The organism is Succinispira mobilis DSM 6222, from assembly GCF_000384135.1.
GTDB lineage: Bacteria > Bacillota > Negativicutes > Acidaminococcales > Succinispiraceae > Succinispira > Succinispira mobilis.
Genome location: NZ_KB913028.1, coordinates 709,351 through 767,021 on the forward strand (window position 1 = coordinate 709,351; position 57,671 = coordinate 767,021).

At 36.7% G+C, this 57,671-nt stretch carries 48 protein-coding genes, 1 tRNA gene, 2 rRNA genes and 2 riboswitches (2 of these 53 only partly in view); of the genes, 44 read left to right on the forward strand and 7 right to left on the reverse strand.

Annotation, left to right across the window (positions count from 1 at the left end):
- From SUCMO_RS0103375 to SUCMO_RS10280, 11 genes are all read left to right on the forward strand, one after another.
- A 23S ribosomal RNA gene (locus SUCMO_RS0103375) occupies positions 1 to 2,637 on the forward strand; it begins 273 nt to the left of the window's first position.
- Positions 2,638 to 2,722: 85 nt separating this feature from the next.
- Positions 2,723 to 2,839, forward strand: a 5S ribosomal RNA gene (gene rrf / locus SUCMO_RS0103380).
- A 31-nt stretch (positions 2,840 to 2,870) separates the two neighbouring features.
- Positions 2,871 to 2,946: transfer RNA gene (locus tag SUCMO_RS0103385), tRNA-Asn, on the forward strand.
- Between the two features lie 209 nt (positions 2,947 to 3,155).
- A complete protein-coding gene (locus SUCMO_RS0103390; RefSeq protein ID WP_019879069.1) occupies positions 3,156 to 5,024 on the forward strand; it encodes an NAD(+) synthase in 1,869 nt (622 codons plus the stop codon).
- 31 nt (positions 5,025 to 5,055) lie between these two features.
- Positions 5,056 to 6,402, forward strand: a complete 1,347-nt coding sequence (gene trkA / locus SUCMO_RS0103395; protein WP_019879070.1) for a Trk system potassium transporter TrkA — start codon at positions 5,056 to 5,058, stop codon at positions 6,400 to 6,402.
- A gap of 5 nt (positions 6,403 to 6,407) precedes the next feature.
- Positions 6,408 to 7,868 carry a TrkH family potassium uptake protein gene (locus SUCMO_RS0103400; protein WP_019879072.1) on the forward strand — a complete coding sequence of 487 codons (1,461 nt, stop codon included), beginning with the start codon at positions 6,408 to 6,410 and terminating at the stop codon, positions 7,866 to 7,868.
- A 12-nt stretch (positions 7,869 to 7,880) separates the two neighbouring features.
- A complete protein-coding gene (locus SUCMO_RS0103405) occupies positions 7,881 to 8,585 on the forward strand; it encodes an SIMPL domain-containing protein (RefSeq protein WP_019879073.1) in 705 nt (234 codons plus the stop codon).
- Between the two features lie 40 nt (positions 8,586 to 8,625).
- A complete protein-coding gene (locus tag SUCMO_RS0103410; protein WP_019879074.1) occupies positions 8,626 to 9,933 on the forward strand; it encodes an amidohydrolase in 1,308 nt (435 codons plus the stop codon).
- Positions 9,934 to 10,065: 132 nt separating this feature from the next.
- The gene (locus SUCMO_RS0103415; RefSeq protein ID WP_019879075.1) at positions 10,066 to 11,043 is read left to right on the forward strand and encodes an energy-coupling factor ABC transporter permease; all 978 of its coding nucleotides are present in this window, start codon (positions 10,066 to 10,068) and stop codon (positions 11,041 to 11,043) included.
- Positions 11,044 to 11,049: 6 nt separating this feature from the next.
- Positions 11,050 to 11,808, forward strand: coding sequence for an energy-coupling factor transporter transmembrane component T family protein (locus SUCMO_RS10930; protein ID WP_019879076.1), 759 nt, complete (start codon positions 11,050 to 11,052; stop codon positions 11,806 to 11,808).
- Positions 11,809 to 11,821: 13 nt separating this feature from the next.
- Positions 11,822 to 12,508 carry an energy-coupling factor ABC transporter ATP-binding protein gene (locus tag SUCMO_RS10280; RefSeq protein ID WP_019879077.1) on the forward strand — a complete coding sequence of 229 codons (687 nt, stop codon included), beginning with the start codon at positions 11,822 to 11,824 and terminating at the stop codon, positions 12,506 to 12,508.
- Here the strand turns inward: SUCMO_RS10280 and SUCMO_RS0103430 are convergent.
- The gene (locus tag SUCMO_RS0103430; protein ID WP_019879078.1) at positions 12,505 to 13,845 is read right to left on the reverse strand and encodes a lipase family protein; all 1,341 of its coding nucleotides are present in this window, start codon (positions 13,843 to 13,845) and stop codon (positions 12,505 to 12,507) included. The two genes, SUCMO_RS10280 and SUCMO_RS0103430, sit on opposite strands and share 4 nt — an antisense overlap.
- A 144-nt stretch (positions 13,846 to 13,989) precedes the next feature.
- On the opposite strand from SUCMO_RS0103430, the gene SUCMO_RS0103435 reads away from it, so the two are divergent.
- The 7 genes from SUCMO_RS0103435 to SUCMO_RS0103470 all read left to right on the forward strand — a co-directional run bounded on the left by SUCMO_RS0103435 (position 13,990) and on the right by SUCMO_RS0103470 (position 21,965).
- A complete protein-coding gene (locus SUCMO_RS0103435) occupies positions 13,990 to 14,403 on the forward strand; it encodes an Asp23/Gls24 family envelope stress response protein (protein ID WP_019879079.1) in 414 nt (137 codons plus the stop codon).
- Positions 14,404 to 14,653: 250 nt separating this feature from the next.
- Positions 14,654 to 14,745: riboswitch (glycine riboswitch) on the forward strand.
- Positions 14,746 to 14,856: 111 nt separating this feature from the next.
- The gene (locus tag SUCMO_RS0103445; RefSeq protein WP_019879081.1) at positions 14,857 to 16,245 is read left to right on the forward strand and encodes an alanine/glycine:cation symporter family protein; all 1,389 of its coding nucleotides are present in this window, start codon (positions 14,857 to 14,859) and stop codon (positions 16,243 to 16,245) included.
- Positions 16,246 to 16,370: 125 nt separating this feature from the next.
- Positions 16,371 to 17,888, forward strand: a complete 1,518-nt coding sequence (gene guaA, locus SUCMO_RS0103450; RefSeq protein ID WP_033297256.1) for a glutamine-hydrolyzing GMP synthase — start codon at positions 16,371 to 16,373, stop codon at positions 17,886 to 17,888.
- Between the two features lie 561 nt (positions 17,889 to 18,449).
- The gene (gene ltrA, locus SUCMO_RS0103455) at positions 18,450 to 19,841 is read left to right on the forward strand and encodes a group II intron reverse transcriptase/maturase (protein ID WP_019879084.1); all 1,392 of its coding nucleotides are present in this window, start codon (positions 18,450 to 18,452) and stop codon (positions 19,839 to 19,841) included.
- Between the two features lie 280 nt (positions 19,842 to 20,121).
- On the forward strand, positions 20,122 to 20,916 hold the full coding sequence (locus tag SUCMO_RS0103460) for a phospholipase D-like domain-containing protein (RefSeq protein ID WP_019879085.1): 795 nt from the start codon (positions 20,122 to 20,124) through the stop codon (positions 20,914 to 20,916).
- Position 20,917: 1 nt separating this feature from the next.
- Positions 20,918 to 21,079, forward strand: coding sequence for a DpnD/PcfM family protein (locus SUCMO_RS11175; RefSeq protein ID WP_019879086.1), 162 nt, complete (start codon positions 20,918 to 20,920; stop codon positions 21,077 to 21,079).
- 49 nt (positions 21,080 to 21,128) lie between these two features.
- Complete coding sequence (locus SUCMO_RS0103470) at positions 21,129 to 21,965, forward strand: 4Fe-4S binding protein (protein WP_019879087.1); 837 nt, start codon at positions 21,129 to 21,131, stop codon at positions 21,963 to 21,965.
- Between the two features lie 17 nt (positions 21,966 to 21,982).
- On the opposite strand, the gene SUCMO_RS10935 is transcribed toward SUCMO_RS0103470, so the two are convergent.
- The 4 genes from SUCMO_RS10935 to SUCMO_RS0103490 all read right to left on the reverse strand — a co-directional run bounded on the left by SUCMO_RS10935 (position 21,983) and on the right by SUCMO_RS0103490 (position 27,956).
- Positions 21,983 to 24,181 (reverse strand): diguanylate cyclase, encoded by a 2,199-nt coding sequence (locus SUCMO_RS10935; RefSeq protein WP_019879088.1) that lies wholly within the window; start codon positions 24,179 to 24,181, stop codon positions 21,983 to 21,985.
- A gap of 155 nt (positions 24,182 to 24,336) precedes the next feature.
- A complete protein-coding gene (locus SUCMO_RS0103480) occupies positions 24,337 to 25,980 on the reverse strand; it encodes a nucleoside kinase (RefSeq protein ID WP_019879089.1) in 1,644 nt (547 codons plus the stop codon).
- Positions 25,981 to 26,098: 118 nt separating this feature from the next.
- On the reverse strand, positions 26,099 to 27,340 hold the full coding sequence (locus SUCMO_RS0103485) for a pyridoxal phosphate-dependent aminotransferase (protein ID WP_019879091.1): 1,242 nt from the start codon (positions 27,338 to 27,340) through the stop codon (positions 26,099 to 26,101).
- A 244-nt stretch (positions 27,341 to 27,584) separates the two neighbouring features.
- Positions 27,585 to 27,956, reverse strand: a complete 372-nt coding sequence (locus SUCMO_RS0103490; protein WP_019879092.1) for a class II SORL domain-containing protein — start codon at positions 27,954 to 27,956, stop codon at positions 27,585 to 27,587.
- Positions 27,957 to 28,292: 336 nt separating this feature from the next.
- Between SUCMO_RS0103490 and uraA the strand changes: the two genes are divergently transcribed.
- The 12 genes from uraA to SUCMO_RS0103550 all read left to right on the forward strand — a co-directional run bounded on the left by uraA (position 28,293) and on the right by SUCMO_RS0103550 (position 43,684).
- A complete protein-coding gene (uraA, locus tag SUCMO_RS0103495; protein WP_019879093.1) occupies positions 28,293 to 29,552 on the forward strand; it encodes a uracil permease in 1,260 nt (419 codons plus the stop codon).
- Positions 29,553 to 29,716: 164 nt separating this feature from the next.
- Positions 29,717 to 30,259 (forward strand): ribosome hibernation-promoting factor, HPF/YfiA family, encoded by a 543-nt coding sequence (gene hpf, locus SUCMO_RS0103500; RefSeq protein ID WP_019879094.1) that lies wholly within the window; start codon positions 29,717 to 29,719, stop codon positions 30,257 to 30,259.
- Between the two features lie 222 nt (positions 30,260 to 30,481).
- Complete coding sequence (gene secA / locus SUCMO_RS0103505; protein WP_019879095.1) at positions 30,482 to 32,998, forward strand: preprotein translocase subunit SecA; 2,517 nt, start codon at positions 30,482 to 30,484, stop codon at positions 32,996 to 32,998.
- 19 nt (positions 32,999 to 33,017) lie between these two features.
- Positions 33,018 to 34,113, forward strand: a protein-coding gene (gene prfB, locus SUCMO_RS0103510) for a peptide chain release factor 2 (protein ID WP_245539344.1) whose coding sequence is annotated in 2 segments (ribosomal slippage) — positions 33,018 to 33,089 and positions 33,091 to 34,113 — 1,095 coding nt in all. Because the reading frame shifts where the segments join, the coding sequence is not laid out codon by codon here.
- A gap of 12 nt (positions 34,114 to 34,125) precedes the next feature.
- Complete coding sequence (locus SUCMO_RS0103515) at positions 34,126 to 36,180, forward strand: DUF5693 family protein (protein ID WP_019879097.1); 2,055 nt, start codon at positions 34,126 to 34,128, stop codon at positions 36,178 to 36,180.
- On the forward strand, positions 36,173 to 37,273 hold the full coding sequence (csaB, locus tag SUCMO_RS0103520; protein ID WP_019879098.1) for a polysaccharide pyruvyl transferase CsaB: 1,101 nt from the start codon (positions 36,173 to 36,175) through the stop codon (positions 37,271 to 37,273). Before SUCMO_RS0103515 ends, csaB begins: the two co-directional genes overlap by 8 nt.
- 82 nt (positions 37,274 to 37,355) lie before the next feature.
- On the forward strand, positions 37,356 to 38,324 hold the full coding sequence (locus SUCMO_RS0103525) for a diguanylate cyclase (RefSeq protein ID WP_019879099.1): 969 nt from the start codon (positions 37,356 to 37,358) through the stop codon (positions 38,322 to 38,324).
- A 97-nt stretch (positions 38,325 to 38,421) separates the two neighbouring features.
- Positions 38,422 to 39,024 carry an energy-coupled thiamine transporter ThiT gene (thiT, locus tag SUCMO_RS0103530; protein WP_019879101.1) on the forward strand — a complete coding sequence of 201 codons (603 nt, stop codon included), beginning with the start codon at positions 38,422 to 38,424 and terminating at the stop codon, positions 39,022 to 39,024.
- 250 nt (positions 39,025 to 39,274) lie between these two features.
- Complete coding sequence (gene argC, locus SUCMO_RS0103535; RefSeq protein ID WP_019879102.1) at positions 39,275 to 40,312, forward strand: N-acetyl-gamma-glutamyl-phosphate reductase; 1,038 nt, start codon at positions 39,275 to 39,277, stop codon at positions 40,310 to 40,312.
- 47 nt (positions 40,313 to 40,359) lie between these two features.
- Positions 40,360 to 41,565: a bifunctional glutamate N-acetyltransferase/amino-acid acetyltransferase ArgJ gene (gene argJ, locus SUCMO_RS0103540; protein ID WP_019879103.1), complete on the forward strand. Its 1,206-nt coding sequence runs from the start codon at positions 40,360 to 40,362 to the stop codon at positions 41,563 to 41,565.
- A gap of 32 nt (positions 41,566 to 41,597) precedes the next feature.
- The gene (argB, locus tag SUCMO_RS0103545; RefSeq protein ID WP_019879104.1) at positions 41,598 to 42,485 is read left to right on the forward strand and encodes an acetylglutamate kinase; all 888 of its coding nucleotides are present in this window, start codon (positions 41,598 to 41,600) and stop codon (positions 42,483 to 42,485) included.
- A complete protein-coding gene (locus SUCMO_RS0103550; RefSeq protein WP_019879105.1) occupies positions 42,485 to 43,684 on the forward strand; it encodes an acetylornithine transaminase in 1,200 nt (399 codons plus the stop codon). The genes argB and SUCMO_RS0103550 overlap by 1 nt, the downstream gene beginning before the upstream one ends.
- 147 nt (positions 43,685 to 43,831) lie before the next feature.
- On the opposite strand, the gene SUCMO_RS0103555 is transcribed toward SUCMO_RS0103550, so the two are convergent.
- The gene (locus tag SUCMO_RS0103555; RefSeq protein ID WP_033297261.1) at positions 43,832 to 44,707 is read right to left on the reverse strand and encodes a sirohydrochlorin cobaltochelatase; all 876 of its coding nucleotides are present in this window, start codon (positions 44,705 to 44,707) and stop codon (positions 43,832 to 43,834) included.
- A gap of 116 nt (positions 44,708 to 44,823) precedes the next feature.
- Positions 44,824 to 44,997: riboswitch (cobalamin riboswitch) on the reverse strand.
- A gap of 151 nt (positions 44,998 to 45,148) precedes the next feature.
- On the opposite strand from SUCMO_RS0103555, the gene SUCMO_RS0103565 reads away from it, so the two are divergent.
- The 7 genes from SUCMO_RS0103565 (at position 45,149) to SUCMO_RS0103595 (ending at position 51,523) form a co-directional block, all read left to right on the forward strand.
- Positions 45,149 to 45,436, forward strand: a complete 288-nt coding sequence (locus SUCMO_RS0103565) for a citrate lyase ACP (RefSeq protein ID WP_019879109.1) — start codon at positions 45,149 to 45,151, stop codon at positions 45,434 to 45,436.
- Between the two features lies 1 nt (position 45,437).
- Complete coding sequence (locus SUCMO_RS0103570) at positions 45,438 to 46,310, forward strand: HpcH/HpaI aldolase/citrate lyase family protein (protein ID WP_019879110.1); 873 nt, start codon at positions 45,438 to 45,440, stop codon at positions 46,308 to 46,310.
- Between the two features lies 1 nt (position 46,311).
- Complete coding sequence (gene citF, locus SUCMO_RS0103575) at positions 46,312 to 47,802, forward strand: citrate lyase subunit alpha (protein WP_019879111.1); 1,491 nt, start codon at positions 46,312 to 46,314, stop codon at positions 47,800 to 47,802.
- A 15-nt stretch (positions 47,803 to 47,817) separates the two neighbouring features.
- A complete protein-coding gene (locus SUCMO_RS0103580) occupies positions 47,818 to 47,997 on the forward strand; it encodes a DUF896 domain-containing protein (RefSeq protein WP_019879113.1) in 180 nt (59 codons plus the stop codon).
- A gap of 183 nt (positions 47,998 to 48,180) precedes the next feature.
- Positions 48,181 to 49,815: a hydroxylamine reductase gene (hcp, locus tag SUCMO_RS0103585; protein WP_019879115.1), complete on the forward strand. Its 1,635-nt coding sequence runs from the start codon at positions 48,181 to 48,183 to the stop codon at positions 49,813 to 49,815.
- Between the two features lie 154 nt (positions 49,816 to 49,969).
- Positions 49,970 to 50,617: a ribonuclease H1 domain-containing protein gene (locus tag SUCMO_RS0103590; protein WP_019879116.1), complete on the forward strand. Its 648-nt coding sequence runs from the start codon at positions 49,970 to 49,972 to the stop codon at positions 50,615 to 50,617.
- Positions 50,618 to 50,638: 21 nt separating this feature from the next.
- Complete coding sequence (locus tag SUCMO_RS0103595; protein WP_019879117.1) at positions 50,639 to 51,523, forward strand: triphosphoribosyl-dephospho-CoA synthase; 885 nt, start codon at positions 50,639 to 50,641, stop codon at positions 51,521 to 51,523.
- A 110-nt stretch (positions 51,524 to 51,633) separates the two neighbouring features.
- Here the strand turns inward: SUCMO_RS0103595 and SUCMO_RS0103600 are convergent, their stop codons facing one another.
- Positions 51,634 to 52,299, reverse strand: coding sequence for a metal-dependent hydrolase (locus SUCMO_RS0103600; protein WP_019879118.1), 666 nt, complete (start codon positions 52,297 to 52,299; stop codon positions 51,634 to 51,636).
- A gap of 198 nt (positions 52,300 to 52,497) precedes the next feature.
- Here SUCMO_RS0103600 and SUCMO_RS0103605 point away from each other — a divergent pair, with 198 nt between their 5' ends.
- From SUCMO_RS0103605 to SUCMO_RS0103635, 7 genes are all read left to right on the forward strand, one after another.
- Positions 52,498 to 53,931 (forward strand): sodium:solute symporter family protein, encoded by a 1,434-nt coding sequence (locus SUCMO_RS0103605; RefSeq protein WP_028953854.1) that lies wholly within the window; start codon positions 52,498 to 52,500, stop codon positions 53,929 to 53,931.
- A 34-nt stretch (positions 53,932 to 53,965) separates the two neighbouring features.
- The gene (locus SUCMO_RS10295; RefSeq protein ID WP_019879122.1) at positions 53,966 to 54,694 is read left to right on the forward strand and encodes a glucosaminidase domain-containing protein; all 729 of its coding nucleotides are present in this window, start codon (positions 53,966 to 53,968) and stop codon (positions 54,692 to 54,694) included.
- A gap of 9 nt (positions 54,695 to 54,703) precedes the next feature.
- Positions 54,704 to 55,162, forward strand: coding sequence for a tRNA (uridine(34)/cytosine(34)/5-carboxymethylaminomethyluridine(34)-2'-O)-methyltransferase TrmL (trmL, locus tag SUCMO_RS0103615; RefSeq protein WP_019879123.1), 459 nt, complete (start codon positions 54,704 to 54,706; stop codon positions 55,160 to 55,162).
- Positions 55,159 to 56,010 carry a TIM barrel protein gene (locus tag SUCMO_RS0103620; protein WP_019879124.1) on the forward strand — a complete coding sequence of 284 codons (852 nt, stop codon included), beginning with the start codon at positions 55,159 to 55,161 and terminating at the stop codon, positions 56,008 to 56,010. Before trmL ends, SUCMO_RS0103620 begins: the two co-directional genes overlap by 4 nt.
- A 38-nt stretch (positions 56,011 to 56,048) precedes the next feature.
- Complete coding sequence (locus tag SUCMO_RS0103625; RefSeq protein WP_019879125.1) at positions 56,049 to 56,390, forward strand: YlbF/YmcA family competence regulator; 342 nt, start codon at positions 56,049 to 56,051, stop codon at positions 56,388 to 56,390.
- Entirely contained in the window at positions 56,390 to 57,304 is a 915-nt protein-coding gene (murB, locus tag SUCMO_RS0103630; protein WP_019879126.1) for a UDP-N-acetylmuramate dehydrogenase, read from the forward strand. The genes SUCMO_RS0103625 and murB overlap by 1 nt, the downstream gene beginning before the upstream one ends.
- Before the next feature lie 212 nt (positions 57,305 to 57,516).
- A protein-coding gene (locus SUCMO_RS0103635) for an MBL fold metallo-hydrolase RNA specificity domain-containing protein (RefSeq protein ID WP_019879128.1) crosses the window boundary here: on the forward strand, positions 57,517 to 57,671 show its 5' portion. 1,453 nt of this gene lie beyond the right edge of the window; 155 of the gene's 1,608 nt are visible here — the first part of the coding sequence; the start codon lies at positions 57,517 to 57,519; its stop codon lies beyond the right edge, outside the window.

The following is a 57,671-nucleotide window of genomic DNA, read 5'->3' on the forward strand; positions in this document are numbered from 1 at the left end:
TTTGGGGTTGAGGACTAGCAAGAAGATGGTCAGGCTTAGCTAAATTACCTGGAAAGGTAAGCCGCAGAGAGTAAAAGCCTCGTAAGCGAAAAGCAGAGCCATCGGGCTAGTATCCAGAGTACCACGGGACACGAGGAATCCTGTGGGAAGCAGGGGGGACCACCCTCCAAGGCTAAACACTCCTTGGCGACCGATAGCGTATAGTACCGTGAGGGAAAGGTGAAAAGAACCCCGGGAGGGGAGTGAAAAAGTACCTGAAACCGTATGTCTACAAGCAGTCGGAGCGAAAGCGACGGCGTGCCTATTGAAGAATGAACCGACGAGTTACAGGCACTAGCAAGGTTAAGTGGAAAACACGGAGCCGCAGCGAAAGCGAGTCTTAATAGGGCAAAAGTTAGTGTTTGTAGACCCGAAACCGTAGTGATCTATCCATGGCCAGGTTGAAGCGCAGGTAAGATTGCGTGGAGGACCGAACTCGTAAGCGTTGAAAAGCTTTGGGATGAGTTGTGGATAGGGGAGAAATTCCAATCGAACACGGAGATAGCTGGTTCTCCCCGAAATAGCTTTAGGGCTAGCCTCAAGAAGTAAGTATAGACGGTAGAGCACTGGTTGGGCTAGGGGCCGTATTGGTTACCGAACCCTGTCAAACTACGAATGGCTATACTGGTATCTTGGGAGTCAGACTATGAGTGATAAGATCCATAGTCAAGAGGGAAACAGCCCAGACCATCAGCTAAGGTCCCAAATGTCGTACTAAGTGGAAAAGGATGTGTCGCTACATAAACAACCAGGATGTTGGCTTAGAAGCAGCCACCATTTAAAGAGTGCGTAATAGCTCACTGGTCTAGTGGCGCTGCGCCGAAGATTCCCGGGGCTAAAGTACGAAACCGAAGCTATGGCTTGATACTTAAAGTATCAGGGGTAGGGGAGCGTTCTCATTGGGTAGAAGTTAAACCGGAAGGTTTGGTGGACTGATGAGAAGTGAGAATGTCGGTATGAGTAGCGAAAAGAAAGGTGAGAATCCTTTCCACCGAAAGCCTAAGGGTTCCTGAGCAACGATCGTCGTCTCAGGGTAAGTCGGGACCTAAGCCGAGGCAAGAAGCGTAGGCGATGGACAACAGGTTGACATTCCTGTACCGGCACAAGTCGTTTGAGTGATGGAGTGACACAGAAGGGTAGGCAATCAGGAGGATGGAAATTCCTGTTTAAGCGTGTAGGGAAGTTTATAGGCAAATCCGTAAAACTTTGAACCTGAGGCGTGATGACGAGCAAGCAGAGATGCGAGCGAAGTTGCTGACCCCACACTGTCAAGAAAAGCTTCTAGCGAGACAAGTGCCGCCCGTACCGTAAACCGACACAGGTAGGCGGGTAGAGAATACTAAGGTGCGCGGGAGAACCCTCGTTAAGGAACTCGGCAAAATGTACCCGTAACTTCGGGAGAAGGGTAGCCATAAGAGTAAAAGTCAGAAACGACTTAAGCTTAACGTGGTCGCAGAGAAGAGGCCCAAGCGACTGTTTACCAAAAACACAGGTGCCTGCAAAAGCGAAAGCTGAAGTATAGGTGCTGACACCTGCCCAGTGCTGGAAGGTTAAGGAAGGATGTTCGAGCAATCAAAGCATTTGACCGAAGCCCCAGTGAACGGCGGCCGTAACTATAACGGTCCTAAGGTAGCGAAATTCCTTGTCGGGTAAGTTCCGACCCGCACGAAAGGTGTAACGATTTGGGCACTGTCTCAACGAGGGACCCGGTGAAATTGAAATACCTGTGAAGATGCAGGTTACCCGCGACTGGACAGAAAGACCCCATGGAGCTTTACTGTAACCTGACATTGAGTTTTGATACATTATGTACAGGATAGGTGGGAGTCAGAGATGTATGCACGCCAGTGTGTACGGAGACGACGTTGGGATACCACCCTTAATGTATCGGAATTCTAACTGAAAGAGTAACGACCTTCAGGACAGTGTCAGGCGGGCAGTTTGACTGGGCGGGTCGCCTCCTAAAAAGTAACGGAGGCGCCCAAAGGTTCCCTCAGCGCGGTCAGAAATCGCGCGAAGAGTGTAAAGGCAGAAGGGAGCTTAACTGCAAGACAGACAAGTCGAGCAGGTACGAAAGTAGGGCTTAGTGATCCGGTGGTACCGAGTGGAAGGGCCATCGCTCAACGGATAAAAGCTACCCTGGGGATAACAGGCTAATCTCTCCCAAGAGTCCATATCGACGGGGAGGTTTGGCACCTCGATGTCGGCTCATCACATCCTGGGGCTGTAGTCGGTCCCAAGGGTTGGGCTGTTCGCCCATTAAAGTGGTACGTGAGCTGGGTTCAGAACGTCGTGAGACAGTTCGGTCCCTATCCATCGCGGGCGCAAGAGATTTGAAGGGAACTGCTCCTAGTACGAGAGGACCGGAGTGGACGAACCGCTGGTGTACCAATTGTTCCGCCAGGAGCATAGTTGGGTAGCTACGTTCGGAAAGGATAAACGCTGAAAGCATCTAAGCGTGAAACCAGCCTTAAGATGAGATCTCTCATAGAGTTAATCTAGTAAGACACCTTGGAGATTACGAGGTTGATAGGTTGGATGTGTAAGTAGAGTAATCTATTGAGCTGACCAATACTAATATGTCGAGGGCTTGACTTAAACAAGAATAAATATATCTCGTGGTAAAAAATTAATCTGTGAAGGTTTTGAGGGAGTTTACCCAATTGGAAATTCACCTCGATAATCTGGTGGCGATAGCTAAGAGGATACACCTGTTCCCATACCGAACACAGTAGTTAAGCTCTTATACGTCGAAAGTACTTGGCTGGAGACGGCCTGGTAGGATAGATAGTTGCCAGTTAAGCCTTACGTCTTGGCGTAAGGTTTTTTATTCCTCGATAGCTCAGTTGGTAGAGCAATCGGCTGTTAACCGATCGGTCGTAGGTTCGAGTCCTACTCGAGGAGCCAAATGAAATCAAAGCTAGATAACTTAAGTTATCTAGCTTTTTTATGTGTAGTTCAAGCATTAATTTCCTGCGATTAGTTAACTAAAATAGTCTCTACTCTAGCATAAATATAAATAGTAAATTAAGTAGTAGGCAATAAGCATTAAGTTTAGTATAATGGTTATTAAAATATATTTTGGAAATATAATTAATATTATGGAGGCATGTAAAGTGCAATATTCGTTTGTGAAGGTAGCAAGTGTTTCTATTGAAACGCAAGTTGCTAATGTAGAAGCAAATTTAGAGAAAATTATTCTAAAGACTAGAGAGGCTGCCGAAAATGGAGCTAAAATAATTGTTTTTCCAGAATTAACTTTAACAGGCTATAGCTGCCAAGATTTGTTTTATAGTAGTAGTTTACAAGAACAAGTTTTGAAAGGTTTGGAAAAACTCTTAAAAGCAACTAAAATGTTAGATGTATTAGTATTTGTAGGGGCGCCACTTGCTTGGAAAAACGAGTTGTACAATTGTGCTGTGATTATGCTAAAAGGCGAAATTTTGGCGGTTATACCTAAAATGAATATTCCCGAATATGGTGAGTTTTTTGAAGGACGCTATTTTTCTTCGGGAGCTAACTTAATAGAGAATAAAATTAATTTATTAGGGAAAGAGATAAATTGTAGTAGTTCGATTATCTTACAACATAAAAAATATAATAATCTGCGAATTGGTTGCGAGCTGTGTGAAGATTTATGGTCGCCATTATCGCCAAGCACAGTTCACGCACTTCAAGGCGCAAATATTGTTTGTAATTTATCAGCAAGCAATGAGTACTTAGGTAAAAGCAAGCAAAGAGCGGAGTTGCTAAAAGCTCACACGCAAAAAACTAAATTAGCTTATATTTATACTTCCGCAGGTCGGGGAGAATCGACTATGGATGTTGTTTATTCAGACTACAAGGCTATTGTAGAACTAGGAGAAATCTTGGTTGAAGCTGACTATGATCAAGAAATTATATATGCACAAATTGATTTAGAAGCAGTTCATAATTTCAGAAGAACCAAGACTGCTTTTCAAAATAAATTGCTGAAACTTCCCGAATACACTTTGATACACTTTGAGATGCAAATTATTGATATTAATGAAGGTGTAGGTCGTTATAGCGAAAAACAGCCGTTTTTGCCCAAATGGGTGGATAAAAATAATGCTTTACAGGAGTTATTTGAATTACAGAAGATTAGTTTAAAACGTCGATTGAGAGCAGTAGATACTAAGTGTATGATCATAGGCTTATCTGGGGGATTGGATTCCACTTTAACAACTTTAGTCGCTCATAGTTTGGTTCAAGAAGATCCTAAATTGCAACTAAAGCTAGTAACTATGCCTGGATTTGGAACCAGTTCGCAAACTAAAAGTAATGCTGTTAGGCTAGCGGAAGGGTTAGGTCTACAAATACAAGTTATTGATATTGCTAAAATTTGTGAAGCACAATTACAATTGTTAGAACATACTGAGATAAACGATATAACTTACGAAAATGTTCAAGCTCGTCAAAGGACACAAATTTTATTGAATTTGGCTAATAAATGCCAAGGAATTTTATTAGGGACAGCAGATTTATCAGAAATAGCGCTAGGTTTTTGCACTTATGGTGGGGATCATTTAAGTATGTATAATGTTAACGCTAGTATCCCCAAGACTTTGGTAAGATTATTGGTTTCGTGGTATGCTGAGCAAAAAGCCAGTATTTTAAAACAATTGTTGATGGAAATTGTGGATACAGTAATAAGTCCAGAATTGTTGAAAACTGAGGATACACAAGTACAGGCGACCGAAGAAATTGTCGGAAATTATGAAGTAATTGATTATATTTTACATTACCATTTGCAACATAATTTTTCACGCGAAAAAATTACACATATGACTTATTTAACTTTTGCTGAGCTGTATTCAGCTAAAGAAATTGAATTAGCTTTAGAAAATTATTTTAAACGGTTTTATCGTAATCAATTTAAACGTAGCTGTATGCCCGATGGAGCTAAATTGACTTGTGTTTCGCTATCACCACGTTCAAGTTGGCGTCAAATTAGTGATTTGTAGAAAATAAGAAATTGTAAATGGATGGATGGAAATGAGAATTATAATAGTAGGTGCTGGTAAAGTTGGTTATGCTCTAGCAAGACATTTGGCGGAAGATAATAATGATGTCGTGGTAATTGAAGAAAATGAAGAACGCCGCGATATTGTACAAAACAATTTAGATGTAATGACTTTAGGCGGCAATGGAGCTAGTGCAGTTAATTTACTTGAAGCTGGAGTGAAAGATGCTGGTATGCTAATCGCAGTTACGGCGAGTGATGAAGTAAATATGATTGCGTGTATGACGGCTAAGCGACTAGGAGTAAGTAGAACTATTGCACGGATACGCAATGAAGATTATGCCCAACAAGGAGATATCTCTATCAGTAAAACTTTGGGTATTGATGTTGTTATAAATCCAGAGTTGGTAACAGCCTTAGAAATCAATAAAATTTTGAGTACTCCTTCTAGTTTAGATATTGAGGATTTTGCCGATGGAAAGGTGCGAATGTTAGAAGTAAAAATGCGTCCTACTTCTAAAATTATTGAAATTCCTTTGCAAGATTTGGTTTTACCTAAACATATTTTAGTTGCGGGAATTTTGCGCAATAACAAAATGATTATTCCACGCGGCCAAGATATTTTAAAAGCTTCAGACCATGTTTTTTTTCTAGGGGAAACGGAAACAGTAAAGGATTTTGAGCAAAATTTTATAACAACACGCTCCACAAAGTTGAAAAAAGTATTCATTATTGGAGCGGGGCGAGTGGGACGATATTTAGCTGTAATGTTAGAAAATGCGGGATTTGATTTAAAAATTATCGATAGTGATAAAATAAGATGTGAATTAGTTGCCGGACAATTATCGAAGAGTATGGTTCTCTTTGGAGATGCTACTGATAAAGAATTGTTAGTGGAAGAGGGAATTGCGCAAGCAGATGCGGTAATTTGTTTAACGGAAGATGATAAATTAAACATGTTAGCAGCCTTATTGACCAAAAATCTTGGCGCAGAGAGAACTTTTGCTAAGGTTGGCAGAGTTGAATATATTCCCATAATGGAACAAATTGGGATAGATGTAACTTTTACGCCACAATTAATCACTGCTGGGACAATACTGCGGATGGCGCGTAGTGATGATATTTTATCGATGTCTTTAATTGAAGGTGATCAAGCGGAGGCAATGGAAATTTTATTAACTGAAGATAGCCCTGTTATTGATAAGCAACTTAAGAACATTGATATGTTTACCGAATGTCTAGTAGGTGCGATAATTAGAAATGGAGAGGTTATTGTTCCAACGGGTGAAGATTACCTGCTAAATGGTGACCGAATAGTTGTTTTTGCATTGCATAATGTTGCCAAAAAAGTTCTAGTGATATTTAAAGGTAGGAGATAGTAGGTATGAATTGGCATTTTGTAGGGCAAAGTTTAGGCAAGTTTTTGCAAGGCTATGCTTTAATTTTAACTACAGCACTAATGATGGGAATTTATGATACCGATAAAGGTGTTAAAGCTTTTACAATAACAGTTCTAGTAACTTTTTTATTAGGTAAAATATTAGCTCGCTTGAAAGTTGCTGGGGATAAGAGTATCGGTATTCGCGAAGGGTATACAATTGTATTGGGAATTTGGTTTTTAGCTACAATATTTGGGGCAATGCCCTTATACATTTATGGGGCAACGCCAACCTTGATAAGTGCCTGGTTTGAGTCTGTGTCAGGTTTGACGACTACGGGTGCGACTGTTATTGGTAATTTAGGGGAAATGCCCCGTTCGATCTTATTATGGCGTAGTATTATGCATTGGATTGGTGGCGTGGGCATAATTATGATGTTTGTGGCGGTTTTACCGCATATGGGCGTAGGTGTGATAAATTTAGTTAAAGCAGAGGCTTCTGGACCTACGACGGAGCGTTTAGTGCCCAGGTTGAAAGATACAGCAATAAGGTTATGGATAATTTATAGTTGTTTAACTTTGGCTGAAATTGTGCTGCTGCTATTTACGGGGATGAGTCTGTTTGATGCGGTAAATCACTCAATGTCAAGTATGGCTTGTGGCGGTTTTTCAACAAAAGATTCTAGTGTTAGCCATTTTGGTAGTTGGCAGGCAGAACTTATAATTGCGCTGTTCATGACGATTGCGGGCGGAAATTTTAATTTATATATGCATGTTTGGCGTAAGGGCTTTAAGGTTCTTTGGCATAATACAGAATTTAAGACTTATATTGGAATTTTGCTGGGAGCAATAGCGATTGTGACAGCCGATATTTTTGTAGTAGAAAATTACATGTTTAATATTACTTATTTTCGTGATACAATATTTCAGGTAGTATCTTTTCTTACGGGGACAGGGTTTGCATCTGCTAACTTTGAAGTTTGGCCAGAACTATCAAAAACAGTGTTAGTAATTTTGATGTTTTTAGGTGGTTGCGCTGGTTCAACTGCTGGGGGCTTAAAGATAATACGTGTTGTGATTGTTTGTAAGCAAATTTGGGCAGAAATTAAGCGGACTTTGCATCCGCGGATGATTATGACGATAAAGCTAGACAATCGAATTTTAGAAAGTAGTGTGTTAAATAGTGTTTCGCAATTTTTCGCATTATATATGTTGACAGTTGCAGTATCTGTACTGTTAGTTACAGCCTGTGGGTTAGATTTTAACAATGCATTAAGTGCTACTTTATCGACACTGGGGAACGTTGGTTTAGGATTTGGCGTAGTTGGACCATCGAGTAATGCCGGACAATTGCCTGAATCCGCTAAATTTATTTTATCTTGGTGTATGTTATTAGGACGTTTAGAATTTTTTACTTTATTAGTGGTATTTCAAGCGGACTTTTGGCGTGGAAAAAAGGGTTGGTAAGGAGGTTTATTTATGTATAAATTATTAAAAAAATATTTGTTTATGATTTTGACAGTAACTTTTATGATGAACTTAGGTTCAGCCGAAGCCAGAGAAGCAAATCAAGTTAATACAATTAGTGTACGTTCTAGAGTAGAACAAGCAGTACAGGCAAATACAGCAGTAATTACTGTAGGTATCAGGGTGCAGGATTCTAAATTGCAAATAGCACAGGATAAGGCAAATTTAGTTATGCAGAATCTTGTGCAAGAAATGCTTACTTTAGGTGTAAGCAAGTCAGATATGCAAACTAGTGACTTTAATCTTAATTATAACAAAGAAGACAAAAATAGCTTTAGAGGCTATACTTTAGAAAACAATTTAGTAATAAAAGTACGAGATATTGATAAAGCTGGAATAGTGTTGGATAAAGCACTAGAATCAGGCGCAAATCAAATTCTTGGAATTAATTTTACCTATGAGGGTGCAGAAGAATTAAAAGATCAGTTACTTAAATTGGCAATAGAAAATGGCCGTAAAAAAGCGGATATTGTGGCTAGTGCTGATGGTCGAATTGCAGGTAGACTCTTAGAAGTTAATATCTATACTGATAGTTATCAAAAAGCAGAAATGCGAGTGAATAAGATGATGTTAGATAGCAGTGCTTTAGGTAGTCAAGTTTTAGCTGGTAACGTAGTTATAAGTTCGGAGGCAACTTTGCTATTTGAGCTTAACTAATATATTAAAATAATTTGTGAATTTACTAGGAGGAACTGGCATGGAAAAGCTTTTAACTCAAGCACAAGCACTAAAACAAGAAATTATCGCAAGACGTAGAGATCTACACAAACATCCAGAATCAGCTTGGACGGAATTTAGAACAGCTAGTATCGTGGCTCAAGAGCTAACGCAGTTGGGATTTGAAGTTTTGGTTGGTGACCAGGTAATTGTGGCTTCAGAAATGATGGGTGTTCCCGATGCACTTACTTTACAAAAATGCCAAGAACGAGCTCTAAAAGAGGGCGCTGATCCTAAATGGGTAGATAAAATGCAAGGTGGGAAAACAGGGGTAATGGGTGTTATGAAGTTTTCTAAGCCTGGCAAAACAGTAGCTATTCGTGTGGATATGGACGCTAATGATGTTGAAGAAAGTAAAGATGCACAACATCAGCCTAACCAAGAAGGATTTGCTTCTGTACATGCCAATGTAATGCACGCCTGTGGTCATGATGGACACACGGCCATGGGGTTGGCTATTGCTAAATTAATTGCCGAAAATAAGGATTTATACGCAGGTACAATAAAATTAATTTTTCAACCAGGGGAAGAGGGTGTGCGTGGTGCTAAAGCCATGGTCGCCAGTGGAATAGTAGATGATGTAGATTATTTATTTGGAATGCATGTAGGCTTTAATGCCAATCGTAATGATACTATTGTTTGTATGACCGATGGTTTCTTAGCAACGACGAAATTAGATGCTAGATTTAAAGGCTTATCAAGTCATGCTGGTTCGGCACCACATGAAGGGAAAAATGCTCTACTTGCAGCTGCTCAAGCTAGTATTTCGATGCACTCGATTGCTCGTCATGGGCAAGGAGCATCAAGAATTAATGTAGGTGTACTACAAGCTGGAACCGGTAGAAATGTGTTGCCAGATGTTGCTGTGGTGAAGCTAGAGACTCGCGGTGCGAATACCGAAATTAACGAGTACATGATGGTTGAAGCCAAAAGAATGATTCAAGCAGCAGCAATGATGTATGATGTGGAAGTTGAAGTAGAAGAAATGGGTGGAGCACCTTCTTGCTCTTTAGACCGGGAAATGGGCGAAGAAATTCAAAAAATTCTTTTAGCCAGCGGTTACTTTGCACCTGAAGGTGTAATTAAAGAAGTTAGTCTAGGAGCTAGTGAAGATTGCTCTTACTTTATGCAACGGGTACAAGAAAAAGGTGGTAAAGCAGTTTATATGATGGCTGGTTCAGAATTGAAAGCGGGACATCATAACAGCAAATTTGACTTCAATGAAGAAACATTAGTGCGTGGTGCAGCTAGTTTAGCTCTTTTAGCTGAAAAATATACAAATAGATAGTTGTAAGACTCTAGTTAATTTAAATAAAACCTATTTAAATTACAAAGGTTATATGTGAATTTATAACTTGAACAGCCATGAAGGTTATTACCTTCATGGCTGTTTTTAAATTATGTGAAAGGTGTGATTATTATGCATATGGCCGATGCGCTGCTGTCACCTGGGGTGGCTCTAAGTTTTACTGGTATAAGCGCGGTTTTATTGGTGAAAAATTGTAGAAAAATTAAAGCAGAATTAAGTGAAGAAAAAATTCCTTTGATGGGAATAATGGGAGCGTTTATCTTTGCGGCGCAGATGATTAATTTTACAATTCCTGGGACTGGTTCTAGCGGTCATCTAGGTGGAGGTTTATTACTAGCGGCATTACTAGGTAAAGAAGCGGCTTTTATTGTAATGAGTTCAATATTGATAATTCAAGCCTTGTTTTTTGCAGATGGAGGTTTATTGGCATTAGGCTGTAATATTTTCAACTTAGGATTTTTTCCTTGTTACATCGCCTATCCTTATATTTATAAGCAATTTACACAAAAAAGTTATGAACGAAGAAATTTAAATATATCTAGCATTTTAGGGGCAATAATAGCTTTGCAAATGGGTGCCTTTATGGTGGTATTACAGACGATGCTTTCCGGAAAAACCCAATTGCCATTTATAAACTTTGTGACGCTTATGTTACCAATTCACCTAGCAATCGGACTAGTAGAGGGGTTAGTTACTGCAGCCGTTTTAAATTACATCTATCAAGTACGCCCTAATATTTTAGTGCCCAATCTAGTAGTGGAAAAACAATTTAGCATGAAAAAAGTAATTATGATCATAGGCCTCAGTAGTATCTTAGTAGCGGGGGGATTTTCTTTAATGGCCTCTGAATATCCTGATGGTTTAGAATGGTCGATAGATAAAATAACTAGTGGGCAAGAATTAGAAACTCAAGGAGAAATTTATGCTAAATTAGCGGCTTTACAAGAAAAATTTAGTTTTTTGCCAGACTATAATTTTACCGAACCGCAGACAGTAGGAACTAGTGTTGCCGGACTTGTTGGTGCTAGTATAACTTTTATAGTATTATTATTTACGGGGAAATTATTTCGACTAAATAAGGATAATTAAATATTAATGTTTAAATTAAGAAATATTCAACAAAGATTAATTACAATCAAAAAGTTGACAGAGCTTGAATCGAGTGTACACAATCTTGATGCGGCAAGTAAGGTGTTAATTACAATAGGTTTTGTTCTAGCTATTATTTCCCTAGATTATTTTGAATTGCCTAAATTAATGTATTTTGCCTGCTATTTAATATTTTTAATTAGACTAAGCACGATACCACTAAAAACATTTTTAATTCCAGTAATGATGAGCTCAATATTTGTGGGTAGCCTTGGATTAGCTAGTTGGTATTGGGCAGAAACAGAGCAAATATTGTTTTTAAATACAGTTATAGTTGATAAGAGTGTTTTAATTGGGCTTACATTGCTTTTAAAAACGATACTAACAGTATGTGCGACTACTTTGTTAGCCGTAACAACTAAAAAATTAGAACTGTACCAAGGATTGTTACGCTTGCGCGTCCCAGAAATTTTTATTTGGCAACTTATGCTATTGGGAACTTATTTACAAGTAATCCTTAATGAATGCATAAAAATGCTAGAAGCTTATGCACTACGGAGTAACACGCAAACTATTTTATGGCCGGATTATCCGTTGTTATTGGGACAACTCTTTTTATTAAGTCATAAAAGAGCGATACAAATATATCAAGCAATGTTGTGTCGCGGGTTTAGTAATATAAATAGCTTTACTGTAGAGAGTAGGTTTAATTATCTAAGCATTACTGTAAGTTTTATTTTATTTTTTTATTGGAGTATAAATTAAAGGAGGCTTAATAATGCTAGCAATAAAAGACTTGCAGTTTGCCTATACGAAGGGAGTTTTAGTATTAGATAACTTAAACTTAACAGTTGCAGACCAAGAAAATGTGGCTCTGTTCGGAGATACTGGTTCGGGTAAATCGACACTGTTAGGTTTGCTAACGGGATTGTTAACACCAGTTCAAGGTTCTATTTTTATTGATAAAATAAAAATAGAACGAAAGAATATTGCTCAAGTTAGGCAACAGGTTGGTTTAGTTTTTCAAAATCCAGAAAATCAATTGTTTATGCCGACTATTTATGAAGACTTAGCCTTTGGCTTGCGTAATAATGGTGTTGATGCAAACGAAATAGCCAGAAGGGTATCAGAATTAGCTCAAGAGATGGGGATTGCTAAACTTTTGAGTAAAAATTCTTTTGAACTCTCGGGGGGAGAACAGCGGATGGCCGCTTTAGCTTGTGTTTTGATTATGCAGCCTAAAATATTATTGTTAGACGAGCCGACGGCTTTTTTAGATTTGAAATCTAGGAAAATTTTGCAGGATTACTTAAAAAAAATAAGCGTCACTAAAATTATAGTGACGCATGATTTAGATTTTGCCGTTCAGCTTTGCCCACGAGCTATTTGTTTAGCCGCGGGTAAAATTATAGAAGATGCAGCTAGCGCTAAAATTGCAGAACAACTGAAAATTAGCAATGCTTAATTTAAAGTAAATTGCTTTAGCACACTGGGGATACTTTGCGAAGTTTGAATTAAAGTTTGCAAAATACCGTTATAAGAAGCTAGGCTACTGCTATATGTAGCTGTGGTTAAAACTTGATTGGTATTTAAATCCAATAATACATAACTAAAGATTAAGGAACGTTTTTCCGTATCACTATTTAAAGCTGTATCTACTTGATTTATTAGCAAATATCTTGCTTGATGTGTTTTAGCAACACTATTTATTTGGGGTAACATTTCATAAATATTAGTTGTAGATACAGTTAAATTGTTATTTAAAAGGATATAACTGGGGACAAATTTGCGCATTTGGTCATCTAAGAGAAGTTTTAGATAGGGATAGTCAGGGATTTTTTTTAATGCGGCTGTATAGTCGTTATAGATGGCCACTAAGGCATAATCTGCTGTTAGTTGACTATTTGTGGGAGGGGCTAAAAGCTTGCTATTTAGGGCTTGCTGATATAAGTCATAATATCTTTTTAAGCTTTCACTAAAATAGAAACTCATACTGTGTTGATCTGCATAGCTATATTTGGTTAATTTGGCCTTGTACTCTAGATGTTTTCCGAAATTTTTATAGCCGCCCACAAACTTATTTAAGCTTATGGGTATGAGATCTTGGCTACTAGTGATTCGTAGTAGCGGTAAACGATCTTGAAATTTATTAGCGTAAGCGGAATTGCCTACCTCGGGAGCGCCAAAGGTAATAACTTGGATTCGCTCGGCAGGTACACCTAAATCTAAAAGGCGACTGGCATATAAAGTAGCCACGGCTCCACCCAAGCTATGACCAGTTATTATGATGGGGGCGCTGGGATCCTCGACTAGGAAATCAGTAAGCTTTTTACCTTGCTGGTCAGTTACTTCTAGGGCTAATTTAGCATATTCATTGAACCCTTTATGAACCATAGCTTGGTTTTGTTTATCGGCAATATCAGTTGGAGAAGTTTCTACTTGATAAGGGACTTTGGCAGTTTTGAAGTTTAAAATCCAATCTTGTTTACTTTCAGAACCGCGGAAAGCTAAGATATAGAAATTAGTATTTTTTACTGGGTTTATGCGTTGGGCAAAGATGAAGTTTGTATTGAGAATTTTACTTTCAATGATAAAGGGCTCTAAATCAAGAGAGTAATATTTACTCAGGTTAAATAGACTTGCGGCAGCACGATCGGAGTAGGTTGCCTTGCAATTACCGGCAGCTAAAGCTATTAATTCTGCTTCAGATAGTTCATTTAGCAGTTGGCTGGCTAGAGTTGCGGGTTGATTAATCAAGAGACAAGATAATAAAATAAAGATGCAAAGCGCCTGTTTTAACATAAAAGACCTCCTTACTTAACAACAGCTTAATTCTATCAAAAAAAAAGCTTAAATAAAAGGATTTTAACAAAAAGTAGCGAATATATAGCATGAAAGGGTTAATAAAATAACGATTTCAAGTCAAATGTATTGGAGGGGAAAATTATGGGATTAGGCCGAATGATAATAAGTGAAGAAGTATTTGTGGAATTGGCCAAAACGGCAATGAATAAGGTTGAAAATGTAGTTACAGACAGCCAAAGTAAAGATACCTTAGGGCAAATAGTGAAAAGCGTAGCACAACGGTTAAGCCCGCATATTCATGTAAAGAAAAACGATCGTGAAAAAGACAAACCAGAAGCTGACATTGAGGCTGGTTTTGTGGCGACAGTGGCTTTTGAATTAAAACTGACAATAGTTTATGGCGTAAGTATTCCAGAAGTAGTAAATGTTGTTCGTCAAAAAGTAAAAGAAGAAGTTGAAACAATATCTGGATATAAAGTTGATAGAATAGATGTAATTGTAGAGAAGTTAGTAAAACCAGAAAAATTAATGCTGGCTACTGAAGAAGAAAAATAAATAAATATAATGGCGAGGCAATGTATACTTACAACAGCCTTGCCATTAATTTTTTTCTCGTAGTAATTTGCAAATAATGACAAATAAAATATTTTTTAGGTTGCATATTGTCTTTTTGTAAAAGAGGGTGTATAATACTAAACATCTTACAAGTTAATATGATTATGGATGAAGTATATGGGAGAATGGCAGTGATGTCTACCGAAGGATTTAAACTCTCAGGTGCCTTGAAAAAGGTGGAACCGTATATGGACATAACTCTGGAGAGCCCCTTTAAGTAGGGCGCCGAAGGTGCACGGGTTTAGGCCCTTATCTCTCAGGCAAAAGGACAGAGAATGTAAAATTTAAATGTAGTGTTAGTGCTATGTTTTCTTTCTCTATTCCTGTTTGCGAAGTTTATTAAATTAAACTTGTAACAGGTTTTTTTATTTTATAGGAAAGAGGCGATTTATTTTGGATTTCATGCAATTATTGGACAGTATTGACAACTTTATTTGGGGGCCGCCTTTGTTGGCACTCTTGGTAGGAACAGGTATTTGGCTAACATTAAGACTAAGTTTGTTGCAAATTATCCGTTTACCTTTAGCTTTAAAATTGATTTTTTCAGCGAAGAGTGATGGTAAAGGAGATATAAGCAGTTTCCAAGCTTTGTGCACGGCTTTAGCCGCTACAGTAGGTACTGGTAATATCGTCGGAGTAGCGACTGCGATGAAAGCTGGTGGACCAGGGGCATTATTTTGGATGTGGATGGCCGCATTTTTTGGTATGGCGACTAAATATGCCGAAGGTCTATTAGCGATAAAATATCGTTCGGTGGATGCTAATGGACAAGTTGCTGGTGGCCCGATGTATTATATAGAACAGGGATTAGGCAAAAAATATCGTCCGCTAGCCGTGATGTTTGCAGCGAGCGGCGTACTAGTTGCATACTTTGGGATTGGGACTTTTGCCCAAGTAAATGCTATTGTAGATGCTACTAAAGGCGCTTTTGGTGTACCAGAATATGTAACTGCAATTATCTTGACAGTACTGGTTGCAGCTGTAACAATCGGAGGTTTACAATCGATTGCTAAAGTGTCTAGTAAGGTAGTTCCGTTTATGGCAGTAGTATATGTTGTAACAGCTATGGGCGTATTAATAGTCCACGCGGATAAAGTTCCAGGGGCGATAAAATTAGTTATTGATAGTGCCTTTAATACTACAGCAGCAACAGGTGGTTTTTTGGGCGCTACAGTAATGATGGCAATGCGTAATGGGATTGCGCGCGGTGTGTTTTCTAATGAATCAGGCTTAGGTTCGGCACCAATTGCGGCAGCAGCGGCAAAAACAAAATGGCCGGCAGAACAAGGTTTAGTATCAATGACTGGGACTTTCATTGACACAATTATAATTTGTACCATGACAGGGTTGTGTTTGATAGTAAGCGATGTTTGGGTAGGCGATTTAAAAGGTGCAGCCTTGACGCAAGCAGCTTTTGCTAGTGCTTTTCCTGCAACTGGTACAGCTTTATTAACTTTTGGGTTAATATTGTTTGCCTTTACTACAATCTTGGGTTGGAACTATTACGGCGAACGTTGTATAGAGTACCTATTCGGAGTAAAGAGCATTATGCCGTACCGAATTGTATTTATTGGTCTTATCGCTTCAGGAGCATTCTTGAAGTTAGAGGCAATCTGGTTATTGGCAGATATTGTAAATGGTTTGATGGCAATTCCAAACTTGATTGCTTTGCTAGGGTTGACTGGTGTGGTTGTCGCGGAAACTAAGCGATACCTCGCTTATGTGAAAAACAATGAAGTTGAGGAAGAAATAGAAGACTTAGAAGTTGAACAAATAAAATAAGAAAAAAACAAAGACATTGTGCAGGAAAAAGCTTGCACAATGTCTTTACTTTATGTATACTAAGACATTATAATTAATTAAGGTTAGCAAAGAGAAAGGGAGACGAGGCTGTGAAAAAACATGATATGGTACTAATTTTAGACTTTGGTGGACAATATAGTCAATTAATTGCTAGAAGAATTAGAGAATGTGGGGTTTATTGTGAAATAGTTCCATATGATTACAGCATAGATAAAATAAAAGCTAAAAATCCCAAAGGTATAGTGTTTTCTGGTGGACCGAATAGTGTGTATGGGGAAGACACTCCTAAAGCAGATCCACAAGTATTTGAATTAGATGTACCTGTTTTAGGAATTTGCTATGGACATCAGTTTATGGCCCATACTTTAGGCGGCAAAGTAGAAAGTGCGGTTATTCGGGAATATGGTAAAACAGCACTTACTTTACAAGAATGTGAACTTTTTGCAGGTATTGCTCTAGAAAATGAGTGTTGGATGAGCCATACGGATTTTGTTTCTGGAGTGCCAGCTGGTTTTGAAATAACGTCAACAACAAAACAATGTCCTGTTGCAGCTATGGCTAATGTTGCGAAAAACTTATATGGAGTCCAATTTCATCCGGAAGTAGAGCATACACCATTTGGTAAAACCATGCTTTCTAACTTTTTATTTAAAATTTGCGGCTTAAGCGGCGACTGGAATATGATGTCTTTTGCAGAAGAAAAGATTGCAGAGATCAAAAAATATGTTGGTGACAGAAAAGTATTATGTGCTTTATCTGGTGGGGTAGATTCATCAGTAGCGGCGGTTTTGGTTCATAAAGCTGTAGGTAAACAATTAACTTGCGTGTTTGTCGACCATGGTTTATTGAGAAAAGATGAAGGCGATCAAGTTGAAACGATTTTTAGAAAACAATTTGACATGAATTTGATTCGGGTTGATGCTAAAGAGCGTTTCTTAGGTAAATTAGCAGGCGTTTCTGATCCAGAACGGAAACGTAAAATTATTGGCGAAGAATTTATTCGGGTGTTTGAAGAAGAATCTAATAAATTAGGTAAAATTGATTTCTTAGTTCAAGGCACAATTTATCCAGATGTTGTCGAAAGTGGTACAAAAACTTCAGCAACAATTAAAAGTCATCATAATGTAGGTGGCTTGCCAGAAGATATGGATTTGGAATTAATTGAACCGCTACGCGAATTATTTAAAGACGAAGTGCGCGCAGTAGGTGAAGAAATTGGGATTCCACATCATTTGGTATGGCGTCAACCATTCCCAGGGCCAGGACTTGCTATTCGGGTATTAGGGGAAATTACTGAAGAAAAATTAGAAATTACACGTGAAGCAGATGCGATTTTCCGTGAAGAAATTGCGAATGCTGGTTTAGAAGGAAAAATTTGGCAATACTTTGCTTGCCTGCCTAATATTCGTTCTGTAGGTGTAATGGGTGATGAGCGGACTTATTGCCATACAGTAGCTTTAAGAGCAGTTACAAGTTCTGACGGGATGACTTCAGATTGGGCACATATTCCTTATGAAGTCTTAGATATTGTATCGAGAAGAATAGTAAATGAAGTAAAAGGCGTTAATCGTATTGTATATGATGTAACGAGCAAACCACCATCTACAATCGAGTGGGAATAAGATTTTTAAGTCGAAAAAGCCTGTAACCATGGGGCTTTGCGGGGTTTTGATATCCATCTTGGCAACAAAATGGCAACATAAATTATAAAAAGATAAACAGGTAACTGATTTTTTGAAAATCGGTTACCTGTTTTTTGCGGTTTGCCCTGAATGGGCGATAACTTGGTGGTGAAAGTCCACTACAGGCTTGGCAGTAGGAACTTAGCAGAGGGCAAGGGCGTCCATCGTGAGGTGGAGTCTGAAGTAAGCCTAATGCAAACTCTCGGTCTGACGAATAGAAATTACATATAAGGCATTTGCAGGGTGGACGAGTTTGCTGCACAAAACAAAGTCCAATACTGTCCGTAAATGTAGCAGATATATGAGGGGAAGGTTATCGTTCTTAACGGGGGAGGTCTTGCAAGGCTTCGAAGGACATCGGCAACCCCATGACACCCAAAGAACCCATGTAGTGATGTATGGCTAAATTGCAAGAAGTCAGCAGAGGTCATAGTACCGAAGGTTTTTTTTCGGGAAGGACTGAACAATAGTAGTTTTTTTGAACGAGAGGATGGTGAAGCCATGTTAAGAGAGCAGAAAACGGCTAAGGTCGGCTGCCGTTATGAGGGTATGTTGGAAACCAAGAGTAATAATGGAGCGCGGAGCATGGTGACACTTGAAACCGCAGAGAAAGACGGTGCAAACAAATTACTCGAAGAAATACTGCATAGAGATAACCTCAATATAGCCTATCTAAGAGTAAAACGAAACGGCGGAGCGCCTGGCATTGACGGAATGACAGTAGAAGAAATGTTATCCTATTTAAAGAAACATAAGGAAGAATTGCTGGCAAGCATACGAGGTGGCTGGTATAAACCTAAACCCGTGAGAAGGGTAGAAATACCAAAACAAGATGGAGGAAAGAGGAACCTTGGAGTACCAACGGTAATAGACCGCATGATACAACAGGCTGTAGCACAAGTGCTACAGCCGATATTTGAACCACTATTCTCCGAAAATAGCTATGGTTTTCGACCTGGGCGCAATGCATATCAAGCAATAAAGAAAGCCGAAGAATATTATAAACAAGGATATGTCAGAGTAGTAGACATTGACCTTGCAAAATATTTCGACACGGTGAATCATGACATTCTAATAAATAGGCTACGAAAAGAAATAAAAGAGGAAGCTGTAATAAGTCTAATACGCAAGTTCCTAAAGAGTGGCGTAATGATAAACGGCATAGTTAATAAGATGCAGGAAGGGACACCACAAGGTGGCAACCTATCACCGCTGTTAAGCAACATATATCTTACCGCATCTGACCAAATGCTAGAAAGCAGAGGACATAAATTCGTAAGATATGCGGATGACTGTAACATTTACGTCAAAAGCCAGAGAGCCGCCGAGCGAGTTATGACCAGTTGCACAAAATACCTTGAGAATAAGCTAAAGCTCAAGGTGAACCAAGAAAAGAGTAAAGCGGGAAGTCCGTTAAGACTCAAATTTCTAGGATTCTCACTCTATAAAACAGGGAAAAGAACGGGAATACGTCCTCATGGTAAGCCAATAGAGAAATTCAAGTCAAAAATCAGGCAACTAACAACAAGCAGGAAACAAGCCAAACCGATAGCGGAAATTCTTAAAAGCATAAAGAATTACACGATAGGATGGCTAGGTTATTATTCCATAGCAAATATGAGTTCAAGGATAAACACTTTGAACGAATGGACACGAAGAAGAATAAGACAAATCTTCTGGAAGCAATGGAAGAAACCTTCTGCGAGGTTCGAAAACCTCAAACGGCTAGGAATACCAAAACGAAAAGCCTGGGAATGGGCAAATTCTCGTCTCGGCTACTGGCGTATCGCCGATAGTTGGATATTGCATAGGTCATTAACAAACGAATACCTCGCATCCATTGGCTATGATGACATAGCTAAAAGATACGAGGCATTGCACTCAAACTATTGAACCGCCGTATACCGAACGGTACGTACGGTGGTGTGAGAGGTCGGCTATTCAACTAATGGGTAGCCTCCTACTCGATTTAAGGTAATGGTCTAAATCGAAGATTTTCAATAGATTATTTATAAAAAATAAAGATACTATTTTTAAACAAGCACTTAATTGTATGTTCAGTAACTCTGAAGTATAATATCATTGATAATGTAAAGGTTAAGTAGGTAAACAAAAAATAATTAAAAAAATGAAATATTTTTTTGGGGAAAATTAATTTTATTGGAGGTTGTAGATGCAGATTATTAATACACATTTTTACAATCAATTTAGAGATTTATGCGCAAAATCATCTGAGAGTATAAAGCTTTGCTCACCTTTTGTAAAAAAGAATATAATAAATGATATTTTTTCTTTAAAGAAAAAAAGTGTTGATTTATCATTAATTACTAATGTTAATCTTAATAGTTTATATAAGGGAGCCTTAGATATCGAAGTGTTAGAGGCTTTAGCAGAGAGAAATCTACCAATTATAAACGCACAACGTTTGCATGCAAAAATATATATTTTTGATAATATAAAATGTGTTATTACTTCGGCTAATTTAACATCTGCTGGCTTGAAAGCCAACCTTGAATATGGTGTATTTATTGATGACAAAGAAATAGTAAATAATGTTGTATCTGATTACCAAGATATTTGTAAAAATGAAAATAATGGTATAGTTGAAAAAAAGCATATTTTAAAAATAAAAGAAATTTTATTAACTTTACCTAATTTTCATAGTGAAAAATTATCTAGATTTGAAGCAGATAATTCAACAGAAATCGAAAATATTATTCAAATAGGCAGTAATAATCTGCTAAATAATTTTTCGGGATGGAAAAATTTGGTTTTGACATTAATAGTTAGATTAGACAAGGATATTTTTACAAGAGAAGATTTGAAATATTACCAAGACTTTTTATTGAAAAAATATCCTAAAGCTAAAACACCATTACAGACGGTTAGCCGTGTATTACAGGAACTGAGAGATTTAGGGTTGATTAAATTCTTAGGTAATGGCTATTATCAAAAACTTTGGAGGTAAAATGAAATATTTTGTTGAAATAAAAGAAACTCTTACTAAAGTAGTAAAAATAGAGGCAAATAATGCAGAAGAAGCATTAGATGTAGTTGAAAAACAATATAAAAATTCAGAAATTATATTAGTTGCGGATGATTATGTTAAAACTGAGATATTGGTAAAATAGTAATATTCATTTGAGTTTAAGAAATTTTTAATGCATAAGGAGTGAAATTGTGGATAAAGAATTTGTGAGGCGAATTTTAGCTGAATTTGTTAATAACTCTGAGGATAACTTTATAAAAGTAGAAAAAGCTTTAAAATCAGAAGTCATAGGTCTGAAAATGTTTGAACAACCTAGTTGCTTTATTGCCAGTGCCACAGATCCTTTGTTTGAAGTGCTAAAAAGCGACCAAGGAATGGGGGAATATTTTACCTGTCCCAAAGAATGGTTACCTACTGCTAAAACTGTTATTGCAATATTTTTACCTTTTACTAAAGCTGTAAAAGTAGCAAACTCGATGGCTGAAGAGCCTGCTGAGGAATGGCTACATGCAAGATTAGAAGGTCAAGTCTATATAGACAAGTTAACTGCATACCTAAGAGATGAATTGCTAGAGCTTGGTTATAAAACGGTTGCACCATCACTAGATGAGCGGTTTTGGTCCAAGACAAAGTTTAATCCACAAACAGCACATCCTGATGTAGCTTATACTAGCAATTGGTCAGAGCGGCATGTGGCTTTTGTTTGTGGTGCGGGAACGTTTGGTTTGTCTAAGGGATTGATTACAGCGCAAGGGATGGCAGGAAGATTTACTAGTTTAATAACAGAGTTGGAACTTCCTCGAGATAGGCGAGACTATCAAGATGTTTATGAATATTGTAGCGAGTGTGGCGCTTGTATTAGAAAATGTCCAGCTCAAGCAATTTCTTTAAAAAATGGCAAAAATCATCAAATTTGTGCTCAATATTTAGAGGAAATCAAAGCACGCTATGCTCCTTATTATGGTTGTGGAAAATGTCAAGTCGGCGTTCCGTGCGGTGACAAGATCCCGAGTAAAAATAAAAAATAATTTTTCTGTGAAATATTTTAAAACATGTGAAAAAATTTGATGTCTTCTTGTAAAAGATGGCCCATAACCACATCGTTAATTATGAAAGCAACAATTGTCTGTGAGAGTAATTCATTAGTGGGTGTGTTTTTGAGAATATTAGCTAGTTTAAGTAAAAGTTTTTGATGTAATTCACAGTGTTTTGTTAAATCTGGATAATTAATTTCCCGCAGTACTTGTTCTTCAGATTCAAAGTGTACTTGGACATTTTTTATTAGCTGTGAAAAAATACTCGTAAGTTTCTCAGCTTTTTTGGGTTCGAGAGCGGTTTTCATAATCATAACGCAAATATCCAGTAATTCACGATGTTGCTTGTCAATTTTAGAGTGCCCGCTATTAAAACTATCACTCCAAGTCAAGTTTAGTGGGTCAACTGTCTCAATACTGGTACTTACTTCAACCCGATTTCGACCATTATGTTTGGCGCTATACAAAGCTTTATCAGCACGTTTAAACCAATTGGCGGGGATTTCGGTTGCTTGCCATTCAGCGACACCGATACTAATGGTAACAGAACCTGTTTCTGGGTGAGGAATTTCTGCAATTGCTTGTCTAAGTTGTTCGGCACGTTCTTTGGCTGTAGTTAGTGAAGTTTTGGGCATTAAGATTACAAATTCTTCCCCACCCCAACGTGCAAAGAGGTCGGTAGCGCGAATAATATTAGTGGTTGTCTGGGTAATCCGAATAATTATTTTATCGCCAATATCATGACCATAGGTACCATTAACTTTCTTAAAGTTGTCAATATCAAAAAGCAATAAAGCCAAAGGCTGTTTATTATAATCAGCAATTTTTATTTCCTCGAGTACACGTTGTTCGAAATAATAGCGATTTTTAATTCCGGTCATTTTATCGATGGATATATTTTCATGGAGCAGTTTGTTTTGAGCCTCGAGATCAGAGACGAGTTCTTGATATTTGTTGGCGCGATACTGTAAAAGGAGCTCATTATTTATTTTTTCCGTGGCGTTTCTGATGATGGAGATCATCTTATGAGTCCCATCTTGGGGATTTGTAATTACTCGGCTATTAACTTCGATAAAAATTTTTTCAGCAGAACTGTTATTAAGTTGATAAAAGGTGGTGCCTAAAGGTTCAGCATTTTTTAGTTTGCTGATATTGTCTTGGACTTTAGCGTGTTCTGTAGGAACAATGAAGTCAATTAAATATTTGCCGATTAAATTGTCAACCGAAGTAACATCAATGATGTTTTTGGTGGAGGGGGAAGCCATAATAATTTTTTCGTCAGTATCAGAAACAATAATTGCCTCTGGCGAAGCCTGAAGAATTGATTTATAGAAAAATTCACTTTCGGCGAGCTGGCTACTTAATTCTGTAAGTTCTTCTTGACGTTGTTGCAATTTTTTATTAACTTTGTAGAGCTTACGCATCCAAAAAACTGAAACCAAAAAGATTAGAAAACAAGCACTAAGTACGAGGAAAAATAAATGGCAATCAAAGCCTTTTTGAATTTTTATAGAGATATGGTGATTGATCGCTTCTTGAACTTCTTGGGGCGTGATTGTAGCAATACCCTTATTAAGGATATTTTGCAAAGTAGTGTCTTGTTTGGTTATTCCAATTCTAAAATCGTTAACATAATTAGGCATTTCGCCAGCAACTTTTAAATTGAAATAGCCGTATTTATTAATATGATAAGCGGCCATACTTAGGGAACGCAAAGTCATATCGGCTTTTCGTTCTTTGACCATTTGTATTGCTTGGGGCTCGCTTTCGACTAAGATAATTTTTAAACTTGGATAATCTTTGCGGAGTTTTTCTTCAATGCTAGTACCGGTAGGCAAAACCATTGTTTCCTGAGTAAAGCGTGAAAGGTCGGAAATATAGTCGTGTTCTTCACGCGTAATTAGAACATTGGGGTCTGAATAATAGACATTAGAAAACAACAACCATTCGCGGCGATCTTTAGTTGAGTTCAACAAACTAACCGCATCGGCCTTGCCTTCTTGCACCAGACGAATTGTTTCATTCCAGTTTTTAGTAGGCACGACTTCAAAAATAAGTCCGGTACGTTCGCTAATAAGTTTAAGTAAGTCTGGAGCAATGCCCCGATAATTAGATTTTTTATCAAGTTCTTCGTAGGGATACCAATCTGGATCAACAACTAGTTTTACAGGGCCGTGGTTTTGGATATAGGCTTTTTCTTTAGCGGTCAATTCTAAAACCGGGGCGGCTTGTCAGGGGAACAGTTATTCATGAGAATGAGTAATGCTAAGAAAAATAAACTTTTTAAAAACTAATAATAAATAAAAAAGCCCTTTGAAATTTGACGTCGCATTAACGCCAGATTTTCAAGGGCTTTTTAAAAATTTTAGCCAATAAACTCCTTTAAAATAGAATTATCAGGGATGTTAAATTTATCAATTTCTAAAACATGATTTAAAAGATTTAAGAGGCGGCGAGCTTCGGAGTATTCATCTTGTTCGCTGGTAACTTGATTTAGGAGTTCGGTAGCATACTGCTTAATTACCAATAGTTCATAGAGTAAAGAAGTATTAAACATAATGTCGGCATCTTCCTGGTAAGGAAAAATATTTTCCTCTTCACCAGCACGCACACTAGGCCATAGTCTCAGAGTTTCCCGAGCATCATGGGCCCTAAATTGACTATCGCGGACAATGCGACGTAGCAGACGACAATCAGTAGTACGAATACGATTGTAGGGATCTAGGGATATTCCTGTTATGGCACTAACATAGATTTTAAGTTTGTATTCAGCGGCAATACTAGCGGTCAACTGCTCATTAAGAGCATGAATTCCTTCTACTAAGATAGGTTGACCTGGTTCTAACTGAATACTATTACCACGATATTCTGTGCAACCAGAAACAAAGTTAAAGGTTGGAATTTTCACACGTTCGCCACGTAAAATGCGGCATAAATGTTCATTGAAAAGTTTTAAGTCGATGGCATGAATACTTTCAAAATCATAGTCACCATTGCTTTTGCGTGGTGTATGAGAACGACTGAGAAAATAATCATCAATAGATAAATTTGCTGGTTTTAGACCATTAACGCGCAAGTGTATATTTAGTCGTTTGGTAAAAGTTGTTTTCCCAGAAGAAGAAGGACCGGCAATAAGAATAAGTCGCTTGTGAAGGCTGTCGCTTTTTATTTTATCAGCAATTTCGGCAATTTTCTTTTCATGCAAGGCCTCGGAAATACTGATAATATCATTGAATTCTTGGCTAACCACTTTATTATTTAGATCTGAAACTGTATCACACTCAATTAGTTTTGCCCAATTAGAAGCTTCTTCGAAAATATCAGCTAATTTAGTTTGATTTTTATAAGGCTGAAGTACTGTGGGTGCGTGGTACTTAGGGTAGCGAATTAAAATTCCCTGACGATAGGCTAAAACATCAAAAATTTTCAAAATGCCAGTAAAAGGAACTAAGGGAGAAAAAAAGTAGTTAGAAATACCTAGACAGCTATAATAGGTGATTTCATCTTGTTTAAGATATTTTATTAAGCCGATATTTTTTTCAAGATTTAATTTGTGAAATAAGTCACAAGCTTTTTGTTTGGGCATTCGATTATATTCAATAGCGGTATTGGAAGCTACAATTTCTAACATTTTTTCTTTCAACTGGGCGATAAAATTAGCTGTTATTTCAATTTCAGGAGCTAGTTCACAATAAATGGCATCCCCGAGATTATGTTTAGCCGAGAAGTTTAAATTATATTTTAATTGCTTGAGGGCAATTTGTAAAAGCATAATTAAGCTGCGCGAATAGATGCGCATGCCAATTGGTGTTTGCAGTTCTAAAAAACTAATTGCTGTTTGGTCGGTGTCAAGTTTAAAATGAAGACTTTTTTCTTCGCCATTGACAATAGCGGCAACAATAGGAGTAGAAAAACTTGAAGAAAATTCTTGACTAAGTTCTAAGAGACTAGTTTGGCTAGTGATAGTACGGGTAAACGTTTTGTTAATAAGAACGGTTATATTATTCATAAATAGCCAACCTCCAATTTGTTAAAAAGGCTACTTTTAAATTAGTGTTCCCTTGAGTTAGGGGACGAGCATATTTTAAAAGTAGCCTAAATTTTTTATAAAAATGTGAGTGAATTAATTAAGCAAGAGAATCAATAGCTTTTTTAATTTTGCTGGCCATACCTTTTATTTTATTTAAAGGTACAGCACAAACGGCAACTCTAACTCCGCGTGCTAGTGGTACTGCGAAAATATTATCTTCGTGTAATTTATCACAAACAGCATCGGAATTATCAGTTGGAATTGATAAGAAGAAACCAGCTACGTATGGTAACATCAACAATCCAGCTTCTTTAGCTTCAGCGGTGAATAAATCAGCGCGAGCTTTAATCATTTGATAGTAATCAGCCCGCTCTTTTTCTACTGCAGCAAGTAGTTTAGGATCATTGTAAATTGTAGCCAATGTTGTCATACAAGGGCGATTGATATTTGACCAAGTAGCACGACTCGTAAATTGGTTAATATCGTCGAATTCTTTGATTACTTCAGCGCTAGAAGAAATAGCTAGTAGCGCGCCAGTGCGTTGTCCATAAAGGGTAAAGCCTTTAGACATACTGTAAGGTACAAGCACTAAGATATTAGAAGGTAGGTTAGAAAATTTCTTGAAGAATTTACGCACTTCTTCTTTTTCACCAGCAAAATCAAGATAAGCCACATCCACAGTTAAGATGATGTTTTTACCTTTAGCTGCTTGTTCTTTTAAAATATTTAAAACGCCATCCCAGTCATGGTCGCTCAGACTATAACCAGTTGGATTATGTGCAGGAGTATTGATTATTAATACTAAACTATCTTGTTTTTCTAAAATTGTAGCTACTTTAGCTTTTAAAGCTGGGAGATTATACTGCAAGTTATCATCTAACATTTGATATGTATCAAGCTTGCGTAACATATCTTTGCAAAAAACGTTATAAGGACCCCAATACCAGTCAGAAGTTAAAATAGTATCTCCTTCAGAGGTATAATTCCAAACCACATGATGCAAAGCACCAGAACCGCCAGAAGTTGCTACTGCCGAAATATGACCTTCAGGAATAGATTTGCCGAAGGCAGCTACTTTTACACTTTCTAAATAGGCAGGTAGACCAGCAATTGGTGCATAAGCTATTAGGTCATTAGTAGAAAGTTTTCTATAAGTTTCTTCTACTGTTGGTAAGCAAACTAATACTTCGTTTTCATCTAAAATTGCTCCAATTGTAGCATTAGTTACATTTTCTTTACCAAATTGGGCGGCAGCTTTATTAGCAGCAGCACTTGCACCAAAAATTTTATCTTGGGCAAATTTTCCTTTGGCATGGGGAGCAGCGATACTGATTGTCATAATTATAAACCCTCCTAAAAATATTGGTTAAATTTAAAATAACTCGTAGTTATTTATTTACTTCAAAAAGAACACAAAAATTCGCAAATCTGTTTAGAAGTATGTTTATAGTATACACTTTTTGCGAATCGTAGACAATAAAAAAAGCTATTGTTTGCTTGGATAATGAAAAATTATTATGTATATTTACTGTTGAAAATAGGCTACTTCCAAGAAACAGAAAGTAGCCTATTAGTTTATGAAATTAAAGAACTTTTACTTCTACACTGTCTTCCCAAAGACCATGAATATTACAATAACTAAGGGCAATAAAAGTACCGTTAGTGTTTATTTTGGTATTTAGACAAAGACAAGGATTAGTGAAGGTATCGCTTTCGCCATGAGCTGTAAATACAGCTTTACCTAACTCAATTGCAAATTTACCTCCTTCAGGTTTGAAAAATAATTGAACCCATTGGATATTATGTTCTAAAGTGTTAGGATGTGCAATATCCTTACCTACACAAGCTTGAACAGTGAAAAATTCTCCTGCTTTAATCTCCGCAGGTACGGTAATAGCAGGTACGTGTTTTTCTGCTTTCCAGTCGGCAGTTTGAATGCAATCGGCTAATTTCATTGTTTATCCCTCCCAAATTATCATTCGCCTGTAAAATAATACAGGCATCTATCTAAAATACTATCATATTTGAATAGTTTTGTGTAGAATTCTGAAATAAATATTTTTTGGGAATTTGTAAAATAAAACTAGAAATTTTATTGTTATTGTGGTATTATTTTTGTGTAAAACTATTATCCTTTAAATTTAGCACTGAGAGGCTAAAAAGGTGTTGAAATTAATTTTTTATAGTTGTATTTAAATTTCAATTCCCTTTGAGGTCGCTAAGACTTTGAAGGGCTTTTATTTTGCCGTTTTTAAGGATAGTTTAAAATTAAATTTTTAGGAGTGAGAGCCGTGCAAAACAATATTATTCAAGTTGAAGACCGTCCAGCTTTATTAAAGGCAATTCCCCTTAGTTTACAGCATCTGTTTGCGATGTTTGGGGCAACTGTTTTAGTACCATTTTTATTTAAAATTGATCCTGCAATCTGTTTAATGATTAATGGAATCGGAACATTGTTGTATATTTTGCTAACTAAAGGAAAAATCCCTTCTTATTTAGGTTCTAGCTTTGCGTTTATTTCACCAGTGTTAGCGATAATACCAGTTTATGGTTATGCAGCTGCGCAATCGGGATTTATTGCTTTTGGCTTAACTTTTTGTCTGCTAGCGCTATTGATTAGATTGGTAGGAACTAATTGGATTAATGTTCTTTTCCCGCCGGCAGCAATGGGGGCGATAGCTGCTGTTATTGGTTTAGAGTTAGCACCAGTAGCTGCTTCTATGGCTGGCTTGACTGCTGAAATCGCTGATCCTAAAGCAATAACTGTTTCTTTGGCAACTTTAGCTGTAGCTGTTATTAGTTCCGTAGCTTTTAGAGGATTCTTAGCAATAATTCCAGTGTTGTTAGCTGTTATTTTTGGCTATATATTATCTTTTAGTTTGGGACTAGTTGATTTAGCACCGGTTTATGCTGCCCCTTGGTTTAAAATGCCCGTGTTTCATGTACCGGAATTTAATTTACAAGCAATTATAATTATTTTGCCAGCTACTTTGGTTGTTCTGGCTGAACATATTAGTCATTTAGTTGTAACAGGTAATATTATCGGGCGGGACCTAATGAAACAACCAGGGTTAGCACGCTCTTTGTTTGCCGATGGAGTTTCTAATGTGTTTTCAGGATTTTTTGGAGCTACTCCTAATACTACTTATGGAGAAAACATTGGAGTAATGGCAATAACAAAAGTTTATAGTGTTTGGATTATTGGTGGGGCAGCTGTATTTGCGATTATTCTTTCGTTTGTGGGTAAACTTTCAGAATTAATTAGAGGTATTCCTACACCTGTAATGGGCGGTATTTGTATCTTGTTATTTGGAGTTATTGCAGCTTCGGGAATTAGAATGTTAGTAGATAGTAAAGTTGATTATAGTAAAACACAAAACTTAGTTTTAACGGCGATAATTTTGACGGTGGGTGTTAGTGGCGCTAAATTAACCATTGGTACTGTAGCTTTACAGGGAATGGCTTTAGCTACTGTGGTTGCGATAGTTATGAGCTTGGTGTTTAAAATTTTCGAGTATCTAGGAATAACTAAATCTTTGCTAGCTAAGTAATAAAGAAATTACTGAAAATTAGTGTCAAATTAAAAACTTTTATTACAAAAAATAAATAAAAAAGGATTTTTGCTTTTGGTGTAGAATACTATCATTAATAGAAGTTGTAATCTAAAATTATTAACTGATTTCAACACTAACTATCCAGAGAGGATGTGTGACTTATGATGGTAAACGTTAAAGGTAGAAACATTGAAATTACTCCTGCTTTAAAAGATTATGTAGAAAAACGCGTTAGTAAGGTTACAAGATATTTTTCAGATATCAAGGATATTAGTGCTTTATTAAAAGTAGAGAAAAATAAACAAATTGTTGAACTAACTGTTAATGCTGGTTATGTTTTACTTAGAGCTGAAGAAGGCACTAAGGATATGTATGAAGCGATTGATTTGGTAGTGGAAAAAATTGAAAAACAAATATCTAAACATAAAACTAAATTAACTAGACGCTTTAGAGATAGTGCTAGTTTTAAAAGTGAGTTAGTGGTTCCTTCTAAACAAGAAGAAGCAGATAATGAAGAGTTTAAAGTAGTGCGAAGCAAACGTTTTCCAATTAAACCAATGTCTATTGAAGAGGCAATTATGCAAATGAACTTGCTTAATCATTCCTTCTTTGTATATATTGATGCGGAAGATGATAGTATGGGAATTGTTTATAAACGTCACGATGGAAATTATGGTTTAATCCAACCTGATATTAAAAAGTAAATAAAAAAATTACTCGCCCGTTAGAAATCATAAAGATACTAATTGGGCGAGTTTTTTTGTATGAATAAAAGCCTAAATAATCTTTAGTACAGGAAGATTAGGCTTGCTTTGTTTTTGACTTTTACAGACCTTTCTGTTACAATAAATAATTAGCAAACTATTGAAAAATAGCTGTTTTTACGAGAGTTAAACAATAGATAAAGATGATGAGGAGTGGTTTTTTTGCTCGGTTTTTTAAAGAAATTATTTGGCGACTCTAATGAAAAAGAATTAAAGAGAATGCAAGTTTACGTAGATAAAATAAATGCTCTTGAGCAAGATATGATTAATCTTACAGATGCAAAGCTTATTGCAAAAACTGATGATTTCAAGTGGCGCTTAGAAAAAGGTGAAACTTTAGATGAGTTGTTGCCTGAGGCGTTTGCAGTAGTTCGAGAAGCTTCAAAACGTGTTTTAGGGATGCGCCATTTTGATGTACAACTTATTGGTGGTATTGCTTTACACGAAGGTAAAATTGCAGAAATGCGAACTGGTGAGGGTAAAACTTTAGTATCCACTTTAGCTGCTTATTTAAACGCACTTTCAGGTAAAGGCGTGCATGTAGTTACGGTAAATGATTATCTAGCTAAACGTGATAGCAATTGGATGGGTAAGTTACATAAATTTTTAGGTATGAATGTGGGCTTAATTATGCAAGGAATGGATTTTCCAGAACGTAAAGCTGCTTACAATGCTGATATTACTTATGGAACTAATAATGAATTTGGTTTTGACTATTTAAGAGATAACATGGTTATTTATCCAGAACAAATGGTACAAAGACCTTTGAATTTTGCGATTGTTGATGAAGTGGATAGTATTTTAATAGATGAAGCGAGAACACCATTGATAATCTCTGGTCCAGGGGAACGCTCTACGGGCTTATATAATGTTTTAGCTGAAGTTGTAAAAAAATTAACTATTGAAGAAGATTATAAAATAGATGAAAAAGCTAAAACCGTAGCGCCAACGGAAAGCGGGATAGCTAAAGTTGAAAAAATGATGAATATTACCAATATGTTTGATGGTGAAAACATTGAAGTTTCGCATCTGTTTAATCAGGCTTTACGGGCTAAAGAATTAATGCGTAGAGATCGTGATTATGTTGTAAAAGATGGTGAAATTGTAATAATTGATGAATTTACAGGCCGGATGATGTTTGGTCGTCGTTATTCAGATGGATTACATCAATCTATTGAAGCTAAGGAAGGTGTAGTTGTTGAACGCGAAAGCCAAACTTTGGCGGCAATTACTTTTCAAAACTACTTTAGAATGTATGATAAATTAGGCGGGATGACTGGTACAGCAAAAACAGAAGAACAAGAATTTCAAAATATTTATGGCGTAGATGTTTTAGTAATTCCTACGAATAAACCTTCGATGCGTAAAGATTTGCCAGATGTTGTTTATAAAAATAAACGTGCTAAATATAAAGCAGCGATTAATGAAATTACGGAATTACATGCAAAAGGGCAACCAGTATTGGTGGGCACTACTTCTATTGAGCAATCTGAAAATCTTTCTAATATGTTAAAAAAGCAAGGCGTACCACATGCAGTATTAAATGCTAAACATCATGAAAAAGAAGCGGAAATTATTGCTAAAGCCGGTCAAAAAGGAGCGGTTACCATTGCCACTAACATGGCTGGTCGTGGGACTGACATTGTACTAGGTGAAGGTGTAGTAGAGCTTGGGGGCTTACATATTGTAGGTACGGAACGCCATGAAAGTCGTCGGATTGATAATCAATTGCGGGGTAGAGCGGCACGTCAAGGCGACCCTGGCTCAACTCGTTTCTATTTATCTTTAGAGGATGATTTGATGCGTTTATTTGGCTCAGATAGTATCTCTAACATCATGGAAAAATTGGGGATGGAAGAAGATGACCCAATCGAACATGGTTTAGTTACGAAATCTATTGAGCAGGCACAAAAGAAAGTAGAGGCACATAACTTTAGTATTCGGAAATATGTTTTGGAATATGATGATGTTATGAATCAACAACGGGAAGTAATCTACGCACAACGTAAGAAAATTTTAAGAGAAGAAAATCTTCCAGAAAATATTAGTGGCATGATTAGTAAAGTCGTAGAGCGGACCGTGGAAATGTATGCTCCTAAAGAAGTTTATCCCGAAGATTGGGATTTGGTAGCGATGATTGCTTATGCTGAAGAATATTACATGCCTACTGGTAAGTACACCCCTGAAGACTTAGGTAAATATAGCCGTGAAGAGCTTGGTGAATTTTTGCAGCAAGTTGCTGATGATAATTATCAAGAGCGCGAAAATGCCTTGGGCGAAGCAACCATGCGTGAATTAGAAAAAGTAATTATGTTAAAGATTGTGGATCAAAAGTGGATGGAACATCTAGATGCGATGGATATGTTGCGTGAAGGCATTGGACTTAGAGCCTACGGACAAAAAGATCCTTTGGTGGAATATAAATTTGAAGCTTATGATATGTTTCAAGCCATGATAGATGCTATCCAAGATGACATTGTTAAGTATCTATATAAAATTAATTTTTTCAGCCAGCCGCAATTAGAAGATCACTTAGCTGAAGCAGAAACAGTACATGGTGAATCTCAAGAAGAAATTAAAAAAAAACCAATAGTTAATAAACATGATATTGGGCGAAATGATGATTGTCCCTGCAAAAGTGGCAGAAAATATAAAAACTGCTGTGGAAAAAACAAATAAATTTGGTTAGGTGGAGCAAGTGTTATTAGATGATTATAAATTAGAATTAGTTAGCTTAAGTAATAAAGCCAAGCAACTTAGGAGGTCTCTTTGAAATTGCTAGCAAAATAGAGCGAATAGAGCAGCTAGAATATGAAATGGGCCGACAAGATTTTTGGGATGAAGTAGAAAAGGCCCAGAAAATTGCTCAAGAATTAAATGCTCTAAAAAGCAGCGTTGACCTATTTGCTAAGTTGGAAAATCGCTTAGAAGATGCCAATGTTTTATTAGCAATGGCGCTAGAAGAAGATGATCAAGAACTAGGTAAGGAAATAGCTTGTGAGGTAGAGAGTTTGCAAAGTGATTTGCATAATTTAGAGTTGGCCACTTTGCTTAAGGGTGAGTACGATAAGAGTAATGCAATCATTACTTTACATGCAGGAGCAGGCGGAACCGAGGCTCAAGATTGGGTACAAATGTTGTTGCGAATGTATGGACGCTATGCTGAACGAGCTGGTTTTAAATTGGAATTATTAGACTATTTGGCCGGCGATGAAGCTGGTGTTAAAAGTGCAACTTTGCAGATTAATGGCTATAATGCCTACGGCTATCTAAAGTCGGAAAAAGGTGTGCATCGGTTAGTGCGTATTTCTCCATTTGATGCTAATGCTAGACGACACACTTCTTTTGCGGCTGTGGATGTGATGCCAGAGGTAGCGGACAATATTGAAGTTGTTATTAATAGTGCTGATTTGCGTATTGATACTTATCGAGCTAGTGGAGCAGGTGGACAGCATATCAATAAAACGGATTCTGCGGTACGGATCACACATATACCCACGGGAGTTGTAGTGCAATGTCAGAGTGAACGTTCCCAGATTCAAAATAGAGAACGCTGTATGCGCTTACTTAGAGCAAGGTTATTTGAATTGGAATTAGAAAAACAAGCTAAAATTCGCGACGGTATTGCCGGAGAATATCAAGCTATAGAGTGGGGAAGTCAAATTCGCAGTTATGTTTTTCATCCCTATAATTTAGTTAAAGATCATCGTACAGGCGCAGAAACAGGAAACTCTCAAGCAGTCATGGATGGTGATTTAGATATTTTCATACAAGCATATTTGCGCAAGGGATAGGTGGAGAGGTTCTTGCAATTAAAAAAACAGAACATATTTTTATATGTATTAATTATTGCAGGCTTGGCTTGCGCATTGCTGATAAATTTTCAGCGTCATAAAGTTGAGCAGGCTAACAATCAAGTTGAAATGCTTATGGAATATGAAGACCTGCTAAAATTAGCTGCAAATACTGGTCATAGCTCTAGAGAGACTTTGGCTGATTTCAAAGCTAAGGGTATTACTAGTTTAGCGGTTTATGAAACAACTTTAGAAAAATTAGTAGCCAAAGGCACAGTAAGTGTTTTAAGTAATGGCGAAGTTGCAAATTGGCAACGCTTAGATTTAGATGCACGCTTGCCTTGGGCAAAGAACTTAACTAAGGAACAATTGTCGGAAACTGGTGTTTATGTTATCGGTGAACAGGGTGTTCACTGGCAAGAACTAGTAGCAGACGTACAACAAAGATTTGCAAAAAGCAAAATAATTGCAGATGGACAAAAACCAGTATTGTTTATTGCTGGTGACTATAAGAGTATTATTGAACAGCACTTGGGCTTTTCAACTCAAGAAATGCAAGCAGTAGTACAAGCTGGTTTTTATTTAACCGTAAGGCCAACTAACTATCAAAACGTGAACAAAGAAAATATAAATCACGTTTTTGCACGCCTAGATGCCGCTAAAGTGCCAGTTACTTCGATGTTATTTTCGGGGAAACAATCTTTGGGAGCTGAAGCTGAGTTAGAGTTAACAGCGCAAAAATTAAAAGAACGCCATATTACCTTGGCTATGACAGAACATATTGTTCAGTTGCAATTTGCACCAATGGCGGGGATCGAAAAATTAGCAAAAATGCTAGATTATAATGTAGCTAGGCTATATGTTATTGATCCTGCTGAACAAAAGAAAATTTCAGTAAAAGAAGCGGTACGCAGATTTGCTTTGACTGATGAAGAACGAAATATTAGAGTGAATTTTTTGAAAACCTTTGAACAAGCAGAGTTAGATCAAGATTTATATGCAATGAACCTTGATTACATAGATCAAATTGCTCAAAAGGTTCAAGCGCGTGGTTTTGCTTTAAACAAGGCGGGCGTTTTTAGTGAGTTTTTTCCTAGTAAATTGTTGTTGATTCCGATAATTGCAGGTGCTGTAGCCGCTTGTGTGTTGTATTTAAGCTGTTATTGGCAGTTTTCTTATTATAGACAAAATTTACTGGCCCTGATATTGACGGTGATATTAAGTGCTTTGTTGTTGATAACTAATGGTACTAGCGTGCGACAACTGATTGCATTTGCTAGCGCTGTAGTTTTTCCAACTCTGAGCATGTTGTATATTATAACCATTTGGGATAAAACACAACAACCGTTAAAAAGTTTTGCTAGGATTTTATTAAATGCTAGTGGTCAACTAAGTTTAGCGGTGACCTTGTCGTTAATTGGCGGTATGTATTTGGCTGCTATCTTGAGTGATTTGAGATTCTTTTTGGAATTAGATATCTACCGCGGCGTTAAGCTAACTTTTATTATGCCAATTGTTTTAGTGGCCTTGTATTATGTTTATAAACATAATTTGTTTAATAACAAGAGTACAAAAGCTGGATTTGCTGGTTTATTGAGCCAATTAAAAACATTTTTGAATTATCCAATTTATGTGAAGAGCTTAGTTGTTGCGGGAATATTATTATTTGTAGCTTGGGTTTTTATTGGTCGTTCGGGACATACAGCTGGTGTACCTGTGCCAGCAATTGAAGTCAAGTTGCGTCTTTTTTTAGAAGAAGTAATGTATGCCCGTCCACGTGAAAAAGAATTTATGGTCGGACATGTTGCTTTCTTTTTAGCAGCTATCGCGAGCTATAGATTTTATCCGCGAATTTTAACTTTTATATTTGTGTGCTTGGCTACTATTGGACAAGGATCTTTAGTGCAAACATTTGCACATATGCGAACTCCAGTTGTTATGTCGGTGATTAGGGCTTTAGATGGCTTAGCATTAGGGATAGTTTGCGCGGTATTAGTTAGTTTTATTTTTAATATAATTTACCCCTATGCAAAAAAACTGGAAAGTGAGTTAAATACCGATGAATAGGGTATTGATTTCAGGCTATTATGGATTTGCCAATGCTGGAGACGAGGCAATGTTATCGGCCATTATAGCCTCACTAAAAGATATAAAGTCTGATATTGAGATTGTGGTTATCTCTGGTAATCCAGAAGTTACTGCAAAAGCATATAATATAAAAGCAATTCCGAGGTTTAGTTTTTGGCAAATTTTAAAGCAACTTTGTAAAGCTGACTTGCTTATTTCAGGCGGTGGGAGCCTATTGCAAGATATAACTAGTGAACGGAGTTTGTATTATTATTTGTCGATTATTCAAATGGCAAAAATTTTAGGCAAAAAAGTAATGCTATACGGACAAGGCATTGGCCCATTGCAAGGCAGTTTGGCAAAGAAAATTACAGCTTTGGTTTGTAACCAAGCAGATTGTATTACCGTGCGTGACGAAGGATCTGCTTTAGAACTAAAGGCTTTGGGCTTAAAACAGCAACAATTGTTTGTTACTGCTGATCCAGTCTTTGCGATGCATGCTGTTAGTAAAGATTTAGGACAAAGAATTTTAAAAAAATATAATTTTAAAGGGGCTAAGCCTGTAATTGGAATTTCAGTAAGACAATGGTTAAAATTAGAAAATTATAAGTATGTATTAGCTAAAGTTGCTGATTATGCTGTGACAAAATATGATGCGCGAATAGTTTTTTTACCAATGCATTATCCTCAGGATTTGAAAGTGTCACAAGAAATTGCCGATCTGATGCTACATAAGCAAAGGGCGTTAGTTTTAGAAGAATTGTATAGTACAGAAGAATTTTTGTCGGTGATTGGCAACTTTGATTTATTAATTGGAGTGCGGTTGCATGCACTAATATTTGCCGCGGTTATGCAAGTACCAATAATTGGAATTTCTTATGATCCCAAAATTGATCGATTTTTGCAAGGGGTGCAAGCTACTGCTGTAGCTTGTTTAGACACTTTAAGTCTAGATGTTTTAATAGAAAAAGTGGATGCTGTTTTGCATAATATCGAGCAAGAAAGGCAGATACAAAGCACTTGTGTCAAAAAATTGCGGGAAGCAGCACAAGAAAACGCACAAATTGCTATGGATTTGTTACTTAGAAAATAAATATGTTAAAGATAGGCTACAAAATTTGGCCTATCTCTAACTTTATAATAACGATTTAGCGTAATTTTAAGGTGGTGTGAATGTGATAAAGTTTCAAAGTGCCAGTGAGTGTGTCCGTTACTTTTATAATAGTTATCTAATTGAGCGCAATCATGAAAATCTAGCTGTAATTTTAAATGAAAAAAGTAGTTTTTTTGGAACAAAATTAATGGAAGTTGCCAGTTGTTATGAAGAGACAGTTGAACTATTACATGGACGAAATAATACTGAGGCAAAAAATTTTGAGGTGAAAGAATTATGGCTAACTGAAACACCACTTAGCCAAGAAATATTTTTAGTAAATGGCGAGTTGGAATTAACTAATACAGCGATGGGTAACCTTGACTTGGAGGGGAAAAATCGAATCCGTTTGACAGCTATTTGTAAAAAAAATGCAGATACTGCAAAAATTACGCATTTTCATTTATCCGTACCAGAGCAAGGGGTTGCTAGTGAGCTACTAAATCCTTTGGCGGAGTTACTAAAAAAGAATAAACAGTTAGAAGATATTTTATTAATGCAGACGCAAGCTCTTGAAAAACAGGCGCAATTAGATGTGATGACCAATATTTTGAATCACAAAGCAATAGTAGCTACTTTACAAAACATGACTACGACAGAAAAGTGTAAGTATAAAGAGTTAGCAATTTTAATTATTGACATTGATGATTTTAAACTAATTAATGATTCGCAGGGGCGTGCCGCTGGCGATGCAGTAATTTTGGATCTGGTGGCTTTAATTCAAGATAATATTCGTCCCAGTGATATATTAGGTCGTTATGGTGGGGATGAATTTATGTTATTACTACCGAATGCAGATCGCAAACAGGCTAAAATTGTGGTAGAGCGGCTTAAAAGAGTAGCTTTAAATCGTAATTTCAAAGATTATGATGGGGTGGTTAGTGTTAGCATTGGTTGTGCACAGTACGAAACTGGTAAAGATATCGAAAATCTTATCAAAGAAGCAGAAGAAAACTTGGAAAATGATAAAAAAGATAAATTGTACTCTTGATATTTAACTATTATCTGAGGTGAGATAATTATTCTTACCTCTTTTTATTTTAAAAGACAAATAAGTTTGGGTGAAGTCAGAATTCAAGGAGAAGATAATGCTATTACTAACAACAATTATTACAAGCCTACTAATGATTGGTTATTTATGGGTTGTGCGAGAAGAGAAATTTACAACTAAGAAAATAGTTATAATTGGAATGTTTAGTGCAATGTCTTTTGTTCTTTACCTTATTCAGTTTATAAAATATCCACAAGGTGGTGGAATAAGCCTATTTTCTATGTTACCAACCTTGGTATTAGCAGTTTTATATGGTTATCGTCTTGGTTTAACAGCTGGCTTGATTTTTGGTTTACTTAAGTGTTTAAACGGCGCAGTAATTGTTCATCCGGTGCAATTTGTTTTGGATTATTTGCTAGCGAATATGGCGTTAGGGTTAGCGGGAATTGGTAAAAAAAATAATCGAGTGAGTCTATTTTTAAGTGCTTTTTTAGCTATGATGTTAGGTGTATTTTTTTTGATTGTGTCTGGAGGCGTTTTTTTTGCCGAATATGCACCTGCGGGTATGAATATTTGGTGGTACTCATTGCTGTATAATATGTCTTCTGCAGGTATAGAGAGTCTGTTAACGGCGATAATTTTCACCTTTATTCCGTTGAAACGCTTGGAAAAAATTTTAAATTTATCGAAAAACAGCTAGTGAGTGAGAATTAAAATGCATTTTATTTATAAAAAAATATTCTGAGATGGCAAAAGTCCTGTAAATAATGTTAAAAAAGTAACATTATTTACAGGACTTTACTTTTTGAAGAATAACAATGCATTAATATTTAATAAAAATGTAGAAATAATTAAAAAAAACTATTGCATTTTTAATATATTTTGCTGTATAATTAGGGCTACAAATTCTTGAAAATGAAAAGAATTATAAAAACATAGGGAGTGATTATATGCTAAAAGTTAGTATTATTGGAGCAACAGGTTATACAGGTGTCGAATTATTGAGGTTATTAGCTAATCACTCGGACACTACTGTTTCGCATATAACTTCTGAAAGTCAAACAGGAAACTGTATTGCGGATATATATCCACAGTTGCGTAAAAAATATGATCTGCAATTGAGTAGTTTAAATGATGTTGAAAAAATATGCAGTGAAAGCGATGTAGTGTTTATTGCCTTACCACACGGGCATGCAATGAAAATATATAAACAAGTTCAGCATACTAAAGCAAGGATAATTGATTTAGGGGCAGATTATCGTTTTAAGGATCCTGCAGTTTATGAACAATGGTATAAGGTAGAACATACGGACAAAAGCACGGATGCGGTATATGGTTTGGCCGAATTATATCGCTCGCAAATTAAAACGGCTAAGTTAGTTGCCAATGCTGGTTGTTATACTACCGCAAGCATTTTAGCTTTAGCTCCTCTAGTTAAGAATAAGCTAGTGGATTTGCAAAGCATAATTATTGACGCAAAATCAGGAACTACTGGTGCTGGACGGGCTTTGAAATTGGGCAGTCTGTTTTGCGAAGTGAATGAGAATTTCAACGCCTATGGGGTTACAAGCCATCGGCATACACCGGAGATTGAACAAGCACTAGGAGAAATTGCCGGGCAGAATTTAGTTTTAAATTTCACACCACATTTATTACCAGTAAATAGAGGGATCTTGGCAACTTGCTATGTAAATCTTTTACCAGGGGTTACAGAAACTTTGATAGAACAAGCTTATACAGAAATGTATAATAATGAATATTTTATTCGTTTGTTGGGTAAAGGCATGTGTCCAACTATTAAACAAGTTCAAAGTTCGAATTTTGTTGACTTGGGTTGGCAAATTGATAAGCGGACGAATCGAATAATTGTAATGTCGGCAATTGATAACCTAGTAAAAGGTGCTGCTGGACAAGCTATTCAGAACATGAATATTATGTTTGGTTTACCAGAAGAACAAGGTCTAGATTTTTTACCAGTATATCCATAAAAATTTAAGTAATAAATAAGAAAACAGGAAAAATTAAGGGGAATAAAATGAAAAAAATTGATGCAACGATTAGTGCACCGCAAGGATTTTGCGCTGCAGGCGTTAAGGCCAATATAAAAAAGAGTGGCAAACATGATGTGGGGTTGCTTTATTGTGAAACTCCTGCTAGTGTTGCCGGGGTATTTACACAAAATAAAATGGCAGCAGCGCCAGTACATATTAGTAGAGCGGCAGCAGGCAGAGATTATGCTCGGGCATTGATTGTCAACTCAGGTTGTGCCAATGCTTGTACTGGGGACCAAGGCATGTTAGATGCTCGGGCAATGGTGCAAATGACGGCAAATGCGTTGGATATTTCTACTAATGAAGTTTTGGTTTGTTCAACTGGTGTTATAGGACAGTTATTGCCGATGGGCAAAGTTGCTGACGGGATCCGTGATGTTGCTAAAGAAATTGGAAAACAAGATGGTTCGGAATTTGCCTTAGCAATTATGACTACCGACACTTTTATGAAAAAAGCGGCATATGAAATAGAAATAGACGGTCATAAAGTTTTACTATCAGGGGTAGCTAAAGGAGCTGGCATGATTCATCCTAATATGGCTACTATGCTTTGCTTTATTACTACTGATGTAAATATTTGCCCTAAAGTTTTGAAAAAAATGGTTAGTGAAATAGCCAATAAATCTTTTAATATGATAGTTGTTGATGGTGATACCAGCACTAATGACACCATGTTGGTGATGGCCAGTAATTTAGCCGGTAATTGTCAAATTGATAGTGAACAACATCCAGATTACAATAATTTTTATCAAGCGTTATTAGCGATAAGCCAAGATTTGGCGAAACTAATTGTTCGTGATGGTGAAGGTGCGACAAAATTTTTGGAGATAAATGTAAAAGGTGCTAAAGATTTTGCACAAGCTAAAATGGCAGCAATGAGTATTGCTAAATCCCCATTGGTGAAGACGGCATTTTTTGGTAAAGATGCTAATTGGGGGAGAATAATTTGCGCGGCTGGTTATTCTGGAGCTGATTTAGATCCTAAAAATGTCACTTTACACATTGAGGACTTGTGCATTATGAAAAACGGCTTAGATACGGAGTATAATGTACAGCGATTAACAGCGATTATGCAAAACACTGATATCAAGATCACTTTAGATTTGGCGGTTGGCAATGAAGAAGCTACCGTTTGGACATGTGATTTTAGCTACGATTATGTTAAAATAAATGCAGAATACCATACGTGATATTATACAAAAAATGAGGAGCTGATAAAAATATGTTAAATGAGAGCATGGCGCAAGTTAAGACTTTGGTGGAAGCATTACCATATTTGAAAAAATTTAAAGGGGCAACAGTAGTAATAAAATATGGTGGGCACGCAATGTTAAATAGTGAATTGAAAGAGCAAGTTCTTCAAGATATTATTTTCCTTCAATTCGCAGGTCTAAAACCAGTTGTTGTCCATGGCGGCGGCCCTGAAATAACTAGTTTGCTGAAACAACTAGGTAAAAAATCAGAATTTATTAACGGCTTAAGAGTAACAGATGAAGAAACGATGGCTATTGCCGAAATGGTGCTGGTTGGGAAAATTAATACCGAATTAGTGGCGATGTTAAATAAGCAAGGTAGTAAAGCAATCGGTTTAAGTGGTAAAGATGGCAACTTAATTGTGGCAAGAAAATACTTATCCGATATATATGAAAATGGTGAAATAAAGTCGGTTGATATTGGGTTTGTTGGTGATGTAGAGCAAGTTAATATTGAATTGATAGAAACATTATTAACTGCGGGCTATATTCCAATAATTGCACCAATTGGAGTAGGTATTAATGGCGAAAGTTATAATATTAATGCTGATAGTGTTGCCGGTGAAATTGCAGGAGCTTTGAAAGCTGAAAAACTCTTATTGTTAACTGATACCAAAGGAATTTATTCGGATTTTGGTGACGAGGATAGTTTTATTACTACCTTATCCTTTGAAAGTGCACAAGAATTGATGAATGAAGGTAAAATTGATGGGGGAATGATACCTAAAGTTAAAGCATGTGTTACAGCTTTAGCTGCGGGGGCTAAAAAGACACATATTGTTGATGGGCGTCAACCACATACAATTTTATTGGAAATATTTACAGATTCAGGTGTGGGTACAGAGGTGATTAGATAATGAATTTAACCGTTCAGGAGAAAACAGAAAAATATTATATGCCCTCTTTTTCTAGAACAGATTTGGTTTTAGAAAGAGGAGAGGGCTGTTATGTTTATGACCAATCTGGTGAGGCGTATTTAGATGTCTTGGCCGGTATTGCTGTTAACGCTTTAGGTTATGCACATCCAGTGGTGATTAAAGCCATTACTGAACAGTCTCAAAAGTTGATGCATACTTCTAATTTATTTTATAGTAAAATTCAGGCGGATTTAGTAGAAAAATTAGCTAATGTTACGGGCTTTGATAAAGTGTTTTTATGTAATAGTGGGGCTGAGGCCAATGAGGGTGCAATAAAATTAGCGCGTAAATATGGTCATCAACTTAGTCCTCAAAAATATAAAATTATTACAGCGGTACATTCCTTTCACGGGAGAACTCTAACAACTTTAACGGCCACTGGACAAACTAAATATCAACAAGGATTTGAACCATTACCAGCTGGTTTTGCCTATGTTGAGTTTGGAGATATTAGTGCTTTAGAACAACTAATCGATTCTGAAGTATGTGCAGTGATGTTGGAAGTAATTCAAGGTGAAGGTGGCGTAAACGTTGCTACACAAGAATATCTTAAAAAAGTGCAAGAACTGTGTGCGCGCCATCAAGCTTTGCTTATTTTTGATGAGGTACAAACAGGGGTTTGTCGTACAGGCGAATGGTTTGCCTATCAAGGGGTTGGTGTGAAGCCCGACATTATGACTTTAGCTAAGGCCTTGGGAGCAGGGTTTCCGATTGGTGCTTTTGTAGCAGACGATAAAATTGCAAATGCTTTTAAAGCAGGAGATCATGGCTCGACCTTTGGGGGGAATCAATTGGCTTGTGCAGTCGCTTTGGCAGTTTTGAATTATATGCAGGTAGAGCAAATGCCGCAGCAAGTTCGGGAAAAAGGTCAGTACTTACAAGAAGCATTGACAAATTTACAAAGTAAATATCCAGCTTATATCAAAGATGTAAGGGGAAAAGGCTTATTAATTGGTTTGCAGCTAAACTTAGATGGAAAATTGTTTGTGAAAAAATGCTTGCAGAAGCATTTGATTATTAACAATACAGCCGACAATGTTATTAGAATTGCGCCGCCGCTTATAATCAGTAAAGCAGAGATAGACAAACTGGTGCAGATTATTAATGAAGTTTTGCAAGAAATGATTAAAGAAGCTTAAAAAGAAGGAGCTGCGCATTAGTGATGAAAAATTATCGCTAGCGTCAGCTCTTTTTACTCTTTGAAATTTTTAAATTTAGATATAAGAAGGTGCTGGCACACTAGTTTAATGCGCCAGCACCTTCTTTGTTTATGTTTTACATTTATATTAGTTTTTTAAAGCTTGTTTAGCATGAGCTACATAGATTTTTTGAATTTCAGAGTTGCGACCCAAGCCGCCTAAAACTACACTTACTTTATAACCATCGGCACTAAGAAGATTTTTCCAAGAATCATCTTCATCGCCAGCCATATCATTATTAGCGTGGTCACCAGCAACTACCATTAGTGGCATAAGGATTACTTCTTTGATTTTACGCTTGGCAATTGTTGCTTGCATATCTTCGAAATTAGGATGATCATCTTCTTCAACCACACCAATTACAGCGGGGATATTTAATTTATCAAAAGCAGCCTGTAATTTATCATATGCCACATTATGCATATGTGGTGAACCATGTCCCATAAACACAACGCTTTGATCTGAATTAAGGTTTTTAGGCATTTGAGTTGTTAAAGCTTTGGCTACGAGATTGAAGTCTTTATCTTCAGTTAGCAAAGGTTTGCCAATAACTAATTTTTGAAAAGTTTTGTTTGTTTGATATTCTTTAATTGCAGGTAAAATCTTGTTGTTATACTCTTCTGCTGGTGTAAGCAAAGTTGTTTGCACTAGTACATCTGTATAGCCTTGAGCGGCAAGTTTATCTAGTGCTGTTTTCAAGTCATCAATAACAATACCATCACGTTCTGCAATACGTTTTTTAACGATGTTAGAAGTAAATACGCGATAAAAATCGCGATCTGGGAAAGCTTTTTTTAGAGCATTTTCAATGCCTTCGATATCATTTTTTAAAGTGTCTGGAAATGTTGTACCAAAACTAGCTACAACTAAAGCTTTTTTAGTAGGTGCTGCTTGAGCACTGGCACTCATCGTGAAAGATAACATTAAACACACCGCCAATAATAATTTTATAAATTTTTGCATAATCCAAGAAACCTCTTTTCTTAATTTGTTAGTCTTAAAAAACAAAAAAATCCTGCCCAAAGGCAAGGATAGAAAAAACTAGCTTCTAACCCCCTCCCTATCCTTCGTAGGTAAATTTCGGTGATTGTACATAGGCAGTTCTCCTGACTTGGATTCATCGTACATTTGCGCCTTCCCAGTTTTACCAGTGGCATTGTGCAAAATACTCCTCCATACAGTGGCGGGACCGTATCAGCTTTTACTGATTTCTCTATTGAGCCCTTGCGGGCACCTATGTTTTTATTCATCTAGAACTGATTATAGCTAAAAATTTTTTTTGTGTCAAGTAAAGAGCCAATTAACCGGAAGGAAGAGTTGCTAAAAAAAAGTTTAAATGTTACAATTTTAACAAGAAAATGGCTGAATAAAGCTAAATTTAGCCTAAAGATAAGGAGATAAGATATGGGAACAGAGATTGTCATGGCTAAAGCAGGAACACTAGAGTCGGGAGATATTTCAATTGTTGTTACGCCCAACAATAGTGGTAATAATAATATCGATTTAGATAGTATTGTAATGCTACAATATGGAGAAACCATTACAAAGTTAATGCATAAAGTTTTAGCAGATTATCAGGTTTTGGGTTTAGATATTAAGGCTTTTGATCGAGGGGCAGTAGACTTTACGATTGAAGCACGGTTAGTTACTGCCTTATTGCGTAGCGGGGCAATTAAGGAGGCGAAAATCTAAAATGAGAATGAGACGAAGCTTATTGTTTATGCCAGGCAATAACCCAGCGATGCTTTTAGCGGGTAATTTATTTGAAGCTGATGGGGTTATCTTAGATTTAGAAGATGCCGTGGCACCAACGGAAAAGGATGCGGCAAGAATTTTAGTAGCACAGGCTTTGAAAACTATTGATTATGGAACTTGTGAAAAAGTTGTGCGGGTGAATCCGTTAGATACTTATGGTCTAGAAGATATTCCGTTTATTGCAAAGTGTGCTCCCGACACTTTGTTGATTCCTAAAGTAGAAAGTGGCGCAGATATAAAAAAAGTTACAGAACTTTTGGATGGACAAGGTGCGATAGCTAATAATATTAAGTTAATTGCTTTGTTAGAAACTCCGCGTGGGATAGCTAATGCTTATGAGATTGCAGGTGCAAGTTCTCGGTTAGTTGCTTTAGCCTTAGGGGCGGAGGATTATACAGCATTTTTAGGAGCAAAAAGAACTAAATCAGGGGAAGAGATTTTTGCAGCAAGGATGGCAATTGTTAATGCCGCAGCGGCATTTAGCTTGCAATCTATTGATACGCCTTTCACAGATGCGGCTGATGATGAGGGTCTAGTTGAAGATACTCGCTTAGCCAAAGCGCTAGGTTTTAAAGGCAAACTATCAATTAATCCCAGACAAATAGAAGGCATCCATGCAGTATTTAATCCTACACTGGAGGATATAAATTGGGCTAGAAAAGTTGTTAATGCTTTAGAACAGGCTAAAAACGCAGGTTTAGGTGTGGCTTCTTTGGGGGGCAAGATGATTGATGCACCAGTTGCAAATAGAGCCAATATCGTCTTGGATTTAGCGTTAAGAGCAGGTTTAATTAGCAAGGAGGATTTATAAAATGCGTGAGATAGATTTTCAAGGAGCGTTTTGTTTACAACCAGAGATGCGTAGATATGCACCGCTAGTTAAAAGAAATTTACCTAGTGACAATAAGCTATTGGCAAGTATTGAAGATGCTTTTAAAACTCTGAAAATTACAAGTGGTATGACCTTATCTTTTCATCATCATTTACGTAATGGCGATTATGTTTTAAATATGGTATTAGCAGTAGCCGCTAAGTTGCAGTTAAAAGACTTAAAAATTGCGGTTAGTTCTATTTTTCCTAGCCATAAACCATTAATTGAACATATTAAAAATGGTGTAGTAACTGAATTAGATACTAATTACATTTCAGGCCCAGTGGCTGAGGCGGTTTCACAAGGAATTTTAGCTAAACCAATTACAATGCGTACTCATGGAGGACGGGCCAGAGCCATAGAGTGTGGACAATTAAAGATCGATGTTGCGTTTATTGCAGCTCCTGCTGCAGATTGCTACGGCAATCTTAACGGTGTATATGGAAAATCAGCTTGCGGCTCATTGGGTTACGCAATGCCAGACGCACAGTATGCTGAGAAAGTAGTTGCGATAACTGACAATTTAATGCCTTATCCGCTATATCCAGTTTCGATAGCTCAAGATCGTGTAGATTATGTATTGGTGGTTGAAAGCATTGGCGATGCCGCGGGTATTGTCTCAGGGACAACCAAAATTACCAAGGACCCAGTGGGTTTGATAATTGCAAGAAATGCTGCTCAAGTAATTAAAGGCTCGGGCTTGTTAAAAGAGGGATTTTCTTTTCAAACAGGTGCAGGTGGAGCTTCATTAGCTACTGCTCATTTTGTAAAACAAATTATGCAAAAAGAGCAAATTAAGGGAAGTTTTATGCTTGGTGGAATAACAAATTATATGGTCGAAATGTTAGAAGAAGGTTATTTTCAGGCAATTATGGATGTTCAAGGCTTTGAACATGGTGCAATACGCTCGCTTTTAGAAAATCCTAACCATTTGGAAATTAGCGCCGGTGTTTATGCAAGTCCTTTTAATAGTGGTGCAGCTGTCAATAAATTGGATGCAGTTATTTTGGGGGCGACAGAAATTGATACTGGCTTTAATGTTAATGTCACAACTGGTTCAGATGGAAAATTGATGGGGGGATCTGGTGGACATAGTGATGCTGCAGCTGGAGCGAAAACTACAATTATTGTCGCTAATCTATTGCGCGGTCGATTGCCAATAATTATTGATAAAGTAACAACTAGAACTACACCAGGCGAAACGGTAGATGTTTTAGTGACAGAGCGGGGAATCGCTGTAAATCCTAAACGTAAAGACTTACAAGAACAACTGAAAACAGCAGGGATTAAGGTTTTTGCCATTGAAGAATTAAAACAAATTGCAGAAAATATTGCAGGGAAACCAGCGGTTTATAAACCAGCAGGAAAAGTAATTGCCCAAGTTGAATATCGTGATGGCACAATTATTGACCAAGTATATCAAACTAAGTAATGAGGTAGTTTTTTGATGGAAATGAAAGAATTAATTATCAGAATTAATTTTCTGGCAAACAAAAAAAAGACTGTAGGCTTAACTGAAGCAGAACAAGCGGAACAAATTAAAGTTAGACGCGCTTATTTAGATCTCATCAAAGGTCAGGTAAAAGCTACATTAGATCGAGTAATTATTGTCGATCAAGAGCAATAGGAAATGAACCTAGAAAGGCAATGGAAGAACTACCGTTGTTTGGCTAGGTTTTTTTTATAGATAAATATCGGAAAAAATCTTATAATTCAGCTTGCTAATGTGATATAAATCACATACAATAGATTGTGTAAGGGATATACTGTACTCAAGTTAAAAATATTTAAATTTTGAGGAGGGTTAAATATGTTTTGTTATCAATGTGAACAAACAGCAGGACAAAAAGGTTGCTCGGTGGCAGGAGTATGTGGCAAAAGTAATGAGGTTGCACTATTACAAGATTTATTATTTTACACCAGTAAAGGCTTAGCCTGTTATGCTCATGAATTAGCTAAAAAAGATGTTTTTGAAGAAAAAATAAATATGGCGATTATCCAAGCATTATTTACAACCGTAACTAATGTAAATTTCGATACAGCAAGATTAGAGTCAGAAATAAAAGATGTTGCAGAACTTACGGTTTGCGCACATGATATGTGTGTTAAACTAGGGGTTGATGTGGCTAGCTTGCCAGCACCAGCACATTTTAAAGTGGCGACAACTTTAGCCGAAAAATTGACCCAAGCCGAAAATATCGGCATTCAAAGCAGAATAAAAGCTAAAGGCGAAGATGTTACCGCTTTAATCGAATTGATAACTTATGGATTAAAAGGGATTGCAGCATATTTAGATCATGCACATGTTTTAGGTTATACAAATATTGCTGACTATGCAAAAATATTTGAAATTTTAGCTAAACTAGATACAGAACTCAGTGTAGATCAATTAGTGGCAATGGCTTTACAAACAGGAGAAATCAATATTGCCGCTATGCAAATTCTTGACCAAGCCAATACCGATACCTATGGTCATCCAGAAATAACCAAGGTTAGAGTTACACCTAAAGCGGGTAAGGCTATTTTAGTGTCGGGACATGATCTAAAAGACTTGCATTTGCTATTAGAACAGACTAAAGATAAAGGGATAAATATCTACACACATGGCGAGATGTTACCTACAAATGCTTATCCAGAGTTGAAAAAATATCCGCATTTAGCAGGAAATTATGGTGGAGCTTGGCAAGATCAACAAAAAGAATTTGCAGAATTTCCTGGCGCAATTTTAATGACTACAAACTGTATTCAAAAACCTAGTGCTAAATATCAAGATAATATTTTTACTACTGGTTTAGTAGCTTTCCCAGGCGTAAAACATATTGATGAAAACAAAGATTTTACAGCGGTAATTGAGAGAGCCTTAGCTTTACCAGGATTTAGTGCTGATGAACAAGAAAAGTATATTACAATTGGCTTTGCACGTAACACAGTTCTTTCCGTAGCCGGCAAGGTAATTGAGTTAGTTCAAGCTGGAAAAATTAAGCACTTTTTCTTAATCGGTGGTTGTGATGGTGCAAAATCAGGCCGTAACTATTATACAGATTTTGCTAAACAAGTACCTGATGATTGTGTGATTTTAACTTTAGCTTGTGGTAAATATCGGTTTAACAAACTAGAATTCGGCGATATTGAAGGCATTCCAAGATTGTTGGATGTTGGACAATGTAATGATGCTTATTCAGCGGTAGTTATTGCTACAGCCTTAGCAGAAGCTTTTAAAACAGATGTTAATGGCTTGCCATTATCCTTGATTTTATCTTGGTATGAACAAAAAGCCGTAGCAATTCTGCTTTCATTATTGCATTTAGGAATTAAGAATATTCGCTTAGGCCCAACATTGCCAGCTTTTGTGACACCGGCTATTTTGAAAGTATTGCAAGATAACTTTAATATAATGCCAATTACAACTCCAGAACAAGATTTAGCTACAATTCTAAAAAAATAAGATTTAGATAAAATTTAAAATATCCGAGACAAGAATAAATCTATGTCTCGGATATTTTTGTTATATATTTAATAAAAGCCATAATAATACTGGATAAAAAAGTTAATATTGTTATATAATAGCAATGAAAGAATAAACGGGTAGGGTGTAGAAGATGTACTATGTTGTAAAAGTAGGACGAGTAAAAGGTATTTATCGCACGTGGGCAGAATGTCAAGCCCAAGTGAAAGGTTATCCAAATGCAGTCTTCAAAAAATTTCCCTTGAAAACGCAGGCGGAAGATTTTTTGCGTGGCGATAGTTTAGAACATATAAAAAGAGATGTTGCTCATGGTAATTTAGATATACAGGTTTCTAATGCTTTAAAAGAAAAAAATTATGAGATATATACAGATGGTTCTTATTCTGAAAATTTATATGCCTGGGCCTTTGTAGTAGTTTATCAAGGAGAAGTTATTCATCAAGATTATGGGGTTGGGACAGATAGTGAAGCTGTAAAAACAAGAAACATTGCTGGCGAGTTAACAGCGGTAATGCGTGCCTGTAGTTGGGCTAAAAACAAAGGTTTGGACAAAATAATAATAAGACATGATTTGCAAGGAGTTGCTACGTGGGCGAAAGGAGAGTGGAAACGCAACAACCAAGTAACTACAAAATACTATGAATTTATGAAAAAATATGCACCAGATTTCGTGAAATTTCAACATGTCAAAGGTCATTCAGGTAATCAGTATAATGATTTAGCCGATACTTTAGCTAAAAAAGCAATTAGCGAACATTTAGAACGATTGGAAATGGAGTAAAGATAAAACGAGGTGTAAACAATGCAGTTACTAGCTAAGACGGAAAAAATTGATTTTATAGCGGATTCACTAGGGAAAGCAATTTTATTTGAAGTTTGTACGCATCCTAAACCAGGTTTGGTTACACGATTTTCCAAAGGTGCGCATTGTGATATGAATGTATTTACTTTTATGTCTAGCTCAGTAGTATTAATCAGGGCTTTTAAAGAATTTGCCAATTACGGCTATGAATATGATGATTCCTTGTCGAAATTGCTACCGCAACTACGTGAATTGGGGATTGAATACGAAAAACAAATTTTGACAGCAACTGGAAATATAAATACACAAAGAGGCATACTGTTTGCTGGTGGTGTTTTAGCAGCAGCTACGGGCAATTATTTACGGGAACACCAGCAAGTAAATAGTAATGAAGTTTTTAGTAGAATTAGGTTGATTTGTAAAGGTTTAGTTGAACGAGAATTAGAAACTTGCGAAAAGACAAAGTTTACGGCGGGTGAACTTTTATATAAAAAATATGGAATTACAGGAATCCGAGGCGAAGTGCAAGAAGGGTTTAAAAGTGTGAAAAATAAAGGATTACCAGCATTGAAAGAAGCTTTGGCAAATGGAGCTAATATTAATAATTCTTTAGTGCATACTTTATTGTCGCTACTTACGGTAACAGAAGATTCGAATATTTTATGGCGTACTGATAAACAAATCTTAGATAAAGTTCAGAAGCAAGCTACTAAAGCTTTGGAACTTGGGAGTATTTTCTCACAGTCAGGACAGGATTATATTGAGTTTTTAGAGCGAGATTTTATTAAACAACGAATTAGTCCTGGTGGGACTGCGGACTTATTATCGATTACTTTAGCAATGTATTTAATGGAAAACAGAGATGCGAAAATAAAAATGTTTTAGCTGTATAAGTTTTTGGCCTTTATTTGATTGAAGTTACAAAAAAGCAAAAGCAAGTTTTCTTATAAATCGTAAGAGAGAACTTGCTTTTGCTTTTGAAAAGACTTACTAAACTATAAAGTTATTTTTTCACCAGGGTTTACAATCAAAACTTGAGCATAGCCAAGTTTTTCGACTTGTTGCTTAAATAAGCTAGGATCTTGGTTGATTAAAGGCCAAGTATTGTAATGTATAGGAATTACATGCGTAGCTGCTAATAACTTACAAGCTATTGTGGCGTCATTGGGGCCCATAGTAAAATTATCTCCAATTGGTAATAAAGCATAGTCGATTTTTTCTAATTGCCCTAGAAGTTGCATATCACCAAACAAAGCAGTATCACCAGCAAAATAAATTGTTTTTCCTGCTACCTTAACGATAAAACCACAAGCGTGTCCGCCGGGGATTCCTGATCCGTGGAAAGCCAAGGTCACTCTAACTGTTCCAAAAGAGAATTCGTGGGTGCCACCAAGATGCATAGCATGAGCTTGACAACCATTTTCGGTAGCTAAATGAGCAATTTCTGCGGTAGAAATTATAGTTGCATTGCAGCTTTTAGCGATTTTAAGGGCATCACCTAAATGATCAAAATGTCCATGACTAACGAAAATATAATCAGCCTGAATTTGTGATATTTGCGCTATTTGAAAAGGATTATCTGTAAAGAATGGATCGAATAATAGAGTAGTTTGGTCAGTTGTGAGCGTAAAGCAAGCATGTCCGTAGAATTTCAATTCCATAGGATTACCCCCTAATAATGTTTTTATATATTATATCATAAGTAGCCTAACTGTTGATACAGGGCTGATTATAACGAACGTGACAACAATTAAACTGGCTATTTAATAGGGAATTCTTGCCTTGGAAAAAAAGAGTATGCTATAATGAGACGGTCAGAATTAAGAATTTAAGTATCAAAGGAGAGGACGGTATCTTTTATGAACGTGTACCTTTTAATGATTTTGTTGTATGCAATATTATTAATTTTTCTTGGTTGGTTTATCGGTAAACATGTTAAGGGCGCAGCTGATTTTTTTGTGGCTGGGAGAAATCTAGATTGGCGGTTATTATTTACTACTTTATTAGCGGCGAATATTGGAGCAGGTTCTACAGTAGGTGTAGCGGGGATCGCATATAAATATGGTATTTCTAGCTGGTGGTGGATTGGTAGTTCAGCTATTGGATCAATTTTCTTAGCTTATTTTGTAGGCCCTAAAATTTGGCAGGTTGCTAAAAAATACAATTTATATACTTTAGGTGACTATCTAGATCTACGCTATGCAAAAGTATTAAGAGCGGTAATATCTTTAATGATGTCAATTGGCACACTGGCACTTTTTTCTGGGCAACTAATCGGCATTGCCTGGATTTTAAATGTAGTAGCGGGACTTGAAAAAATTTATGGTACTTTGATTGGAGCTGTAGTAGTTGTAGTGTATTTTGGGGCTGGGGGATTGCTTTCCGCAACGATTGTTAATATTTTAGAGCTGGTTGTCATTTTAGCAGGTTTCATTATAGCTTTGCCATATGCCTTAGCTCATGTTGGTGGCGTAACTGGGTTACAAAACTTGGTAGGACAGCATATGGCTGATCCGGTACAAGCGGCTAATTATTTTGCTTGGGATGGAATTGGACATACTACTATTTTAGGCTACTTGATAGTTTTAGTGCCTGCTTTTTGTATTTCACCAGGCTTGATTGGTAAAATTTATGGAGCTAAAGATGTTGCTACAGTAAAATTAGGCACCGTTTTAAACGCGGCGGTACAGTTTGTTTTTGCGTTTTTTCCAGTTATCATTGGGATGTGTGCTTTTGCAGCTTTCCCCAATTTAGAACAAAGGGAGTTAGCTTTACCTATGGCAATGAAGGAATTAATGCCTTTTGCTGTTTCAGCCCTGGCTTTGGCTGCTATTTTTGCCGCGGAAGTTAGCACGGCTGATGCAGTTTTGTATATGTTGGCTACTTCTTTTTCTAAAGATTTATATAAGACTTTTATTGATCCAGAGATAACAGAAGAAAAACTATTGAGGATTAGTAGGATTGTAACTGGTGTTGCTGGAATTTTAGGTGTTATAATGGCGTTATATATGCCCAATATAATTACAGCCCTGCAAATTTTTTATTCCCTAATGAGCGTTTCTTTGGCGGCACCGTTTTTATTTGGTTTGTTTTCGCAACGGGCTTCAGTTAAGGGGGCTTTTATTGCTGCAGGCTTAGGTGTAGCTACTACTTTGTATCTACAGTTTTTTGCTGCGGGCAAAGGAATCTGGATATTAAATGCAGCTTCTACGGGAATTTTAGTGGCAATTATTGCCATGTTTTTAAGTTTGTATATACTACCCAATACTAAACCCAAACTTATTGTTGAGTAAGGTAATTTAAGTAAATAATATTAGGGGTGATACTTTGAAAAAATTATGCTTAAGTATTTGTCTGTTAGGACTAACATTATTTAGTAGTTGCGATTTAGCACAAGCACAGGATTTTAAAGCTAAAGCAGTAATGATTAGCAATCAAAATTTAACAATTTTGGGGGAAAATTTGGCTACCCCAGAGCAAGCTGTACGATTAATAAAAACAGTAAATCCTAAACCATTATTGACTTGTTCGGTAGAAGAACTGGTGGAACATTATTTTCAAGAAGCGCAAAAAGAAGGTATCAGAGGTGATGTAGCTTTGAGTCAAGCCTTGTTAGAGACTGGATTTTTTCGATATGGTGGCTCGGTAGATTATCGGCAAAATAATTTTTGCGGCTTAGGTAGTACGGGTAAAAATGTAGGCGGAGCAAGATTTACTGATGCTAAATTGGGAGTAAGAGCACATATTCAGCACTTATTAGTTTACTCAAGTAAGAAAGCTCCGAGTGAAAATGTAGTAGATCCTAGGTTTGAAACAGTGAAAAAAATTCCGCGTTTATATGCAAGTGCTAAAACCTGGCATGATTTAGATGGTCGTTGGGCAATGAGTCGTCCTTATGGTAGTAAAATATTAGATATTCATAGCCGGATGTTGGCAATACCGGTAAGTCCTACGCAAAAGAGTGTTGCTCAAAAAAAAGTTGCGGCTTCTAAAGAAAAAACAGAAAATAAAAATATAAAAGCGCGAATCCAAGCAATTTTAAAAAATGAGAAATAAGGTGACAAAATGCATATTGTACTAGTTGAACCAGAAATTCCCCAAAATACAGGAAATATTGCCAGATTATGTGCTGCAAATAATTTTAAACTACATTTAGTTAGGCCCTTGGGTTTTTCGACTGATGATAAAACCTTGAAGCGTGCCGGTTTGGATTATTGGCATTTAATAGAGGTTTATTATCATAATAGCATTCAAGAAGTGATAGAGTTATATAAGGATTTGGACTTTTATTTTTTGACAACTAAAGTAGAACAAAGTTATACGCAGGTAAAATATTCTGAGAACTGTGTTTTAGTTTTTGGCAAGGAAACTAAGGGATTACCAGAAAGCCTGCTGGCTTCCTACCCCGATAACTGTGTGCGTATTCCAATGCGAGCTGAAGCAAGATCTTTAAATTTATCTAATGCGGTGGCGATAGTTTCTTATGAAGCTTTGCGTCAAAACGGCTTCGGTGGTTTATCTTGAATGAGAGTATTCGCTTTGGCAGTGCTGGTAATCCAGATGCATTTTATAAAGCTGGTTTAAAAAGTTCTTGGCAAATGCCAGCATGGTTAGCTGCGCAAGGGTTATCGGCTTATGAATATTCAGCTGGGCGCGGCGTTAAAATTGGAAAAGATTCAGCACAAAAAATTGCTGAACAAGCGCAAGAACATAATATTGCGCTTAGTATTCACGCGCCTTATTACATTAATCTAGCAACATTTGATGCAGATAAAATAGCGAATAATGAACGTTATTTAACGGAGAGTTTTCAAGCCGCAGAGTATTTAGGCGCAGATCGAGTTGTTTTTCATGTCGGCAGTCCCGTAAAATTAGAGCGCAACTTAGCTTTCACGCAAGTGCAAAAGAATTTGTATCAATTTTTGGAAAAATTAGAGACAACAGATGAAAAAATATTTCTTTGCCCCGAGACAATGGGAAAGAAAAATCAAATTGGTACTTTAGAAGAAATAGTAACGTTGTGTAAATTATCACCGCGGCTTTTACCAACTATTGATTTTGGACATTTGCACGCGGCACAAAATGGCGGCTTTGATATTATTGATGATTATCTCAAAACTTTTGAGTATCTTGCTCAAAAGTTGGGAGAAGCTATATTATATAAGTTTCATGTGCACTTTAGCAAAATAGAATTTACTAAAGCGGGTGAAAAGAAGCATTGGACTTTTGCAGATTCCTATGGACCTCCTTTTGAACCTTTTATGCAAGCTTTAGCAAAAACAGGCTATAAACCGAGGATTATTTGTGAATCTAATGGGACGCAAGCGCAAGATGCTAAAGAAATGTTTGAGTACTATAAGAAATTAAACTGAAAATTAAACGATAATAATTTAGAAAAGGATGTGTTTGAATGAGTGTTTATGATAAAGCTCATGATTTGGCTAAAGCTTTGCAAGGCAGTGATGAATATCGTCGATTAAGTGAATTACAAGGCCCACTATTGCAAAATAACGAGGCTCATACAATGGTAAATGATTTCTTGAAAAAACAGGCAGAAGTACAATTGGAAATGATGCAAGGCAAACAGGATTCTAGCAAAATGCAACAGTTGCAAAAGATGTATGAATTATTAGCAATTAATCCACAAGCAGGGGCTTATATCCAAACTTATATGCGTTTTCAATTGATGATGCAGGATGTGAGCAAAATTATTACAGAAAGTGTTCAAGATGTAGCAGGTGGGATAAAATAATGTCGAGTACTTTATTTTTAGAGTTTACACGGTCGAAAAATTTTGAAAGCAAGGTTTTAAAAAATACATTATTGAAAGAATATACGACATTCAAAATTGGCGGTCCGGCAGATGTCGTATTCATTCCCGAAAATCTTCAAGAATTACAACTAGCGATAAAATTTATCTATGAACATAAAATTCCTGTAACCATCTTTGGTTGCGGCTCTAATATTTTAGTTAGCGATAAAGGTATTAGAGGTGTCGTAATTATCATGACTGAGAAGTTTAGTAAAGTTGATATTGTAGGCGACATTATAAGCGCTCAGGCTGGAATTAGTGTCACGGATTTAAGTAAATTAGTAGTGGAAAATGGTTTCGCGGGCATGGAATTTGCCGTAGGAATTCCTGGTAGTGTTGGTGGAGCTGTTTTTATGAATGCTGGGGCTTATGGTGGTGAGTTTGCCAATATTGTTCATAAAGTTATTACCGTTAATTCTTTAGGGGAGCTTTGTGAATATCGACCAGAACAGCTTCAATTTGGTTATCGGCATAGTGTTTTTCAAGAAAATAGAGAATTGATTTTACAAGTTGAATTTAAACTTGCAACTGGTGATAAAGAACAGCTAAGGCAAATTGTTGAAGAGTTAACACAAAAACGTAGTAGCAAGCAGCCTTTAGAAATGCCTAGTGCAGGTAGTGTTTTTAAAAGACCAGTTGGAAATTATGCAGGAACTTTAATTGAACAAGCGGGCTTAAAAGGTAAATGTATTGGCGGTGCACAGGTTTCTGAAAAACACGCAGGCTTTATTGTCAATAAAGGTGATGCCACGGCTAAAGATGTCTTAGATTTAATAGAATATATTCGAGAAATTGTCTGGGACAAATTTGCGGTGCGATTAGAATCGGAAGTAAGGTTTATTGGTGAAGCATAAAATAAAGTGCTAATAGGCCTTATAAAACATGTTGTAGTGTGTGGAAATTTTCTACGAGCCACAACATGTTTTTTTTGTTGTAATTTAGCAGTATTTTTTTAGTTAATTAATCCAGCTCAATGGCTAAATATTTAAAAATATGTTATAATATTAAGCAAATAATCTAAAAATATTAGTAGAAATGGTAAAATAAACAATAAGAAGGTGTAGATATGAAAATAACATTTTTAGGTGCTGCACGTACAGTTACAGGTTCATGCTTTTTGCTAGAGACAGAAAAAACTAAGATAATAATTGATTGTGGGATGTTTCAAGGCTCGAAAAATATAACAGAATTAAATCGACGTGAATTTATGTTCCAGCCGAG

Coding starts and splice junctions, on each gene's coding strand:
- SUCMO_RS10280 (WP_019879077.1), top strand. CDS start 11,822: ATGCTAGCAATAAAAGACTTGCAGTTTGCCTATACGAAGGGAGTTTTA.
- SUCMO_RS0103490 (WP_019879092.1), bottom strand. CDS start 27,956: ATGAAATTAGCCGATTGCATTCAAACTGCCGACTGGAAAGCAGAAAAA.
- SUCMO_RS0103600 (WP_019879118.1), bottom strand. CDS start 52,299: ATGGAATTGAAATTCTACGGACATGCTTGCTTTACGCTCACAACTGAC.
- SUCMO_RS0103555 (WP_033297261.1), bottom strand. CDS start 44,707: ATGCAAAAATTTATAAAATTATTATTGGCGGTGTGTTTAATGTTATCT.
- trmL (WP_019879123.1), top strand. CDS start 54,704: ATGCATATTGTACTAGTTGAACCAGAAATTCCCCAAAATACAGGAAAT.
- SUCMO_RS0103415 (WP_019879075.1), top strand. CDS start 10,066: ATGCATATGGCCGATGCGCTGCTGTCACCTGGGGTGGCTCTAAGTTTT.
- SUCMO_RS0103410 (WP_019879074.1), top strand. CDS start 8,626: ATGGAAAAGCTTTTAACTCAAGCACAAGCACTAAAACAAGAAATTATC.
- argC (WP_019879102.1), top strand. CDS start 39,275: ATGCTAAAAGTTAGTATTATTGGAGCAACAGGTTATACAGGTGTCGAA.
- SUCMO_RS0103605 (WP_028953854.1), top strand. CDS start 52,498: ATGAACGTGTACCTTTTAATGATTTTGTTGTATGCAATATTATTAATT.
- argJ (WP_019879103.1), top strand. CDS start 40,360: ATGAAAAAAATTGATGCAACGATTAGTGCACCGCAAGGATTTTGCGCT.
- trkA (WP_019879070.1), top strand. CDS start 5,056: ATGAGAATTATAATAGTAGGTGCTGGTAAAGTTGGTTATGCTCTAGCA.
- SUCMO_RS0103590 (WP_019879116.1), top strand. CDS start 49,970: ATGTACTATGTTGTAAAAGTAGGACGAGTAAAAGGTATTTATCGCACG.
- SUCMO_RS0103430 (WP_019879078.1), bottom strand. CDS start 13,845: ATGTTAAAACAGGCGCTTTGCATCTTTATTTTATTATCTTGTCTCTTG.
- SUCMO_RS0103435 (WP_019879079.1), top strand. CDS start 13,990: ATGGGATTAGGCCGAATGATAATAAGTGAAGAAGTATTTGTGGAATTG.
- hcp (WP_019879115.1), top strand. CDS start 48,181: ATGTTTTGTTATCAATGTGAACAAACAGCAGGACAAAAAGGTTGCTCG.
- citF (WP_019879111.1), top strand. CDS start 46,312: ATGCGTGAGATAGATTTTCAAGGAGCGTTTTGTTTACAACCAGAGATG.
- SUCMO_RS10930 (WP_019879076.1), top strand. CDS start 11,050: ATGTTTAAATTAAGAAATATTCAACAAAGATTAATTACAATCAAAAAG.
- ltrA (WP_019879084.1), top strand. CDS start 18,450: ATGTTAAGAGAGCAGAAAACGGCTAAGGTCGGCTGCCGTTATGAGGGT.
- SUCMO_RS0103570 (WP_019879110.1), top strand. CDS start 45,438: ATGAGAATGAGACGAAGCTTATTGTTTATGCCAGGCAATAACCCAGCG.
- SUCMO_RS0103625 (WP_019879125.1), top strand. CDS start 56,049: ATGAGTGTTTATGATAAAGCTCATGATTTGGCTAAAGCTTTGCAAGGC.
- SUCMO_RS0103550 (WP_019879105.1), top strand. CDS start 42,485: ATGAATTTAACCGTTCAGGAGAAAACAGAAAAATATTATATGCCCTCT.
- argB (WP_019879104.1), top strand. CDS start 41,598: ATGTTAAATGAGAGCATGGCGCAAGTTAAGACTTTGGTGGAAGCATTA.
- thiT (WP_019879101.1), top strand. CDS start 38,422: ATGCTATTACTAACAACAATTATTACAAGCCTACTAATGATTGGTTAT.
- SUCMO_RS0103565 (WP_019879109.1), top strand. CDS start 45,149: ATGGGAACAGAGATTGTCATGGCTAAAGCAGGAACACTAGAGTCGGGA.
- csaB (WP_019879098.1), top strand. CDS start 36,173: ATGAATAGGGTATTGATTTCAGGCTATTATGGATTTGCCAATGCTGGA.
- hpf (WP_019879094.1), top strand. CDS start 29,717: ATGATGGTAAACGTTAAAGGTAGAAACATTGAAATTACTCCTGCTTTA.
- SUCMO_RS0103580 (WP_019879113.1), top strand. CDS start 47,818: ATGGAAATGAAAGAATTAATTATCAGAATTAATTTTCTGGCAAACAAA.
- SUCMO_RS0103485 (WP_019879091.1), bottom strand. CDS start 27,340: ATGACAATCAGTATCGCTGCTCCCCATGCCAAAGGAAAATTTGCCCAA.
- guaA (WP_033297256.1), top strand. CDS start 16,371: ATGGTACTAATTTTAGACTTTGGTGGACAATATAGTCAATTAATTGCT.
- murB (WP_019879126.1), top strand. CDS start 56,390: ATGTCGAGTACTTTATTTTTAGAGTTTACACGGTCGAAAAATTTTGAA.
- SUCMO_RS0103460 (WP_019879085.1), top strand. CDS start 20,122: ATGCAGATTATTAATACACATTTTTACAATCAATTTAGAGATTTATGC.
- SUCMO_RS11175 (WP_019879086.1), top strand. CDS start 20,918: ATGAAATATTTTGTTGAAATAAAAGAAACTCTTACTAAAGTAGTAAAA.
- SUCMO_RS0103480 (WP_019879089.1), bottom strand. CDS start 25,980: ATGAATAATATAACCGTTCTTATTAACAAAACGTTTACCCGTACTATC.
- SUCMO_RS0103400 (WP_019879072.1), top strand. CDS start 6,408: ATGAATTGGCATTTTGTAGGGCAAAGTTTAGGCAAGTTTTTGCAAGGC.
- SUCMO_RS0103595 (WP_019879117.1), top strand. CDS start 50,639: ATGCAGTTACTAGCTAAGACGGAAAAAATTGATTTTATAGCGGATTCA.
- SUCMO_RS0103405 (WP_019879073.1), top strand. CDS start 7,881: ATGTATAAATTATTAAAAAAATATTTGTTTATGATTTTGACAGTAACT.